Source organism: Colwellia psychrerythraea (assembly GCF_000764185.1).
GTDB classification, from domain to species: Bacteria; Pseudomonadota; Gammaproteobacteria; order Enterobacterales; family Alteromonadaceae; genus Colwellia; species Colwellia psychrerythraea_B.
This window is the reverse complement of record NZ_JQEC01000015.1, coordinates 173,015-218,121: the sequence shown is the minus strand read 5'-3', so window position 1 is coordinate 218,121 and position 45,107 is coordinate 173,015. Positions and strand designations below refer to the sequence as shown.

Annotated in this window: 31 protein-coding genes, 2 rRNA genes and 1 pseudogene (1 of these 34 cut by a window edge); 27 read left to right on the top strand and 7 right to left on the bottom strand. The window is 38.6% G+C overall.

Annotation, left to right across the window (positions count from 1 at the left end; all coding sequences use genetic code 11):
- The 3 genes from GAB14E_RS14850 to GAB14E_RS14860 form a co-directional block, all read left to right on the top strand.
- A 23S ribosomal RNA gene (locus tag GAB14E_RS14850) occupies positions 1-2,615 on the top strand; the annotation flags it as partial.
- A 156-nt stretch (positions 2,616-2,771) separates the two neighbouring features.
- A 5S ribosomal RNA gene (rrf, locus tag GAB14E_RS14855) occupies positions 2,772-2,886 on the top strand.
- A 139-nt stretch (positions 2,887-3,025) separates the two neighbouring features.
- Complete coding sequence (locus GAB14E_RS14860) at positions 3,026-4,213, top strand: hypothetical protein (RefSeq protein WP_033081677.1); 1,188 nt, start codon at positions 3,026-3,028, stop codon at positions 4,211-4,213.
- Between the two features lie 151 nt (positions 4,214-4,364).
- On the opposite strand, the gene GAB14E_RS14865 is transcribed toward GAB14E_RS14860, so the two are convergent.
- Entirely contained in the window at positions 4,365-5,759 is a 1,395-nt protein-coding gene (locus GAB14E_RS14865; protein ID WP_033081676.1) for an MATE family efflux transporter, read from the bottom strand.
- A 171-nt stretch (positions 5,760-5,930) separates the two neighbouring features.
- A complete protein-coding gene (locus GAB14E_RS14870) occupies positions 5,931-6,275 on the bottom strand; it encodes a hypothetical protein (RefSeq protein ID WP_033081675.1) in 345 nt (114 codons plus the stop codon).
- A 102-nt stretch (positions 6,276-6,377) separates the two neighbouring features.
- Here GAB14E_RS14870 and GAB14E_RS14875 point away from each other — a divergent pair, with 102 nt between their 5' ends.
- From GAB14E_RS14875 to GAB14E_RS24035, 9 genes and pseudogenes are all read left to right on the top strand, one after another.
- A complete protein-coding gene (locus GAB14E_RS14875) occupies positions 6,378-7,289 on the top strand; it encodes a LysR substrate-binding domain-containing protein (RefSeq protein WP_033081674.1) in 912 nt (303 codons plus the stop codon).
- A 326-nt stretch (positions 7,290-7,615) separates the two neighbouring features.
- Positions 7,616-8,647, top strand: coding sequence for a YjgN family protein (locus GAB14E_RS14880; protein ID WP_052093577.1), 1,032 nt, complete (start codon positions 7,616-7,618; stop codon positions 8,645-8,647).
- A gap of 12 nt (positions 8,648-8,659) precedes the next feature.
- Positions 8,660-9,697, top strand: a complete 1,038-nt coding sequence (locus GAB14E_RS14885) for a M48 family metallopeptidase (RefSeq protein WP_033081673.1) — start codon at positions 8,660-8,662, stop codon at positions 9,695-9,697.
- A gap of 666 nt (positions 9,698-10,363) precedes the next feature.
- Positions 10,364-10,453 (top strand): annotated as a pseudogene (locus GAB14E_RS24790) (S24 family peptidase); the annotation flags it as partial.
- A gap of 937 nt (positions 10,454-11,390) precedes the next feature.
- A complete protein-coding gene (locus GAB14E_RS24045) occupies positions 11,391-13,244 on the top strand; it encodes a S8 family peptidase (protein WP_081967764.1) in 1,854 nt (617 codons plus the stop codon).
- 182 nt (positions 13,245-13,426) lie between these two features.
- A complete protein-coding gene (locus GAB14E_RS14890) occupies positions 13,427-16,705 on the top strand; it encodes a ligand-binding sensor domain-containing diguanylate cyclase (protein ID WP_033081672.1) in 3,279 nt (1,092 codons plus the stop codon).
- A gap of 84 nt (positions 16,706-16,789) precedes the next feature.
- On the top strand, positions 16,790-17,059 hold the full coding sequence (locus GAB14E_RS14895; protein WP_033081671.1) for a response regulator: 270 nt from the start codon (positions 16,790-16,792) through the stop codon (positions 17,057-17,059).
- 415 nt (positions 17,060-17,474) lie between these two features.
- The gene (locus tag GAB14E_RS25490; protein WP_081967763.1) at positions 17,475-17,684 is read left to right on the top strand and encodes an EAL domain-containing protein; all 210 of its coding nucleotides are present in this window, start codon (positions 17,475-17,477) and stop codon (positions 17,682-17,684) included.
- Positions 17,645-18,226, top strand: coding sequence for an EAL domain-containing protein (locus GAB14E_RS24035; protein ID WP_081967762.1), 582 nt, complete (start codon positions 17,645-17,647; stop codon positions 18,224-18,226). Before GAB14E_RS25490 ends, GAB14E_RS24035 begins: the two co-directional genes overlap by 40 nt.
- A gap of 17 nt (positions 18,227-18,243) precedes the next feature.
- Here GAB14E_RS24035 and GAB14E_RS24030 read toward each other — a convergent pair whose 3' ends face one another.
- Complete coding sequence (locus GAB14E_RS24030) at positions 18,244-21,183, bottom strand: sigma 54-interacting transcriptional regulator (RefSeq protein ID WP_052093573.1); 2,940 nt, start codon at positions 21,181-21,183, stop codon at positions 18,244-18,246.
- Between the two features lie 316 nt (positions 21,184-21,499).
- Here GAB14E_RS24030 and GAB14E_RS14900 point away from each other — a divergent pair, with 316 nt between their 5' ends.
- The 12 genes from GAB14E_RS14900 (at position 21,500) to GAB14E_RS14950 (ending at position 37,465) form a co-directional block, all read left to right on the top strand.
- Positions 21,500-21,913: a LexA family protein gene (locus GAB14E_RS14900; RefSeq protein ID WP_033081670.1), complete on the top strand. Its 414-nt coding sequence runs from the start codon at positions 21,500-21,502 to the stop codon at positions 21,911-21,913.
- On the top strand, positions 21,901-23,154 hold the full coding sequence (locus GAB14E_RS14905; RefSeq protein ID WP_033081669.1) for a Y-family DNA polymerase: 1,254 nt from the start codon (positions 21,901-21,903) through the stop codon (positions 23,152-23,154). The genes GAB14E_RS14900 and GAB14E_RS14905 overlap by 13 nt, the downstream gene beginning before the upstream one ends.
- Before the next feature lie 7 nt (positions 23,155-23,161).
- Positions 23,162-23,728, top strand: coding sequence for an SOS response-associated peptidase (locus tag GAB14E_RS14910; RefSeq protein ID WP_033081668.1), 567 nt, complete (start codon positions 23,162-23,164; stop codon positions 23,726-23,728).
- A gap of 470 nt (positions 23,729-24,198) precedes the next feature.
- On the top strand, positions 24,199-25,884 hold the full coding sequence (locus GAB14E_RS14915; RefSeq protein ID WP_033081667.1) for an amidohydrolase family protein: 1,686 nt from the start codon (positions 24,199-24,201) through the stop codon (positions 25,882-25,884).
- 76 nt (positions 25,885-25,960) lie between these two features.
- Positions 25,961-27,457: a hypothetical protein gene (locus tag GAB14E_RS14920; protein ID WP_033081666.1), complete on the top strand. Its 1,497-nt coding sequence runs from the start codon at positions 25,961-25,963 to the stop codon at positions 27,455-27,457.
- 541 nt (positions 27,458-27,998) lie between these two features.
- A complete protein-coding gene (locus tag GAB14E_RS14925; RefSeq protein WP_033081665.1) occupies positions 27,999-28,766 on the top strand; it encodes a TetR/AcrR family transcriptional regulator in 768 nt (255 codons plus the stop codon).
- Positions 28,767-28,897: 131 nt separating this feature from the next.
- Positions 28,898-31,246, top strand: a complete 2,349-nt coding sequence (locus GAB14E_RS14930) for an efflux RND transporter permease subunit (RefSeq protein WP_033081664.1) — start codon at positions 28,898-28,900, stop codon at positions 31,244-31,246.
- A gap of 144 nt (positions 31,247-31,390) precedes the next feature.
- On the top strand, positions 31,391-32,191 hold the full coding sequence (locus tag GAB14E_RS14935) for an outer membrane lipoprotein-sorting protein (protein WP_052093572.1): 801 nt from the start codon (positions 31,391-31,393) through the stop codon (positions 32,189-32,191).
- A 4-nt stretch (positions 32,192-32,195) separates the two neighbouring features.
- A complete protein-coding gene (locus GAB14E_RS14940; RefSeq protein ID WP_033081663.1) occupies positions 32,196-33,464 on the top strand; it encodes a hypothetical protein in 1,269 nt (422 codons plus the stop codon).
- A gap of 236 nt (positions 33,465-33,700) precedes the next feature.
- Positions 33,701-35,599 carry a serine hydrolase domain-containing protein gene (locus GAB14E_RS14945; protein WP_033081662.1) on the top strand — a complete coding sequence of 633 codons (1,899 nt, stop codon included), beginning with the start codon at positions 33,701-33,703 and terminating at the stop codon, positions 35,597-35,599.
- A 16-nt stretch (positions 35,600-35,615) separates the two neighbouring features.
- Positions 35,616-36,716: a sensor histidine kinase gene (locus GAB14E_RS24025; protein ID WP_052093571.1), complete on the top strand. Its 1,101-nt coding sequence runs from the start codon at positions 35,616-35,618 to the stop codon at positions 36,714-36,716.
- A complete protein-coding gene (locus tag GAB14E_RS14950) occupies positions 36,713-37,465 on the top strand; it encodes a LytR/AlgR family response regulator transcription factor (RefSeq protein ID WP_033081661.1) in 753 nt (250 codons plus the stop codon). The genes GAB14E_RS24025 and GAB14E_RS14950 overlap by 4 nt, the downstream gene beginning before the upstream one ends.
- 89 nt (positions 37,466-37,554) lie before the next feature.
- Here GAB14E_RS14950 and GAB14E_RS14955 read toward each other — a convergent pair whose 3' ends face one another.
- On the bottom strand, positions 37,555-38,520 hold the full coding sequence (locus GAB14E_RS14955) for a histone deacetylase family protein (RefSeq protein WP_033081660.1): 966 nt from the start codon (positions 38,518-38,520) through the stop codon (positions 37,555-37,557).
- Between the two features lie 204 nt (positions 38,521-38,724).
- The gene (locus GAB14E_RS14960) at positions 38,725-40,593 is read right to left on the bottom strand and encodes a GNAT family N-acetyltransferase (protein WP_033081659.1); all 1,869 of its coding nucleotides are present in this window, start codon (positions 40,591-40,593) and stop codon (positions 38,725-38,727) included.
- Positions 40,594-40,814: 221 nt separating this feature from the next.
- Between GAB14E_RS14960 and GAB14E_RS14965 the strand changes: the two genes are divergently transcribed.
- From GAB14E_RS14965 to GAB14E_RS24785, 3 genes are all read left to right on the top strand, one after another.
- Positions 40,815-41,450: a sulfotransferase gene (locus GAB14E_RS14965; protein ID WP_033081658.1), complete on the top strand. Its 636-nt coding sequence runs from the start codon at positions 40,815-40,817 to the stop codon at positions 41,448-41,450.
- Between the two features lie 106 nt (positions 41,451-41,556).
- Positions 41,557-42,129 (top strand): tRNA-(ms[2]io[6]A)-hydroxylase, encoded by a 573-nt coding sequence (locus tag GAB14E_RS14970; protein WP_033081657.1) that lies wholly within the window; start codon positions 41,557-41,559, stop codon positions 42,127-42,129.
- A 730-nt stretch (positions 42,130-42,859) separates the two neighbouring features.
- Entirely contained in the window at positions 42,860-43,027 is a 168-nt protein-coding gene (locus GAB14E_RS24785) for a hypothetical protein (RefSeq protein WP_156115692.1), read from the top strand.
- Positions 43,028-43,154: 127 nt separating this feature from the next.
- On the opposite strand, the gene GAB14E_RS14975 is transcribed toward GAB14E_RS24785, so the two are convergent.
- Together GAB14E_RS14975 and GAB14E_RS14980 are read right to left on the bottom strand one after the other, a co-directional pair.
- Positions 43,155-44,252 carry a hypothetical protein gene (locus GAB14E_RS14975; protein ID WP_033081656.1) on the bottom strand — a complete coding sequence of 366 codons (1,098 nt, stop codon included), beginning with the start codon at positions 44,250-44,252 and terminating at the stop codon, positions 43,155-43,157.
- 353 nt (positions 44,253-44,605) lie between these two features.
- Positions 44,606-45,107, bottom strand: the final stretch of a protein-coding gene (locus GAB14E_RS14980; protein ID WP_033081655.1) for an aldehyde dehydrogenase. Its footprint extends 998 nt past the window's final position; 502 of the gene's 1,500 nt are visible here — the last part of the coding sequence; its start codon lies beyond the right edge, outside the window; its stop codon occupies positions 44,606-44,608.

Sequence of the window (45,107 nt, the reverse complement as noted above, 5' to 3'; positions counted from 1 at the left end):
GGCGCTAGTGGAAGGTTCTGGAAAGGACCACGATACAGGGTGATAGTCCCGTACACAAAAGCAACCTTTAAGTGAAATCGAGTAGGACGGAGCACGTGAAACTTTGTCTGAATATGGGGGGACCATCCTCCAAGGCTAAATACTACTAACTGACCGATAGTGAACCAGTACCGTGAGGGAAAGGCGAAAAGAACCCCTGTGAGGGGAGTGAAATAGAACCTGAAACCGCATACGTACAAGCAGTGGGAGCCCGATTTAGTCGGGTGACTGCGTACCTTTTGTATAATGGGTCAGCGACTTATATTCTGTAGCAAGGTTAACCGATTAGGGGAGCCGTAGCGAAAGCGAGTGTTAACTGCGCGTTTAGTTGCAGGGTATAGACCCGAAACCCGGCGATCTACCCATGGGCAGGTTGAAGGTTGAGTAACATCAACTGGAGGACCGAACACACGTATGTTGAAAAATGCGGTGATGACTTGTGGGTCGGAGTGAAAGGCTAATCAAGCCGGGAGATAGCTGGTTCTCCCCGAAATCTATTTAGGTAGAGCCTCGGACGAACACCATCGGGGGTAGAGCACTGTTAAGGCTAGGGGGTCATCCCGACTTACCAACCCTTTGCAAACTCCGAATACCGATGAGTGATATCCGGGAGACACACTGTGGGTGCTAACGTCCATTGTGAAGAGGGAAACAACCCAGACCGCCAGCTAAGGTCCCAAAGTACTAGTTAAGTGGGAAACGATGTGGAAAGGCATAGACAGCTAGGAGGTTGGCTTAGAAGCAGCCATCCTTTAAAGAAAGCGTAATAGCTCACTAGTCGAGTCGGTCTGCGCGGAAGATGTAACGGGGCTAAACTAGTCACCGAAGCTGCGGATTCATAATTTATTATGAGTGGTAGGGGAGCGTTCTGTAAGCCGTTGAAGGTGAATTGAGAAGTTTGCTGGAGGTATCAGAAGTGCGAATGCTGACATGAGTAACGATAAGGGGAGTGAAAAACTCCCCCGCCGAAAGACCAAGGTTTCCTGTCCCATGTTAATCAGGGCAGGGTAAGTCGGCCCCTAAGGCGAGGCGGAAACGCGTAGTCGATGGGAAACAGATTAATATTTCTGTACTTCTATATATTGCGAAGGAGGGACGGAGTAGGCTAAATGAGCACAGCGTTGGTAGTCTGTGTGAAAGAATGTAGGCAGAGAACTTAGGTAAATCCGGGTTCTTGTTAATGCTGAGACTCGAGACGAGATTCTACGGAATTGAAGTCATTGATGCCATGCTTCCAGGAAAAGCTTCTAAGCTTCAGATATATAGGAACCGTACCCCAAACCGACACAGGTGGTTAGGTAGAGAATACTAAGGCGCTTGAGAGAACTCGGGTGAAGGAACTAGGCAAAATAGTACCGTAACTTCGGGAGAAGGTACGCTGCATATGGGTGATGGAACTTGCTTCCTAAGCCCAGAGCAGTCGAAGTAACCAGGTGGCTGGAACTGTTTATTAAAAACACAGCACTGTGCAAAATCGAAAGATGACGTATACGGTGTGACGCCTGCCCGGTGCCGGAAGGTTAATTGATTCGGTTAGTCCTCGGACGAAGCTGATGATCGAAGCCCCGGTAAACGGCGGCCGTAACTATAACGGTCCTAAGGTAGCGAAATTCCTTGTCGGGTAAGTTCCGACCTGCACGAATGGCGTAATCATGGCCACACTGTCTCCACCCGAGACTCAGTGAAATTGAATTTGCGGTTAAGATGCCGTATACCCGCGGCTAGACGGAAAGACCCCGTGAACCTTTACTATAGCTTGACAGTGAACATTGCTCCTACATGTGTAGGATAGGTGGGAGGCTTTGAAACCATGTCGCTAGATGTGGTGGAGCCAATCTTGAAATACCACCCTTGTATGCGTGATGTTCTAACCTAGGGCCCTTATCGGGCTTGGGGACACTGTCTGGTGGGTAGTTTGACTGGGGCGGTCTCCTCCCAAAGAGTAACGGAGGAGCACGAAGGTTGGCTAAGTACGGTCGGACATCGTACGGTTAGTGCAATGGCATAAGCCAGCTTAACTGCGAGACAGACACGTCGAGCAGGTACGAAAGTAGGTCATAGTGATCCGGTGGTTCTGTATGGAAGGGCCATCGCTCAACGGATAAAAGGTACTCCGGGGATAACAGGCTGATACCGCCCAAGAGTTCATATCGACGGCGGTGTTTGGCACCTCGATGTCGGCTCATCACATCCTGGGGCTGAAGTCGGTCCCAAGGGTATGGCTGTTCGCCATTTAAAGTGGTACGCGAGCTGGGTTTAGAACGTCGTGAGACAGTTCGGTCCCTATCTGCCGTGGGCGTTTGAGAATTGAAGAGGGCTGCTCCTAGTACGAGAGGACCGGAGTGGACGAACCACTGGTGTTCGGGTTGTCATGCCAATGGCATTGCCCGGTAGCTACGTTCGGAACTGATAACCGCTGAAAGCATCTAAGCGGGAAGCAGGCTTTGAGATGAGTTCTCACTGGGACTTTAAGTCCCCTAAAGGGTCGTTGGAGACTACAACGTTGATAGGTCAGGTGTGTAAGGACTGCGAGGTCTTGAGCTAACTGATACTAATTGCCCGTGAGGCTTAACCATACAACACCCAAGTAGTTTTGTACTATAAAGTGTGTATGTAGACTGACATTATAAAATACCGAAAGGTAAGGAAAATCACGTACTTACGTGTTACTTGAACTAAAAACGATATTTATTGCTCTTGAGCATAAGCTTTCTAAGATTGTACCTTTTTTGTTTAGCGACAATAGCGCTGTGGTCCCACCTGATCCCTTTCCGAACTCAGAAGTGAAACGCAGTTGCGCCGATGGTAGTGTGGGAGTTCCCATGTGAGAGTAGGACATTGCTAGACTTCTAATTTGTGCTTAGGCACTGAGAAACCCGTAGTTAACGCTGCGGGTTTTTTGCTTTATATAAACCCGTAGTCAACGCTATGGGTTTTTTTGTAATCGTCTATTTGTACCTATGTAATTCTGGAGTTATATTCTCATATGAGAAAGTTGTTATCTTCCCCTGTAAAAATGGCACTAAGTGAAGCTGAAAGTGCTTCATATCAAAATGCGTTAAAGCATGTTACTGAAATAACTTTAAACCTAATGGCGGTTAAAGTTGAAAACAGACCTGAAGATTATCTTGGTTGGTGTACTGAGTTAATCGATGTTTGTCGTAATCGCATCAATATGAAATTAATAGAGCCAGAGCAACTTCCAACCTTAAAAAAACTTGAGCAAGTACTAGTACTTGGCGCAAGTGTTAGTCAGTTCAAAATGGCACGTATTGCACCATGGCCAATATTTACTGCTTTTGTTGAGCAACAAGCGAGTTTACATGCTTTGGAAGAGCGCTTAGCCCTACTTGATTATATTCAGTTGATAAAGTGTAAAACTTTAGTTGAGATGACTGAATTGGAGCGTCTCGCCTTTGCTGGTAAACACACGAGCCAACATTGTCATACCCAATATAATTTCGATGTTGAATGGTTTGCTTCAACCAAAGGCGCTAAAGTTTTTCATACTTTATTAGCGCAGCAACCTGAAAGCTTTGATGCGGCACTAAGCCACATTCCAGAAGCAGGTGATGTAACGCCTAAACAGTATCAACAATTTGTTAGTGCCTACAAACAAATCTTTACTAGTTATAGGGTAGAGAAGGAAAGTGGTGAGAAAGCACCATTAGCACCAGCGACACGTTTACTAGCGATGAAGCGTCCAGATCAATTTATTGCACTAACAAATGCAAAAATTGAAGTTTTTTGCCAAGGTTTATCGATAGCCAAATTTAATAGTTTTGATTTTGAAAGTTATTGGCAAGATATGATAGGTACTTTACGTACTTTCGCTTGGTGGCACCAAGGCGAGCCTGAAGATGAACGTGAAGCCAAACTTTGGCAAGCACGTGCGGTTTTAGTCGACTTATTTATGTTTGCTGATGAAGATTTCGCCTTTGGTTCTAACTTTCTACGTATCCGAGATAAAAAATTAAATAGTGTTGAAAGTAGCTACAAATCAAGTCGTCGAGGTCGTGTTAAGTTAACGCCTGAAGAGCTTGTTGATCTAGCATTAGCAGAAGAGGGCATGCCTGAGTATATTCAAGCTAAACGCGACACTATTTTAAGGGAAGTGAAATCAGGTAAAACGGCTGAGCATGTTATTGGTATAATGCGAGCTATTTTCGGCTAAATGTTATTTATTTGAGGGATAAGCTAGTTTATCCCTCTACTCTTTTTATTTCTACAGTCTTTATTAAACCTCCATCTTAATGTAGCCCTTTACCTAACTTCAGACAAGACCATATTTTATTCCACCACTGCAATTTGTTATTCATTGTTGTTTAAGTTACTAGCTGATCTTTCATTGAAGAGCTCGCCTTGTTAGTAATCCTTCCTCTTCTATATAGATAGAAAACACAAACACCAGAAAGTAAGTGTGCTAACGTCAGTGCAGGGTAAAGTGAATACTCGCTTTCACTGAGGGCAAACCAGGATAATGGAATGACAAGCCCTATGCGATGTATTATGCCAAGAATACTTGCATTGACGGCTTTATCTTTTGCGTTCAATGTTGATTGATAAACAATGACACAACCAGCACCGATATATCCCCATGGTAACCAAGTTAAGTAATGTTTCAAATGTATGGTTACATTATCGTGTGGGCACAATGAGGTTGCCCAAAAATCTACTGAGTAACTTAGCGCTACTGCGATTACAAATTGGGCGGTCAATACAGTGGCAAACATATATCGGTATGCTTGTTTCACTCTGTCATGATGACCGGTCCAATAATTAAAGCCTATTATTGCCGGCATAGATGTTGTTAACGCCATAGGGATTAATAAAATTATCGCCTCAAGTTTAAATATCAGTGCAAAAGCCGCTACATAAGTATGACTATAACTTGCCGCTATTAAGGTCAATATCGCCAAGCTCAATGGCGTTATTAGTTGTTGGCCAATAACTAAAATGCTAGCTAATTTGGGTTGTTTACATTGGTTTTTAAGTTCTGATAGTGAAGGCAATTTAAGCTTTATCTTACTATGTAAAATATACAAAGATATTAAAGTGAAGCTAATGTCGCTAATGGCATGGACAATGGAAATAGCAGTCAAGCTATCAAAATATAAAGGGCTTTGCGGAAGCAACAATAATAATGCCAAGCTGCCTTTTAATACTATCCAGGCAACCATAATATTACTGGCAAGCTGGGTGAAATTTAAAGCCCGTAATATGCCATTAATTTGCCAAACAGTGCCTAAAAATATCCAGGTTAAATATCGGTTGTTAATGTAACTTGATTGTTCAGTTACTAAATTAGGTGCTTCTAATGCTCCTTGGCTCGAAAGCCAATTATTATTACCTAGCAGTTGTAATAAATGTTCAGAAAAAGTTAACGCCAAAATTGTCATTGTCAGTAGTATTAACCCAGAAGTAAATAATGCCTGGCTTACACTGAGGCTGATGTTGTCCCTATCAAGACAAGCAGATTTTACTGCTTTATTGTTACATCGAATACTTGTACCAACAGCAAGAGCCGTCATAGCAGCAGTGATGGGGACAGTAAAACCAAATGCTGTTAACGTTGCTGTACTACTTAAGGCAATTAATCCAGATTCTAATAGTTCATACATTAATAACAAAAGAATCGCCATAAACATTGGTTGGCTATTTCGCCATATCGTCGACGATATTTTCCCTTCAACTAAGCTAGTGTGATTTTTTACTGTCATCTATAGGTTCTTCATATATGTTGTTATAGATACCATATAAGAAGAGCGGCAAGAAATTAATTAACTTTCAATATTCAATGTAACAATTGTTGTCATAAGTTCTCATAGTTTAGAGATTTTTTCATTTTGCTAGCGAATCAGAAACAAAACATAATGATATGTATAGTTCACTTACAGACCTTGCCCAAACTGGAGGAACGTTTGAAATAGGATTATCTCTGCTTTATCTTTAGTTAAGCAATTAGATAAAATATCATCATTAAAATTTTCTTTTTTCACTTCCATTTCTATAGATGTCCACTTCATGTTTTTTAAGATAATTTCAACGTTGCATGTTTGACTGCCATCTCTAGTGATGTAGAAAATTTTAATATCATCAGTACGGTTAATTAAGTTTTTATAGGGATAATTATTTACTTTATCTACTGTGATATTGTTCGCGCTAGTTAGGTTGCAAAAAACTAATAAACTAACAATAATCACGTTTTTAAAGAACTTTATGGTGCTTACTTTCATTTTTATTCTCGTTTCATATATCAAGTGTTGATAATATTTTAATTATGATATGGTTGTAAAACAAACGATATAAAATTAAGTGCGATTAAGAAAAACTTAAGTATGAAACATTTGCCACCATTAAAATCTTTACAATTCTTCCTGGTAGCCGGGCAATCTAAGAACTTTAAACAAGCAGCTGAACACCTTAATGTGACTCAAGCTGCTGTCAGCCAACAGATTCGGTTGTTAGAGGATCACATTCAATTAAAGTTGTTTGAGCGTACTAATAGGCAAACCATGCTCACCGAAAAAGGGCGAACTCTATTACCCTTTACCCAAAGAGCATTTGAAGAGTTAACTACAGGTATTCAAATTGTTACGGGAGATCCCAATCCACTAATATTACGGATCTCTACGGTTCACTCTTTTTGCTCTCTTTGGCTTATACCTAGGCTTGAGGAGTTTCAAAAATTGCATCCAGAAATAATGGTGCAACTTGCGCCATCGAGTGCGCTTATTGATTTTAAACAATCCAATATTGATTTAGCAATTCGAATGGGAAGAGGGGGGTATGGTGATTTAACCGAGAAGAAAATCTATGATGATAATCTCATCTTTGTTGCCAGCCCTAAGCTACTCGTTGGTATCGATAGGGATAACCCTAAGCAAGTTTTTCGTTTACCTTGGATAGAAGACACAAGTATAGGAATACAAGAAAAATTTCAAGATTACTGTAAAAGTATAAACTTCAAATATGAAACCTTAGTTCCTGTAATGCAAACTAATGATGCGCTCCCTTTAATTGATAGTGCAGTCCATGACCGTGGGTTCTTATTAGTAAATAGTAGTTTAGTTGTTGAACATATACGTGCAGGCCGTTTAGTTAAGCTACTTAACTACTCGATAAAAAGCCCTTACTCACTTTATCTCGTAGCGCCGGAGCAGCAATTTTTATGGAAAAAAGTTAAGCTGTTTGAGGATTGGTTATTGCCTAAATTGCTTAAATCATTCTCAGATCTAGACAGGTATTAGTAGTTCATCATAAAGTATTTTCAATTTTAGCTCTGCAGGTCAACAAGTTGCTAACACTGAAAACACTATATTCGATGCGTTAAGAGCATTTATGTCTGCGTGTATTAAATGTTTATACCAACACACATGAGAACACCCCGAGTGAAGTGTTAATTGGAAATTAGGTCTTAGCTAACTGTTTCTAAATAGCTTGAACAAAAGTCGTTGACAGTATTCATCTATAATAACCTGATACAGCTTGCAAGGAGGTTGCAACTTGTTTAATATTCAAAAAGCTTAATTAATTAAGCGGTTACGGATAAATACTATAAATTAAGGATAATAGAATGACCCCTTCATCAGGCATATCTGCTGTGCAGAATTCGATCAACACTACAAAAGAAAATAGAAGTATAGGCTTTGAATTCCGTGGTGACGGAATGGAGTATTTTAAAATTTGGATTGTGAATATCCTATTAACCATCGTCACGCTAGGTATTTATTCAGCCTGGGCTAAAGTAAGAAATAATCGCTATTTTTATTCAAACTTATATTTAGATAGTGATAATTTTCGATATCTGGCAGATCCTATCACAATATTAAAAGGTCGACTTATCGCGGTAGCCGCTTTAATTGGTTACTACATCATGTCACTCTTTTTACCGATAGTTGCTGGAGGTTTAGCTATAGCACTTCTGTTTGCCATCCCTTATTTTATAAATCAATCTATGGCCTTTAATCATAGAATGTCGTCATATAAAAATATTCAGTTCCGTTTTAAAGGCTCATATGGGCAGGCATTTATGGTTATTTATGTTTGGCCAATACTTGGCATACTTACTTTAGGTATTTTGTACCCATTAGCATTATTAAAAGCCAATGAGTATTTTGTTCGCAATAGCGCTTATGGTACTAGCAAGTTTGATTTTAATGCGACATATAAAGATTACGGCATGATATTTTTAACAGCCATTGGCATTACCATAGCGGTAGGACTTCCTGTTGCCTTAATCGCTTATTTTGTCCCGGCTTTTAGCGTTATCTCATCATTACTTTATGTCGCTGTCTATTTCGCTGTAATTATTTATGTAGTGGTGTCATTCACTAATGTTTTTTATGCAAGCTTAGGTTTAATTGAGCACAAATTTGAAGCAAATTTAACCATGGTCGCAACAGCAAAAGTTATTCTAACTAATCTGTTTCTCACCATAATTACCTTAGGTTTATATCTACCGGCAGCTAAAGTTCGTATGACAAAATATATTTGTTCTTGTTTAACAATGCACACCAGTGGTAGCTTAGATAATTTCAGTGCTGCTGAAAAAGAAAATATCAGCGCTTTAGGTGAAGAGTTTGGTCAAGTATTTGATTTTGCATAAAAGCCATATTGCATGTTAATAGAAGGGATCTATCTCGATGGTAAAACCTCTAAACGCAATGCCGCGCGTTTAGAGGTTAATAGTAACCATAAAATCACTGCTATTCACCTAACAGAACAGCAGAAAATATTATCATTTGAGCATCAATCTTATGTTGTTGAATCTCGTTTAGGCAATACACCTCGAGAAATAACATTTGATGACGAACAACTATTTGTTTGTGATAACCATGAAGAAATTGATAAGTTAATTACTTGGCAAACTAGCAATTCATCAAATCAATATTCTTGGCTGTACCATTTAGAAAATAATTCAAAATTAATTTTTATTTCTACAATAACTACTGTCATTTTACTATATGGCATTGTTGTGTATGGCATACCAAGCACTGCAAAATTAATGGCTCACAATGTACCTTATTTCACCTCGGCACAACTTTTTTCTAGTTTAGATATATTAGATGAGACAGTCTTCGAACCATCAACATTGCCAGCCAAAAGGCAGCAAGAAATAAGAACTTTAGTGGCGCCTTACTTATCAAATCATAAAAGCTTGCAGCCTAAGCTGGAATTTAGATCTGGTATGGAAGCTAATGCATTAGCTCTGCCAAATGGCGTTATTGTTTTTACGGATGACTTTGTCAATTTAACTCAAACGGATGATGAGCTTGTTGCTGTTTTATTCCATGAATTAGGTCATTTAACCCAAAAGCATATGACGCAGCGGATCATTCAAGATGCTATGTTGACCATCATGGTGATATTTATTACAGGAGATGTCGAAACTTTTGACCTAGTAACAGGCCTTCCTACGTTATTGCTTGATTTGACCTATTCTCGTGAATTTGAAACTGAAGCGGACACTTATGCGTTAACGTTATTAAACAAGCATGATATTCCTTTACAAAGCTTTGTTGATGCTATGACAAATTTAGAAAATTATTATCTCAAAGAAAATGAAGGAAAAGTCCTGGGCACGGTGAATGACTTTTTTTCAACACATCCTAAAACATCAGAAAGAATCATATTGGTGGAAACATTCAAAGAGTAATCTAATGTTTTGTCGTTAATTACCTACGGTCCTCATTTTTGACGTAATAACGCCAAGTCTATTTTAAAAGCTCTTAACAGCAACCAAACGTATTTAAATTTTTCAACGCTTCTAAATATGCAATGATCTATATATTGTGATGAAATAATATGTTTCATCAGGTCTATCTAATTTTCAGTCATTTAGGAATACTATTTTTTAGATCTGTTCATTCGATTCTGGATTTTTTATACATTTTCATTCGTCCCCATAATATGATTTCATCATTTAATACAATGAAGGGAGTTCGGTAATAAAAATATTGTAAACTTAAGTCGGTTATATATAGGATATTTTACGACCTAAGTAGGGGCGCAGCACAGTCAATCTGGCTCCTGATTTTTTAGAGTATGTTTTATAGATAATCAAATATCTAGTGCAGTAGGGGCTTATCAACTGAGTTAGGCCTTAATAAATGTATCGCAGTTAAACAAACAGCGGCACATTTTATTGGCAAATTACGCCCAAACTAACTTAATACTATTTAACATCAAAGTATTAAGTTTAATTGCCTACCAAGACTTTAATGCGAGATTGCTGTTAGTAATACCTAATTGATGATCGCACTTCAAAATATAGCTAAAAAGCACCGTACTGTGTTTGTGTACAGTTGTATTTGGTTTTTTTATGAAAATAATATCCGTTTATATTGAAGCAGGCATATCAGGCTTTGAATCACCCGCAGCAGAATATAGAGAGCTAAATCTATCATTAGAATAGTTGCTCCTTCAGCACCCCAATGCGACTTTTTTCGGGCAACACCTGCTAAATAGATACTATGGACAGAATTCATAAAACCCTATGGGATAAATCCTTTAAGGACGAGTTAACTAAATTAGTGTCCATCTTTAATGTCCATATAACACAACACTTTACATTGTGGATTAAACAAGTAGTGTGTTCACATAATTTAAGTACAGTAACCAAGAATAATAAAGCGAGACTTCCTTTCTCCACGACACACTACCAGCGTTAGGAACTCACCACGAATCCGATGTTGATATACTTGTTCGAATTGGCCGTAGGCAGCGGGGCGCGAAGCATCAGAAGAGGACCTTGCAGTAGCTTTCTATAAAAATGGTATTGAAATTTAAACATTCTCAACACTAAACTTGATTAGTAATTCAAAAAATGTTGATAGAACATTGAACAATTACACTTGGAAAGTTAGCAATAGAGGGTGCCTTTATTTAAATTGGGATGGTAAATTTGAATTAAAAATAACAGAGGATGTTGTGTATATTTTTACCACGATAGATGGAAAAATCGTCGAAACGATACAACCTTAACAATCCAATATGTAAATCACAGGGTCACATTTTGTTAGTTGCTAGCGATGGTCAAGAAAATAACACGATCTGACCCCCGTATTTATAAATTGTCTCAGTTGTATTTACGTTCAGTAATAAACGTGACTGGCGCTATTAATCAAAAGAATACTTTGAATGATAAGATTTTGACTTAATAAATGATAACTAAGTCACATTAAGTTACGCCAAAAATGAAGTCATAATTTAAGTCAAAATTATCCCTAATTGATAAACCCTGACTTGTGATATTTAATTCTTATAAATCAATAGGATAAATGCACTAAAGTATTGGCATACATTCTGCTATGAGATATATACCCAATAAATATCTGTAGTAGAGATATATGATATCAACTAAAACAAAACCATCGACAAGAGCAAGAATAATGATTGCCCTATTAATCGTCATTTTAGTCGCGATTGGATGGGCGAACCTCCCAAATGAACAGGTCAATAATTCGTTGAATGAGGCACCAGCGGTCGCTTCCGTTGTTAAATTGCATATCGAAGCTGTGTCTTCACCTGTGGTATTGAAGGAAGAGCTGGCGAACACCAAAGCTGTGTCTTCACCTGAGGTATTGAAGGAAGAGCTGCCAAGAAGTTACATTCTTCAGGGAGAAGATATAGCTACAATGGTGCTAATGGTTGATAAGGTCGGTGGTGAGGTGACGGCAGAACTTGGGATCATTAAAGCGATTGGTGCTACGTTAACCCGTCAACAGTATGAGCTGCTTGCCGCTGAAACAGAGCTTAAAACTTTTACTGATCATTCGCTAAAGACAAGCAGTCGTTATGGTCTTACAACACATATTACTCGTCAAACTACGGCTTACTGGGCTCATCATAATGGTATTATGGGACATGACGTGACAATTGCGTTTGTGGATAGTGGAATATCGGTTGGACAAAACAGCGAAGAATACCTGAAGACAGATGCTTTTAGCTCTAACCGTATTTTAGCTCAGTATGATGCTACCGTTGGCATTGAATACGCACCCTATTATGACGCGGATTCCCATGGTCACGGTACTCATGTCGCTGGAGTTGCAGCCAGTAGTCTGAGAGATAGCAATGGCGACTATAATGGTATGGCGCCAGCAGCAAAAATTGTCTCGGTAAAAGCCTTTGACAGTTCAGGTGTTGGAACCTATCTTCACGCAATTAGAGGGCTTAATTGGATATTGGAAAATAAATCGACTCACAACATCAAAGTGCTTAACTTGTCTTTTGGTGCTGAAGTACGTTCGCATTATTGGGAAGATCCACTTAATCAGGCAGTGATGAAAATTTGGCAATCTGGGATTGTGGTCGTCACTTCGGCTGGTAATTCAGGGCCCGATCCGATGACCATCACCGTACCTGGCAATATCCCCTATGTCATCACTGTTGGTGCGCTTACTGACCACTATACGCCAAATGATTATAGAGATGATCGGATGACGAGTTTTTCTTCTGCCGGCCCAACTCATGAAGGATTTGTAAAACCTGATGTGGTTGCATGGGGTGGACATATGTCGGCTAAAATGATTGATCATCACTATAATACTTTAGAAGCCAATCATCCTGACTCTATTAAAGGTGGCAATTATTTTGAAGTTTCAGGGACTTCGCAGGCTGCGGCGGTAGTGACTGGTACAGTTGCCTTAATGCTACAGAGGGATCCCGGATTGAGTCCCGATGATGTTAAATGTCGATTGATGTCTACCGCGAAAACAGCGGTCGATGCGAACGGAAAAATGGCCTATAGTCCTTTTAGGCAAGGGGCTGGCAAAATTGATGCTTGGGATGCAATAATCAGCGTGAGTCATGGGTGTGCGAATAGGGGACTGGATATTAACGCCGATCTCGACAATACTATTCATTATCAAGGACCGACAAAAGTTGATGCCAACAATAATTTTTATCTAGAAATGCCAAATGGGTCGGTCTGGAAAGAAGGATTTACCTGGAATGAAGGAATGACTTGGAACGAGGGTATGACTTGGAACGAGGGTATGACTTGGAACGAGGGTATGACTTGGAACGAGGGTATGACTTGGAACGAGGGTATGACCTGGAATGAGGGTATGACCTGGAATGAGGGTATGACCTGGAATGAGGGTATGACCTGGAATGAGGGTATGACCTGGAATGAGGGACAGATAAAGAATGAATCGAAAGTCGCTGTTGAAGGCACTCAATGGATTCCGCACGAGTGATACTGATTTCAATAGGGTTTACTCAGTTAGGGTTTTATTGAGATTCGACTGAGTAATCACTTTAATTGTAATATATGACTAGGAAGTCTTCTTTAAATTGAACACTTGGGTTGTACAGATTATCTAGTTTAAAAACGATTCTAGTTTAAATACAATTCAAGTTTAAAAGAGGAGTAAGTATCTTGTTGATTACTAAAGATATTCTGCTAGTTATATTTCTTTTGTTTTTGGCGCCAATTGCTTCGTTTGCTCAAGCACCCAATATTCGTTTTCAACAAATTTCATTTGAACAAGGATTATCTCAGGAAGCTGTATTGACCGTTTTTCAAGACAGTGATGGCTTTATGTGGTTTGGCACTCAAGAAGGGTTGAATCGCTATGATGGTTACTCTTTTAAAGTCTATACAAAAGATGAGTCAAATTCTGATTCGATTGGCTCCGACATAATTTTTGCATTAGCAGAAGACTATTTGGGAGAGCTTTGGGTTGGTACTGAATATGGTGGACTCAATCATTTTGATAAGACTACGCAAAAGTTTGTACGTTTTACTCATAACCCTGATGATGTAACCAGTATTAGTAACAGCACAGTGCGTGCGATTTTTAGCGATATTAACGGGAACCTATGGTTGGGAACTGATGGTGGATTAAACCTCTTTAATCACCAAAGCAAGCAATTCGAACGCTTTGTACATGATCCGTTGGATGACAACAGTGTCAGTAGTAACAAGGTTCGGACACTCGTGGGTGATAGTCAAGGCTATCTTTGGATTGGCACTGACGGTGGAGGCGTTGACCGCTTTGATCCGATAACAAAAACTTTTCGTCACTATCAACATGACGAAAACAATCCGTCTAGCATTGCTAGTAATCGGATCAAATCATCTTATGCTGACAGCCAGGGCAACCTGTGGTTTGGTAGTTACGACAAAGGTGTCAGTCGCTTAACAAATGACCGGAAAAAATTTGATCACTTTAGTCACAGCGAGCAAAACCCCAATAGTATCGGTAATAATTACATTAGAAATATTATTGAAGACAGTGAAGGGAATCTTTGGTTTGCAACGGATAAAGGTTTGTCGCGTTGGCGACCGAATACGGATGACATGATCACTTTGCTAAACGATCCACTCGATAAATACAGTATTGGCTCTAACAAAGTGACTAGTTTGTATTTCGACAAGGGCGGAATTTTTTGGGTAGGAACATACAGTGGTTTAAACAAATGGAATAGTGCAACCGCGGCATTCCGACATTTGAGACACCAACCGAATTTGCCGATAAGCCTAAGTGACAATGGCGTTAATGCAATCACTCAATCAAGAGATGGAAACCTCTGGATTGGTACCTATGGCGGACTCAATATGCTGAGCAGCACGGGCATTACACAGTTTCACGCTCAGCCAGACAACAAAAATTCATTGAGCGAAGAGCGGATTATGTCTTTGCATAGTGATGAAAATAATCATTTATGGATCGGTACGCGAAATAGTGGTTTTGATCGATTCGCTCCGGCAACTAACACTTTTACCAACTACCGCCATGATGCGAAAAATCAAAATAGTGTGAGTAGCAACGCGGTTACTGCGATTACCCCTCGTATCGACGGACGACTATGGATTGCGACTTTTGGTGGGGGTTTAGATTTGTTTGACCCTGTTAAAAATCAATTCACTCACTTTGCTAACGATGCCAATAACACAAAGAGTTTAAGCAGCAATAACATTCTTTGTTTAGCTGATGAAGATGATGGCCGGTTGTGGGTGGGAACCTATGGTGGTGGACTCAATCTATTTGATCCAATATCTAACACATCAACGGTTTACAAAAATGAGGCTGGTCAATACGATTCAATTAGCAGTAATAATATTATGGCTATTTTTCAAGATAAGAAGAAAAACTTGTGGATTGGTACACAAGGCGGCGGGCTCAACAAGATTTCGTTTCAAGATCGATTAAATAGTAAGTTGAAATTCACACGCTACAATCGACATAACGGTTTACCAAGCAATACTATTTATGGCATTTTGGAGGACTCTAACGGAAACTTGTGGTTAAGTACCAATCATGGATTAACCCAGTTTAATCCTGATACCGGCAAAGTACTTAATTTTGATTCTTCTCACGGTTTACAGGGCAATGAATTTAACGCTGGAGCTTTCTATAAAGACCCACAAGATAATTTTTATTTTGGTGGTACCAATGGCTTGACTATTTTTAATCCTGTGAACATCAAACCCAATTCCCATGTTCCACCGGTGGTTTTGACACGATTTTTAAAAATGAATAAAACTCACTTGGAAAACTCTGGATTACGTAATTTGAACGGAATAGAAATTCGTTACGAAGATTATTTTGTTGCTTTTGAGTTTGCAGGTCTTGATTTTGCTGAGCCAAGCAATAATCGATATCGCTATATTTTAGAGGGCTTTGATGAAGATTGGGTTGAAGCCGGTTCACTACGTAGAGCAACTTATACCAACCTACCGGCGGGTCAATATACTTTCAAAGTAAAAGCGGCCAATAATGATGGCGTATGGAATGAACAAGGCGTTCGTTTAGCGGTGGTAGTACAACCACCAATGTGGAAGTCATGGTGGGCATATTTGATTTACACAATGGCTAGTATTGGTTTTATTATTATGTTGATCAAAATATATTTAAATAAACTAAAAAAGGAAGCATTGTATCGATTGAAACTAGAGTCAGAGGTACAAAATAGAACTCGTGAACTACAAACGGTTAATCAAAAGTTACTAAATACGAGTGTCACAGATCAGTTGACGGGTTTGCATAACCGTCGTTACCTGGACGATATTATCGATAAAGAAGTCGCTGACATCGACCGAGAATACTACAGTGATAATGGTGATGTCGATAACGTTCCCCTCGATAATGAGCATCGTGACTGCCCTCGATTGTTCTTCTTAATGTTTGATTTAGACGGCTTTAAACCTGTCAACGATACTTACGGACATTCAGCCGGCGATAAAGTGCTTGTTGATATCAGTCTTTTACTCAAAGCGGCGTGCCGAAAATCTGACACCGTGATTCGTTGGGGAGGTGATGAGTTTCTGATGATGGGAAAAGTAAACAATATTGATGAAGTCAGCTCGATGGCAGAACGTTTGCGAAAAAGTATTCAAGACTGCGCATTTGATATTGGTTTAAATCAAAAGCTACATTTATCTTGTTCAATTGGATTTTCATTTTATCCTTTTTCAGCCGCTTTTCCGAAATCTGTTAACTGGGAGCAAGTGCAAGTGATTGCGGATAAAGCACTATATCGTTCTAAAGAATTAGGACGTAATAAGTGGGTTGGCATAGTAGACACGCAAATTCGCCCACCGGTTTCATTTATGTCAATGTTGACGCAAGACTTGCATAAAGTGATAGAACTTGGTTGTGTTAAGCTGATTGAGCATTCCGATATACCGACTAATTCGGAGGGTTCAGATTGAGCTCAATAAATCCTAAGTAAAAAATGTAAGCCAAAGAAGTCTAAAACAGTACTCGTCTGTCAAAATAATGCGACGGAAAGACGTTTGATTTGTGAGGCTATGCAGCAATGCGGGATTGAAAATATTCCTGTAGTCATATTGACCGCAGCTAAGTCCATTAATGAAGTGCGCCTTGCGTATCAAAATGGTGCTAGCGACTTCGTTTCAAAATCAATCGATTTACCTATATTGTTTGAACGACTGAGTCGCCTTTTAGTGACTCGAGAACTTAGTTGTAAACATGATGAAAAATTGAGTTTTTTAACTCAATTTGATCCCTTACCGGTTGATTACAAAAAACTAGCGAACATTTAATCAAAAATGTTCGCTCCCGTGCCTCGTTAATGCGCGATCCTTCTAATCTAGACTCAGGCACTGAGCTTACTCGATTTGGCGGTGATGAATTCTGATAATATTCAATCTGTGGATACTGCGATTACAATCGCTAAACGAACGATTAAATCGATCACAGTACCAATCTCACTTAAAGGAGAACAAATTGTAATTACCGCTAGTGTTGGAGTCGCAATTTATCCAATGATGAAGAAGATGTTAATATTTTTCTTCGCAATGCTGAAAAGGCTATGTATGTCGCCAAAAATACTGGTGGTAATATATACAAACTCTACAGCGAAGAAATGAACGCTACAGAAAAATGAAGCGTCGTTTAGAGACTGATTTAAGAAATGCTATTGAACAGCAACAATTGCAATTGCACTACCAGCCGTAAATAGATGCAGTATCCGGAAAAGTTATTGGTCTAGAAGCGTTGTTACGCTGGTATCATCCTGAATTTGGTTTGGTTAATTCAGATGTTTTCATTCCTATTGCAGAGTCCAGTAGCTTAATCGTAGATATTGGTGATTGGGTAATTAAAAATGCCTGTGAGCAAGCCCGTAGCTGGTTAGAAAGGGGGCGTCGCTCAATCGAATTGCAGTAAATGTTTCAAGTTATCAATTCCAGCAACTTGATTTCTTTACAAAAATACTAAATATTTTAAAAGAAGTAAATTTGCCCGCGCATTATTTGGAACTCGAATTAACAGAAAATGTTTTTATGAGTGATGTTACGGAAAATATCAGTAAGTTAAATAAATTTAAAGGTGTTGGCGTGAGCTTAGTCATTGACGATTTTGGCACTGATTATTCATCTTTGAGTTATCTCAATAGTCTTCCAATTGATACCTTGAAGATTGACCGTTCTTTTATCGCAAATATCACCAAGGAAAGTATCGAATGTGTGATTGTTCGGGCGATTTTAGCGCTGGCTGAACAGTTGGACTTAAAAGTGATTGCCGAAGGTGTAGAAAACCTAAGTCAGGTTAATTTCCTTAAACATCATCATTGTACCAGCTTACAAGTTTTTTATTATAGTCGAGCCTCACCTGCTAATGAAGGTGATAAATTATTAGGCTTAGATAAAGCGGCGATTGAGCTAGATTATCATGTTCAAAAAATCGTGATGAAGAATGTTTTCGCGTAGAGTGAACGAGTTAGTCACTACAATTCTTTTTTCCACTTATAAAAAGTCGGTTCGCTTATACCCATCAGTGTAGCTGAAAGCGTCGCATTTCCGTTCACTTCATGCAATATTGTGTGTAGCATTTCAAGTTTTATTCGCTTTAGCGTGTCATTTCCAAGAAATAATTGGCCATTGATGATTGGCCTAAGTTCCTCCATAACATGCTGCCAATCTTTCTCTCGATGTTTATCATTTTCGCTGGATATTTTGTTGATTTTTCGGCGTACGGTACTATGTGATAAACCAAGCCGCATTGCGACTTGATGAGTGTTTTTCTGACTTGCAAGATAAGTTAATAGCAGTAAATCATCTTCAAGCCAGCGACCTAGCGGAGATTGTTCCGACTTTGACTGTTGTACGATTCCTCGAACAAATTGTGCCATCATCAGATTAAATTGCTTGAGAAAACTCTCATGCTGTTCCACAACAGACTGCTCTTCTTTGTCTACGATGGTATTAATTTTTTCGCTTAGCGTTGTCTTAATGTTACCTGATGCTAGCTGTGGACTAATTGTGTTACTACTATCGTCTTGAGCAATCCCTAATTCGCTAAATTTAATTTGAGAGGACTCACAGAGTAAAGTTGCTTGAATTAGACAGTTTTCTAGTTCTCTAATATTACCTGGCCAAGAATATTTCATCATCTTATCCAGTGCATCAGGCAGTAACGTCTTTAGTGGTTCATCGTGCAGTAGCGCAGACTTCTTTAAAAAATGTTGTGCGAGCAAAGGGATATCTTCGACTCTTTCTCTTAGCGGCGGGGCCTGCAATACTACGACGTTAAGACGGTAAAACAGGTCTTGACGAAATTGACCTTGATTGACTTCATGTTGCAAATCTCGGTTAGTCACAGCGATTATTTTAACATCCACTTGATTGATTTTAGTAGCACCGACAGGTGTAAATTGTTTTTCTTGAACAAAGCGTAACAATTTCGCCTGTACTCTAAGTGGGAGTTCACCGATTTCGTCCAACATTAATATGCCGCTATCTGCGTCGAAAATACGTCCTTTAGAGCTACGTTCGGCACCAGTGAAAGCACCTTTAACATGACCGAATAACTCGGATTCAATTAAAGTTTCTGTAATGGCACCACAGTCAACTATGACCAGTGGTCGATCACGGCGATTGCCTTTTTGGTGAATAGCATGAACGAGCCTTTCTTTGCCCGTCCCACTTTCACCTATGATCAATGTGGTAGTATCCGAAGTGGCGCTGCGATGAGCTTTTTTCATCAAATCCTCCATTACCTTGGAGTGATAAAGAATTTCGCTACTGTGTAATGTTTGTTTTAACTGATCAAGTTCTGCTTGTAATTGCTCTTTATGGTTAAATAATTGCAAATTCAATCTTTGTTTTAAAATCTCTCTTGCATAGGCTCGTCCTAGCTGTTTAATCAATGCAGTTAAAAGAAGTTGGCTAGCACTTTCAAGATTAAAATTGGAATTGGTTCCTCGCAAATAAAATAATCCTTTACCATGCTCGTTAAAGGGGGTGACAAAAAGAGTTTCTGACTCGTTAATTGTTAGGCATCGAGGTTGAATATTTTGTGATGATTGAAGAATGTTGAGCAACGGTTCATCAAGAGAACTATCAATTTTTTGCAGTCGATGAGCAATACCTTGCTCATCAATTTTTAAGTGAATTTCCGTGCTATGCTCATCATCAGTCTTATGAAAAACTAAACCGCTTACATCAAAATTAAACGATTGTGCAAATCTCTGGGTCACTTTGTCAAACAGTACATCGAATTGGCTATATGTTTCTACCAAGTTTGAAATATCCCAAAGGAGCGACATATTACGATAGTCAGTGGTGGTGTCGGCTGTGAATATTCCACTAATATAATCTTGTAGCTGTTGGTATTGTAGATGCAACTGTGGATGCCAAATCACAATATTTAACTGACTTTCTGTTTTTGCTGCATGCAAAGCCTGATCGGTTTTAGTAATTAACTCTGTCATATAGTCTGTTATGCTCGCATCTTGACTTCCGGTATTAATGACCGAAGCACCTAATTTAAATTGTGGTGAGAATGCACCTTGTAAGTACTCGGGCTGTTGTAATTTAAAATAGAGCCTGTTGGTCATATTGGCAATGTCATCTCTGCTGTTAAAGGGGAGAGCAATAGCAAATAGAGTACCGCCAAAGCGACTGATCAGCTCTTTCTTTCTCAATGTTTGCGACAAAACTTGTGCGATTTTAGTAATCACCTGATCGCCTACATCATGCCCAAACTTCTTATTGATTACCTGAAAATCGGCAAGGTTAATCATTATCATGGCGACTTGTGAAGATTCTGCGAACAGTTTGCGTAGACTGCTTTGAAATTCAATGCGACTAGATAATGAAGTAACCGGATCGCGCAGAAGCATGGCGGTACTTTCTAGGTGATTGACAAGTAAGTACCCTAGCTTTAGCAGACTTTCTAATAAAGGATAAAATTGTTGATCCGAATCTCCGTTTTCAGCGAGAGCATCATTTGATAACCAATTGGGTAAATGATGGGTAAAAGTTAATCCAAGCCAAAGTGACTGGGCACTTTTATCAGCGTTATTCTGAGGTCTTCTTCGAACTTCACTTCTTGAATTTTTATCGTCAGTATCAGAATATGATTCGTCTACTTGCTCAAAACTTAAATGAATTATGAATGAATTTTTTTCTTGACTCTTGAAAATTGAAGTTAGTTTTGTTGTTGACTGAGGAAGAAATGATTTTTCATTATCCTTTAATTTTGGCAAGCAGATATCTGCTCTCGAAAGGTCAAATTCTGGGAGTAAGTGATCACTCAACTCCCCAGTGGTTGAAAATGATTCTACTTGCTTGCTTTGGCAGCAAGCAATATTGACAAACGAAGCTCCTGTTAAACGGGCAATGGCTTCCGCGTAGAAATCAATCATCCTTTTGTTATTATTCATTAAGACTCTCGTGGGTTGTATCTGCAACTTGGCATTGGAAAGACACATAAACCTGTTGAGTTAAAGGTTTTAAAGCTTTACGCTCACCTTTCCATAACAATAGGATAATTGATAAAAGCTGTCAAACATCATAAGTTTCAATGACCGTAATCCCCTACATGAGTAGTCCAAGACCTATTTTCATTTTTTAGTTCTAATGTATTGTTTGTTTTTTAAATAAAAGTGTATTTTAATTTAAGAGCTTTCATAATTCTGAATATTTCCAATAAAATGAAAATTAAGCTATACTGTGTTTTTATACAGTTACGGTGCGTTCATGAAGTTTATTCCAATCCTTATAGAAGCTGGTATATCAGGTTTTGAATCTCCAGCAGCAGAATATAAAGAACTCGGTTTATCTTTAGATAAACTTTTGATTTCAAATCCTGATGCTACATTTTTTGGTCTCGCTAATGGTCGCTCAATGGAGGGCAGAGGGATTTTTAACGGCGATGTGCTTGTTGTTGATAGGGTGGAGCATATTAGTAATGGCTCTGTAATTGTGGCAAATTTTAATGGCTGTTTTGTCTGCAAAATCATTGATACCGACAATGCCTTATTGCTATCTGCTTCTGAGAGTCACAAGCCTATTAAAATAACAGAAAGCGATGACTTCCAAATAGAAGGGGTAGTAAACGTATCCTTTAGATTGCATAAAAAACTCCCTGTACTGCTGTCATGTTTAGCTTAGTTGATGCCGTTTCATTCTATGCGCGTGCGGAAAAGGTCTTTGACCCAACTATTAGACATAAACCCGTTGTCGTCTTAACTAATAACGACGGCTGTATCTGTGCTGTTTGTCCTATTGCGCGTCAATTAGGCGTACCCAAATTTGTTCCTTATTTTAAGATTAAGGCCTTTTTAGAAAAGCATGATGTGGTCGTGCGTTCTTCGAATTATGAGTTATATGCTGACCTAAGCGAACGAATGATGAACGTTATTGCGCGGTACTCTGATAACCATTATGTCTATTCTATTGATGAATCTTTCTTATATTTCAATAACTTTAGCTGTATTGATAACTGGCACGAATATGGCCATGTAATACGCAAGGCTGTATGGCGAGAAACACGTTTACCTGTTGGAGTTGGCTTCGGCGCGACCTTAACATTAGCCAAAGCCGCGAATCATGCATCCAAGAAGTTATCTGGTTTTGATGGTGTTGCGGTAATAGATGATAAAGCCTCTCGTAAAGAAATCCTCTCTCGAATGTCACTCACTGATGTGTGGGGGATTGGCAATAAGCTAGGCAAACGGTTAAGTATATTAGGCCTTAAAAATGGTTGGGATTTAGCGAACCAATCGCCTAAAGCAATGCGAGGTCAGTTCGGTGTCGTCGTTGAGCGTACAGTGAATGAGTTAAACGGCATGCAGTGCTTAAATTGGGATGAAATAGGGCAAGACAAACAAGAGATATTTTCTACACGTAGCTTCGGGCAACGAGTAACTGACGATCATGCACTTAAAGCGGCACTATCAAGTCACGCCAGTGTTGTAGGGGCAAAAGTTCGAAGGCAAAGCTCTTTAATTAAACGATTAGTTATTTTTGCATCAAGCTCGCCACATGATGACAATTACTATAAAAAATCTGTTATCTATGAATTCCCTATTGCGACGGACAATACCTTAAAGCTAGCGGGTGCTATTTCTTACGTATTTGATAGTATTTATAGGCAAGGTGTTAGCTTTTATCGCTGCGGTGTCGGTGGTGTTGAATTGGAGAACAGTCAATTTCAGCAACAGGACATGTTTACGCTGAGTGTGAATAACCCTCCGCTAATGAAATGTTATGACCAAATAAACCATCGTTATGGAAGAGGCGCTGTTGAAGTGGCTATCGCTGAAAAAAATGAAAAGTGGGCAATGAGACGAAACTTCTTATCACCTCGCTCTACGAGTAACTGGTCAGAAATCCCTAAGATAAACTGTTGAGGTTAATATGTGTGGTCGATTTAGTGTAAATAATGCCATTTCACCGATTGTGAGTGAGTTATTTAATACCCACTTCAATGCTGAAACGAATACTAACTTAAGTCCCAGCCAATCAGTTGCAACGTTAGTAAATAGCAACTCAAGCTATCATCAAGTAAGTGCGCTATGGGGAATAAAGCCTTCATGGTCAAAGAAGCTTATTATTAACGCTCAATCTGAAACCGTTGCCACCAAACCTACGTTCAGGCAAGCCTTTCAACATCAACGATGTTTAATTCCATGTAATGGTTGGTTTGAATGGCGAACAGAGGAGGGTAAAAAAGTTAAGTACCTATTTGAGCATACCAACAAAGTACCTTTGTATATGGCAGGTATATTGTTTCAGCATGAATTTACTGAGTTAGTCACGTTAACAACAAAACCTAACCTTAAGTGCGGCCAATACCATAAACGAATGCCCGTACTTATTGCTGATGATGATAAAGACTACTGGTTTCAATCTTCGCCTCAAAAAATCGAGCCATTATTTCAGCATGTGAGTGATGAAATGATTCATATTGAACGTAGCGATTAAGTTAATGGCATTGAATGACACAAAGTAGTCCTTCTGAGACGGCTTTTTAATAGCTAAAAAACATCCGCAATGTGGTACTTACCGCCCTTAATATCTTATTTTAAACTCCAAATGATGTAGCGCTTTTGTTAAGGATCTCTTGGTGCGCATTGCTGGCATTAACCTAAAGAATTTAGCCATATATTTTATAATGAATTATTTTTTCATATTATCGAAAAGTATTCGTAATAAGCTGTAATGTTCACAATATGGTTTTAATGATACGTTTCAAGTTATGAAAAAGGATAAGTAGGTTATAAAACTTACTCCGTCGATGGCTATCCTTGAGGAGTCCACATACGTTTCTAGACATTTTAGCCTGCAATTTTAAGCTGCTTAATGTGGGGTTAGTATTTTTTGATAATTTACTTTTATCAATAAGCTATAGGCAGTAAAGAATACAAATAAAATAAATAAAAGGAATTAATAATATGAAATTTTTACTGGTAATAGCTAGTTACTTAACACTTTTAGTGGGTTGTTCCTCTATTGATACACCAGCTCAGAAGGAACGGATGGAGGTAAAAAGTAATAAGTTACCCAACATTTGTTCTTACTCGCACACATCAGCAAACGATCTAGGAATACTGCTAAAAGGAACCGTCATCACATCTAAGGAAATATTGACCCTCAGCAACGTATTAATCGGTCCTGACGGTAAAATATCAGGAATAGGTATAATAGACTCCGGGCAATATAATACTTTAAATTGCGGGAGTAATATTATTGCGGCAGCGATGCTTAATGCGCATGATCACCTGAAATATAATCAAAACTCACCTGGGGGGCAAAACGCACAACCTGTAACTAACCCTATGTATGAACACTGTAATATTGCAAATAATGCTTTCAATGATTCCATTTGTGCTAATTATCGATATGACAGGCGTAATGAATGGCGCAAAGGTTTGAATGGTAAAATGATGATAACGGCAAAAGGAAATTATGATGATAAAGTCGTTACATGGAATGAATTACGGCATTTAATTTCTGGAGTCATGACCATCGCGGGCTCTGGTGGTAGTAAAGGATTATTGAGAAATGTCGATATCGCTCCATCAGAAAGTGATTCCTATGATTATTCTGAAGGGTTAACTTACGCCAATAATAAACGTGTAGATTATGATACATTTCCCCTCGGTGATACGAATGATGTAACAGGGTATGATAGTGGCTGTAAAAATTACCCAGAAATCCCCTCAACTAAAGTATTAACAGACAATTTGATTTTTTTGCCGCATGTTTCAGAAGGTATAAATAGTTATGCTGAAAACGAATTTAATTGCTTAACTGGTGTTGGCAACGGCAGTGTTGACCTGAAAAGTTCTGCCTCTACATTTATTCACGGCATTGCCGTGAATAAATCTATGGTTGAAATTGCAGCTGCCAATGATATGAGTTTTATCTGGTCGCCAAGATCTAATATTTCTCTTTATGGCAACACTGCTCAGGTATCGTTGTATAAATCCGCGGGGATCAATATTGCACTGTCAACAGATTGGTCTCCTTCAGGCTCAATGAATATGTCTCGAGAGTTAGTCTGTGCAGATGATTTTAATACTACTTACTTAAATAATACCTTCACTCAAAAAGAGCTGTGGTCAATGGTCACAAATAATGCAGCTAAAGCATTGGGAGTAGGTAACCAGTTGGGAGATATACAACTTGGATACTTAGCGGATATTATTATTGTAAAAGTCGATGGCGAAGCTGGTTATGAAGATTTGGTAGCCTCGACACCTGATAGTATTTTAATAAGCTTACGAGGTGGTAAGCCTCTATTTGGATATAGCTCTATCATGGAATCTATGACAAATGGATGTGAAGATTTAAGTGCTCAAGGAATGCCAGGTCGACAGGTGTGCTTGGAGAATGATACCGGCTATTCACTCAAAAACTTATATAACGTTAATAAAGATTTCTTTGCACTCTATCAGTCTTCATTTGATTCCTCGGAGCCAAGCTGTACACCTGTTCGATATGATAATTACAGTGGTCAGATTACTAGTTCTGATAACGATGGTGATGGGGTTTTAAATAGTGAGGATAATTGCCCTTCTATATTTAACCCAATAAGACCAATGGATAATGGCAATCAGGTTAATGTCTGTAATTAGCAAGTAACTATCACATCGGCTCATAATTTATACACATGATAATGAGTCAATTTAATATTTTAGAAGGAATCTAAACGTGACTAACAGAACTGATATTACAAAAAATAACTTTTTCGCTTGGTCCTTGTACACGGCCTACCGTAATCCTATTTCAATTGGTAATTGGGTTGCTGCTGAATGGCCAGGCAAGCCAATTACCAATGCGCAGGAGATGCAGGATGATATTGATTTTCGGATCAATATGTTCATTGAAGCGCTGAATATAGCAATTTCCCAGAGCGCTAATTGCAATGACTGGGTGCGCTATTTTGTTGTCCCAGAGTTTTATTTTCACAGCGCCCACGGTCCTTATCCTGGATTGAAGATCAACGAAAAATCTGCCTTTGAATATCTGATGAGCCAGCTTGTTATGCGTATTGAAAGTACTCTTGCTGATTCTTCCGACTCAGGGAGAGACTGGGTAATCTGTACTGGTAGCGTTTTGACCACTCATGTTTCTGACATCGCGGACTTCTTAGCAGGGCAAGAAGTTAAAAACCGTTTGGATTCACTGAATACAGCTTACACGCGTGCGACGCAGCAAGGCGTAGCGCCCATGGCAACATCTCACATCGGTCTTATGCGCCTCAAGTCACTTGAAGCCATGCCCGATCTAGGTACTCAATATGATGAGTTCAATGCATTAGTGAACGCATATCGTCAGGATCCTCTTTGTACTGTGCGAAACCGTGCTTGCATTTTCGTTTACAATGGAGGTTCCACAAGAAAAACCATTCGCTATTCAATTGAAAAACAGGCTGAATCAACCGTTGATTTGACTTTGGGCGTACTCCAAAATGGCAAAATTGGTACTGGTGGGCAGATTACTGAGTGGCTGGCTAATTACCCTCCTGTGAGTATTTTAAATGGCGACAATCAGGGGTCTGGTATTTGTCGAAAAAGTGGGGCTCGTATGCCTATTGTTTCGTATTATCAGAGCGTCGAATTGGGTGCCGAGATCTGCCTAGATCACAGACTGCAACGGTTACGTCGTACAGTAAATATGGCTGGTAACAGTCCGCTTGATATTCAGCTTGTACCCTCCGGCGGAATGCAGCTGCTAGACTATGCCATTGCTGGCGGGAGCAGCGGAGCGATTTTTAACGCCGACGGGTGTGATTATATTCTGGATCAATACAACAGTGATGGCCAACCAGTCATCACCAAAGATGGCAAAGCAAGTAGCGGAACCACCAAACAAGTCATCACTGGAGTCTATACTTCCTCAGCACAAACACGGTCTGAAGGGGCTAACGGCACAGCTTATTATAGTCATAGCCAACTGTCCTATCGTACCACTGATGTAGGGCCTATTGATTATGTAAACCCCAAGAGTACTGAAAACCCCGGCGGCGACACCTACACGGGTGATATATCCCGTCCAGTTAATCAATATCTTGACCTTTACAATGAGCCGAACGTTCTGGCTGTAACCACTTCTAGTAATAAGGTTGGTGATTATTTCACTGCTGGCTTAGGCGAGATTCACCAATATTCACAACCGTCCTTATCTGCAGCCCCTAAGAATAAATAACGGGAATATCATTTTTTTTGACAAGTTGTTAAAGCGGAAAAGTAACTGCTGGCCATCGTTACACGATTATAGCCAACCATTCTTTTCCGCTTAACGAGACGTTAGCGATACAAAATATAATCCTACTTGTCTAATTCGTTGTAATAGCTAATGTCAGCTTTGTGAAGTTGACAAGGCATCTTAGTGGCGCTATTCCTTCTCATTGCTCTAATGGATCGAAATAAGGAAACGTCGTACCTATTTTTACTCCCGCTTGGTAGTGTTATTTCAAAAAATGAAAGCTACCTATATTCCAGCTACTATCCTCAACTCATATATTTAATTAAGTATCTATATGAACAGTAAAAGCTCTATCCCCGCTATAATCAATCGTTAGCTTCTATTTTTATAACTAGATATTAAACGAAGTGAGAACCACGTTATGACGATGAAAGAAAATTCACACGTACACTTTAGTTACAAAGTTGTTGACAATAATTACATCTGGCGTATGATGACGTTTCGTCAGTGACGATTCGTCACATATTGAATAGTAGGCATTATGACACCACCTAAGTTACTCGATGAAACTGCACTTAAGGAAAGAGAGTTGCAAATAATCAACTCGGCAGTATTACTTATCCAGAAAAATGGTATAGAAAATCTCACCATGGATAAAGTTGTTGCCCAAGTGCCGTTTTCGAAAGGGACGGTCTATAAACACTTTATTGGTAAAGAAGATTTATTGTTAGCTATTAGTAATTACTCAATTGAAGTATTAGGTGATTTATTTTATCGCGCATACCAGTTTAAAGGCTGCGCTCGTTCACGGATGTTACTTTTAAATTTCTCCTATCTTATTTATGCAATGTTATACCCAGCACTTTTTCAATGTGTAATGTGTTCTAAATCACCTAATGTTGTCGGAAAATCAAGTGATAAACATATTAATGAGGGTGAACGATTAGAAGTTAAATTAATGACTTCAATTCACGGCATTGTTGATGATGGTCTAAACGATAACAGCTTAGCACTACCTTTCAATATGGATATACAACAATTGTGTTTTAGTAATTGGTCTATGGCCTATGGTGCCATCACATTACTCTCAGGTGAAGTTGAACAATGTAGCGGTAGAACTAATTTAATTGTTGAACGCGAACTTTTTAACCTAAGCAATATGTTATTTGATGGCATGGGCTGGCAGCCGCTAACAAAAGATCGTAATCATCATACGGAATTACAAACTGCCTTGGCGGAGTTATTCCCTGAAGAGCTAGCGTCTATTAAAGCAAAAGGGCGAGAGCTAAACTTTAATAGTTTTAGTTAACTAGCCTCTAGTAAACCAGATAAAAAAAATGTGCGGTCATTAGCCGCATTTTTTTGAAAGATAAGGTGACGATTCGTCATCAAAAACATATTAATTAATGAATAAAATTTTATAACTTAAGGAGCGTAACAATGAGAGACAAACTCTATAATTTTGTCGGCAAAAATCCATTTTGGGTAATACTAGTCTGTATTACTTTCGCCATGGTAGCTGGTTTAGGCGTACAGAAATTAGAATTTAAAAGTGACTATCGAGTGTTCTTTAGTGAAGAAAACCCACAATTAACCGCTTTTGAGTCGATGCAAAAGGTCTATGCCAAAAGTGATAATGTCTCTTTTGTTGTGGTACCAAAAGATGGCAATGTTTTTACCAGCGAACATTTAGCTGCGTTAAAGGCATTAACTAAAGAAAGTTGGCAAGTACCTTATTCAACACGTGTTGATTCAGTCACTAACTTCCAATATACCTATGCAGAAGAAGATGACATGATCGTTGAAGATCTCGTCATGTCTACTAAGAATTTAACCAGTGATAAACTTGATGAAATCAAACGAATTGCTCTCAGTGAACCTTTGCTGGTTAATAAAATCATCTCTAAAACAGGTCATGTTTCTGTTGTTAACGTTACAGTGCAACTGCCGGGAGTTGATCCAATGGCTGAAACGCCAGAAGTTGCTACCAGCGTTCGTGCTATTAAAGCGAAATTTTTAGCGCAGCATCCAGACCTCGAAGTACACTTGTCTGGCATGATCATGATGAATACCTCATTTGGTGAGGCTTCAATTAATGATGGTTCCACCCTCATTCCGTTAATGTTTCTTGTTGTTATTGTCACCATAGGATTATTGCTTAGAACTATTACTGGTACCATCTCTACCGTGCTTGTTATTATTATGAGTATTGTAACTACCATGGGACTTGCTGGTTGGTTAGGCTTTTATTTGACCGGACCATCTTCATCAGCGCCAACTATGATATTGACGTTAGCTGTGGCCGATTGTATTCATATATTAACCTCGATGTTTTATGAAATGAGACAAGGTGCAGATAAACGTACTGCCATTGCTCGTAGTATCAAAATCAACTTACAACCTATCTTTTTGACAAGTATTACCACAGCGATCGGTTTTTTAAGTATGAACTTTTCTGACTCGCCGCCATTTAGAGATTTAGGTAACTTAGTGGCTATTGGCGTCATGTTAGCCTTTGTTTTTTCGGTTACTATTTTCCCTGCATTGTTAACTGTTTTACCGGTAAAGGTTAAAAAACAAGCTGAAAATAAGAAAGATATTATGGCTAAATTGGCAGACTTTGTTATTGCTAAACGTAAAGCCTTATTACCTTTAACCAGTGTATTGATTGTCGCTTCAGTCATGTTCATTCCTAACAATGAACTCAATGATGATTTTGTTAAATACTTCGATGAAACCGTACCCTATCGCACCGCAACGGATTATATGCAAGAAAATCTATCAGGTATGATGGTTGTTGAAATCTCGGTTAAAACCGGCAAATCAAGTGGTATTAACGACCCTGAATATTTGCATAGTGTCAGTGATTTTAGTGATTGGTTACGTGCTCGCCCTGAAACGGACCATGTAAATACGATTACGGATACTTTGAAGCGTCTTAATAAGAATATGCACGGTGATGATCCTAGTTGGTATAAATTACCCGACAGCCCTGAAATGTCGGCGCAATACCTATTGTTGTATGAAATGTCTCTTCCTTACGGCTTAGATTTAAACAATCAATTAGACGTTGATAAGTCAGCATCTAGAATTGTCGCAACCTTCAAAAATATGACCAGTAATGAATTGATTAATGTAGAAACAGATATGATTGCCTGGTTTGCTGAACATGCACCACAGTACGAAGTTGATTTTGCTAGTCCAAGTTTGATGTTTGCCCATATAGGTCAACGTAACATCGTTAGCATGCTTATTGGTACCACACTGGCACTAGTATTAATTTCTATCTTATTAGGTGTGGCGTTAAAGAGTTGGCGCTTCGGACTTATCAGTTTATTACCAAATCTAGCGCCTGCCGCTATTGCTTTTGGCCTTTGGGGATTACTTAGCGCACAAGTTGGTTTAGGTCTTTCGGTTGTTATTGGCATGACCTTAGGTATTGTTGTTGATGATACCGTGCACTTTTTAAGTAAGTATCTTCATGCTCGACGTGATAAAAATGCTAACCCGAAAGAGGCAGTACATTATGCTTTTGATAATGTCGGACGAGCATTGTGGGTGACTACCTTTGTTTTAGTTGCAGGCTTTATTGTACTGGCACAATCATCATTTAAAATGAATGCTGATATGGGCTTCCTAACAGCGCTTACTATTTTCATAGCGCTTGTCGTTGATTTCTTATTCTTGCCACCATTACTTATGTTGCTTGATAAAGATAAGAAAAAAGTTTCACAAAATGCTAATGCAACAGTTGAAACATCGATTAAAAAAGCGATTGAAGCGGCTTAATTACGCCATTCTCGAATAAATAGGTAATAAGTATCTAACAAGTAGGTACTTATTAGATAACCAGTAAACTTATCAGCTATGTAAGGCTGATGAGTTTACTAAGTAAGTTTATAAATATTGATAAGAGTTTTATAAGGATTTTATATGTTAACTAAGAAAATATTAATAAGTGCTATCTCTGCGCTAAGTTTAACCCTTGCCTCAAATGCTGTTTTTGCCTTAAGCGCAGAAGAACAAAAAGGCTTAGATATCTCAATAGAAGCTAAAAAACGCGACCTTGGCTGGCAAGACAGTACTGCTGATATGTTGATGTTATTACGTAACCAGCAAGGGCAAGAAAGTATTCGTGAAATTAAAATGAAATCGCTGGAAGTTGAGAATGATGGTGATAAAAGTTTAACTATTTTCAACAAACCGCGTGATGTTAAGGGCACTGCCTTTTTAAGCTTTTCTCATCCCGTTGATGCTGACGATCAGTGGTTGTTTTTACCGGCGCTAAAGCGGGTGAAACGTATTTCATCACGTAATAAATCAGGACCATTTATGGGCTCTGAGTTCGCTTTTGAAGATTTGAGTTCATTCGAAGTAGAAAAATACAGTTATAAATACTTAGGCGTAGAAGAAGTTAATGGCTTAACCAACTTTAAAGTTGAGCAATACCCTGTAGATGAAAACTCAGGTTACACCCGCCGTATTGTCTGGCTTGATACGTTAGAGTATCGCGTACATAAAATTGACTTTTATGACCGTAAAGACTCATTACTTAAAACGTTAACCTTTAGTGATTATAAGCAGTATTTAGCTAAACACTGGCGCGCGGATAAACAAGAAATGATCAACCATCAAAATGGTAAAAGCACTGAATTGAAGTGGAGTAACTACAACTTTAAAACAGGTTTAACTGACAGCGACTTTAACCGTAATTCATTAAAACGAGCACGCTAAGCTGATGTCCTTTTCGATAAAAAAATCGTTAACTAAAACTGTAAAGTTGTCAGTAACGGCGCTAGCAGTAAGCGCAAGCTTACTGCTGAGTGTGCCACTATCTGCCAATGAAGTAGCAAGTGATCTTGAATTTGAAGCCTCGGGCAATATTGCCGTGGAGCAGCGTTACTTTTTTAAAGAAGCGCTGGACCCTCAGCAGTTAAGTCATAGCCAAACATCACTATCCGTAGAGCCTGAGCTTTACTGGCAGTGGAATGGTGGCGACGACAGTGTGATTTTTACGCCTTTTTATCGTCTTGATAGCCAAGACTCGCAGCGTACTCATGGCGATATTCGCGAACTGGCTTATGTGCACGCCAGTGATGACTGGGAGCTGCGTGTTGGTATTCGTAAAGAGTTTTGGGGCGTGACTGAGTTTCAACATCTGGTTGATGTCATTAACCAAACCGATGGTGTGGAAGACTTTGACGGTGAAGACAAGCTCGGCCAACAAATGATCAACTTATCAGTGGTCAATGATTGGGGCATTGTTGATGTGTTTTTACTGCCAGGTTTTCGCGAAAGAACCTATGCTGGTGAAGACGGGCGTTTACGCGGGCCTTTTGTTGTTGATGAGGATAATGTCAGTTATGAATCTTCTGCGGGCCAGCAGCATCTTGATTTAGCCTTGCGCTGGGCACATAGCGTTGGCGACTTTGATCTAGGGGCATATTGGTTTCACGGCACTAACCGAGAAGCTTATTTAAGTCCATCGTCACTCAATACCTCACAGCCTTCTTTGCAACAGTACTACAGTCAAATGGACCAGCTAGGTGTGGATGTGCAAGCTACCTTAGGTGACTGGTTATGGAAGTTTGAAGGCATACATCGTAGAACTACACTTGATGATTTTTGGGCAACACAAGCGGGGTTTGAATACAGCTTTATTGGGGTGTTTGAATCGAATGTCGACTTAGGTTTGTTGATGGAGCACAGTTGGGATTCTCGCGGTGAAGTCGCACTTGGCGCGCAAGGTTCATTAATGCAAAATGATTTATTTGTCGGTGCGAGATTGGCCTTTAATGATATGCAAAGTAGCGAGTTTTTAATGGGGTTTGGTAGTGATTTAGACCACAATGCTTTTAGTTTCCTCATTGAAGCCAACCGCCGTTTTGGTGATAACCTTATTGCCAGTTTTGATGTCAGATTGCTACAAAGTAACGATAAAAATGACTTACTTTATACCTTAAGTAATGATGACCATGCACAATTCTCTTTAGCTTGGTATTTCTAAGTAAAATACGTACATTTTACTTACCTATTTATATCAAGAAATGAGTGTAAAATAAAAAGCCAGTAAGTAACTACTTACTGGCTTTTTAATTATTCAGTCATTTATTCAAGAGCCGGCCATAACTACCGCTTATCCACTTATTTTGCCACTTAGCACCTAATTACCTACGACGACGGATTTCGTATTAGAGTGACGTCAATGAATCGCTTAAAAGTATTTAATAAGGGTAGTAACACATGCAAAATAAAAATAAGTCATTATTTATAAATTACATCAGGGCAATGTTTTTACTGATAAATTTATTTTTTTTGTCATTTTCAGTTAATGCTGAAAATACTAAGAAAACGTTGTCACAATTACAACAAGAAATAAAAAACATTCAAAAGTCGGCGAATATACCCGCTTTAGGCGTTGTACTTATTGATAGCGGCGAACCTGTTTGGATCACTAGCTTAGGAAAAGCTAACCTAGCCGAAAATACTGCGGTAGACGAACACTCACTATTTCGCATTGGTTCTATTTCAAAAATGTTTATTGGGTTATCAGTGCTTAAATTAGTAGAAGAAGGCAAGTTAAACCTCAATGATAAAGTGCGCGATTTAGCACCTGAGATCGCATTTGAAAATAAATGGCAAGCAACAAACCCAGTTTTGTTAGTGCACTTATTGGAGCATACCTCAGGTTGGGGCGAAATGACGTTGGCTGAATTTGCACATACACCAACACCACCTATTGCGTTGAAAGAAGCCTTAATGCAATACCCACAAAATAGAAAATCTCGTTGGCCAGCGGGTACAAGGCAGGCTTATAGCAATATCGGTGCGGCTGTTGCAAGTTATATAGTCGAAAAAACTACCGGCATGTTGTATGAAGATTACATCACGACAAATTTCTTTTTGCCACTTGGCATGGCTAACAGTACTTATTTTAAGCCGACTACCAACAAGGTATTAACCACTACCTATATTAATGGTGAAGCACAAGATTATCAGCCTATTATCTATCGCTCTGAGGGAGCTATGAATGCATCACCTGCTGAAATGGCGAACCTCTTACAGTTTTTTATTCAGCAAGGAGAGTTTTTAGGTGAAAACTTAATTAGCTCTGATTCGTTGCAACGTATGCAAATACCAACAACCACCTTAGGCTCAGCTCAAGGAATAACGGCAGGGTATGGCTTAACCAATTATAGTAGCGGTTTTGGCGAGTATAATACCGCTTTTCATGGTCACGATGGTTCTATTGAGGGAGCAATGGCAAGTTTGGCTTATGTGCCTGCATTAAACAGTGGCTATGTTGTAATGAGTTCGGGTGGCGGAGCTGCTATGTATAAAATAGTAAAACTTATCAAGGCGTATATTTTAAGGGGTATTGAACCATATAAAGCGATACCAACAGATCTACCCAGCGCATTCAAAAAAATAAATGGTTATTATAAAAAAATAAATCCTCAAAATAACCTACAAGAGGCTTTCAATGATCTATTGAATCTTATGATTTTTTCTCACGATGAAAAAGGTTTTCACTTTGCACCTCTCCTTGGAAGTCGGTCAAGCTCACCGTACGCTATCAGTGAAAATTTATTAACTAACCCTAGTAACGGTTTACCGTCAATTACGCTCGTTAATGACCCTATTGTCGGTGAAGCAATACAGTTAGGTATGCATTTATATGTACCCGTATCTAAGGGATGGGTTTGGAGTAAAATACTGTTGCTCATCATCGTTACTATATTAACGAGTGGCACGTTATTATTTGCCTTATTTTGGTTGCCACTTAATGCCTATCGAAAAACATTAACGTCACAGCAAATAACCAGCCGATTATGGCCAACCTTAACCAGTGCCTGTTTTGTTATTTATGTATTCTCACTTGTTTTGGTAGATTCGGCTGGTAATTTAGTGGCGATAAGTAAAATATCACCACTTTCATTAACTATTTTAGCGTTGAGCCTGTGTTATCCACTCATCACTATCATGAGCTTATTTCGTCTTTGGCAACTTAAACGTGGCAACGAAAAATCAAAAGGATATTGGCTAAGCTTTTCTATCTGCGGAATACATTTGTTAAATGTTTTTTTATTAGCAAGTTACGGTATGATTGCTTTTCGTATTTGGCTTTTGTATCACATATAAATAAGACCTATTACTTTTGAATAATATTAATCACTTCTTTCCAAAAAATAAACAATTTTGGCTATATCATGGTTCATTATTAGCTGTGATGACGGTAGCACAGCTAATTCTCTTTATTTTAGTTGAGCAGTATTTTCTTTTAAATACTGTGATCCAAGTTGCCTGGCTTCCTCTTTATACAATTTCAGTACTTATTTATCGGTATTATTATAAAACACGATCTTGGCAACGCTTTAGTATGAGCAAGATCATTCCTTTAACCCTAGTGATATCGCTAGTATTAGCTATTATGATGTCGCTATTTACTTTAGCTATAATATGTCCGTTTTTTTGGACAGAATTTTTAGGCGCTGAAGTTTTAGCAAAAGAGAATAGAACCTTAATTGGTCGCTTGGCTGCTTTTATTTTTTATAACAGTGTAATAAGCCTATTATTTATTAGCATTTGGGCCTTTATCTATATTGCCGTAACTACCAGTCGTCAGGTCAAAGAGTCTGAAATAAAAAGTTTACGTTTAGAAAATAGCTTAAAAGAAGCCAAATTAGCGAGTTTAACCAACCAGCTTAATCCGCATTTTCTTTTTAATAGTCTAAACAATATTCGTTTTATGATTTATGAAAATGCCGCACATGCAGATGAGATGATCACCGCTTTTTCCGAAATATTGCGATACTCTTTAACCAGTAGTAAACAAGATAAAGTTGGCATTGAAGAAGAATTATCGATTATCGACCGTTATATTGATATTGTGCGCTTACAACTCGGTGATAAATTGGACTTTCAGCTTCACTTTTCATCATCTTGTCAGCAATGCTTAATTCCACCAATGGCTTTACAAATATTGGTAGAAAATGCCATTAAACATGGCATTGAAAACAGTAAAACTAAAGCGCGGTTAAGCGTAAATATTATCAATAAAGATGAAGTATTATTGATTGAAGTCTGTAACCCTGTAGCCAGTTCAGTGTCGATGCCTATTCAAGGCACTGGCACTGGTTTAAAAAATATCAAGCAACGCTTAAATTTACTTTATGGCGAGCTTGCCCAATTATCAGTAACGCCATTAGAGAATAACTTTACTGCCACCCTTACAATACCCATGGAAAAATCATTATGAATGCCATTGTTGTTGAAGACTCTAGACTTGCCCGAAATGGCTTAGTGAGGATGTTATCTGAATTTAAAGAAATAGAGGTTGCCGGGGCGGCAGAAGATGTTAGCTCGGCATTGGTACTTATTAAACAGCACCAACCTGAGGTTATTTTCCTCGATATACATATGCCGGAACAAAATGGCTTTGAGCTTTTAGCAAAGATGAATTACCAAGCAAAAATTATTTTTACCACCGCGTATGCTGAATATGCGGTACAAGCTTTTGAGCATAATTCCGTCGACTATTTACTTAAACCTATCAGTAAAGAGCGTCTGGCTAAAGCGATTGAAAAACTGAGTAATCAAAACTTAAGGCAAGATAAAGCTGAAGTGAGTGGTGAATATGAGCAAGATAACAAACAAATTAACGAGCCAATATTAGCGTTAAACAGTCGTATTTTTGTCAAAGATAATGATCAATGCCATTTAATCGAAATTGTTAATATTGATTATATTGAGAGTTGTAAAAACTATGTTCAAGTTTATTTTGAACAGAAAAAAGTGTTTGTTAAAAAAACACTTAATCATGTCGAAATTCGATTACCCAAACAATTATTTTTTCGTGTTAATAGGCAGTTTATTATTAACTTACAATCGGTCGTTACGATTGTTGAAACACTAAATGATGGTTATGATCTCACTATGACCGATGGAAAAACGATAGAAATATCTCGCCGTAATACCGTAAAATTGAAAGCACTACTCAGTTTATAAAGCCCTTTGTTCATACTGGTAATGATCTTAACCACGCCAGCCATTGATGACAGGCTTTATTACTGTCAACAACTTAGGTTGCAAGCGAATCAATTCCCAATCAAACCATTAATATGAGCAACTACACTTCTACCCAGTGCACTGGGTGCATAACCGCCCTCAAGTACCGAAACTATTCTTCCGCTGCTATATTTATTGGCGATGACTTTAAGCTCGTTAGTGACCCAACGATAATCAGCCTCAGTTAAACTCACTTGTGACATGTCATCTTCAATGTGGGCATCAAAGCCAGCCGAGATAATAATTAATTCTGGTTTGAATTTATGTAATGCCGGTAACCAGTGTTCAGTTAGTTTTTCACGGAATTGTGGACCTTTATCAGTGGCCGATAATGGTGTGTTGATAATTGGTGGGGTATCACTTTCTTCAATGTCAAAAGGATAAAGAGGATACTGATAACTTGAGCAAAAAAGGTAACCTTTATCATCTTCAGGGCTGGCTTTAAAAATATTTTTTATGATATCTTCAGTGCCGTTACCGTGGTGAACATCAAAGTCGACTATTGCCACACGTTTTAAACCGTATTTTTGTTTAGCGTAAGCTGCAGCAATGGCAACGTTATTGAAAAAACAAAAACCCATGCCTTTATCATGTTCGGCGTGATGCCCAGGAGGCCGAGTTGCGCAAAATGCCGAGCCTAAAGTGCCTTCCATCACTAAATCAACCGCATCAACAGCAGCGCCAGCAGAATATAAAATAGAGGTCAGCGTTTTACTATTCATTACTGCGTCTTCACCAACTGTAAAATTTTCAGCAGCCATGCCATCCACTTTAGTAGGCGCATTATCAAATACAAAATCAATATATTCTTGTGTATGTGCTAGTGATAATAAACTTTTATCGATAGGTTTAGAGTCAAATTGGCGAACTACATAATCTAAACCACTACGAATTAATTGGTCTGAAATAGCACTTAAACGTTTACCATTTTCAGGGTGATGTTCACCCATGTCATGTTCGCCACAGCGATAGTGGCCTATAATTCCAACTGGCATAACTTTCTCATCATTGTTAGTGACTATTCATCTTGTCGCACTATAAAGCAATTTTTACCTTTGGTAAGTGCGTCAAAAGTACTAGTTGATAATTTTTTGTCAATTATCAACTCAGTGCTGTTTCCTTTTACTTGCACCATAGTGCTTAAAGTTGAACAGTCACTGGATATTTAAGTCGTTTAAAATTTAACTATCAAATAGTGATTAACTCTCTACAGTCTCTTCATTCAATGTTAGCTTTAAACTTACTTCATCAAAATCAGCACTGGGCTGGCGCACAAAACCGGAACGTTCAAATACTTTTAACATTGAGCCGTTATCACTACGTACACAGGCCACCAAGCTATCAAGTTTTCGAATCTTAGCGATGGTGATCATTTCACCTAATAAGGTGCTTGCCATGCCGCGACCACGCAGACTTTCTTTAATGACAAAAGCAACTTCACCACTGTTCATACTTTCAATAAAGTAATAACGGGCAACCGCTTGTATCGCTTCGCCTAAAGAGTTTTTTTTAGTAAAACATAAAGCAAGATCTACGTGTTGGTTAACACTCACTAAGTTACACGATTTCTCTCTAGTCATTTGGGTAATGTGATGGTTATAGCGCATCATCAAGGTTTCTTTATTATGCGAATAGAAAAACTCTTGCAACTTGCGCTCATCAGCTGGCGCTAACGGTCTTAAAATATAATTTATATCGGAAAAGTTAAAGCGCTTCATTTCTATGGTGCCTAATTCAGGCACTGAGCTAGGCGAGCTTTCTTGGTACTCAGGCACCCAATAATGTTTTCGAACATCGCTAAGTAATTTATCTCTAAATTTAGGGTGAGCAATTTTTATTAGTTCCAATGCTCGTTCTCGAATACTTTTACCTTGCAATGAGGCAATACCGAACTCGGTCACCACATATGAAACATGACCACGTGAAGTGACTACGCCGCCGCCTTCAGTAATATGGGCAACTATGCGTGATACTTTACCATCGCGAGTGGTTGAGGGCAGGGCGATAATTGGCTTTCCACCCTTGCTTAATGAAGCGCCGCGGATAAAATCAACTTGTCCACCAATACCGCTGTAGAATTGATAACCGATAGAGTCTGAGACTACTTGACCGGTTAAATCGACTTCAATGGCGCTATTAATAGAAACCATATTGTCATTTTTAGCGATTTTTACCGGCGAGTTAATATGCTCTGACGGGTAAAATTCAATGTGAGGATTACCGTCAACAAAGTCATAAACCTTTTGACTACCAATACAAAAAGTCGCTACCGCTTTACCCTTGTGATAGGTTTTACGGCGGTTATTAATCACTCCTTTTAACATCAAGTCAACCACACCATCGGATATCATTTCACTGTGAATGCCTAAGTCTTTGTGATTGCTTAAATAACGTAATACAGCTTCAGGAATTTTTCCTATACCAATTTGTAGGGTAGCGCCATTTTCGATTAACATGGCAACGTACTGACCTATTTGTTCAGTACGGCGATCTACTTCAGGCGCGATAACTTGCGGTAGGTCTTGTTCAACGTTTATCCAAGCATGAATTTGATTTACATGGACAAAGCTATGGCCATTGGTGCGGGGCATTTTCGGGTTTACTTGCGCAATAACATATTTGGCGGCTTTTACCGCGGCAGAAACGATATCAACACTAACGCCTAACGAACAGTAACCATATTCATCAGGCGGACTGACCATAATAAGTGCCACGTCGAGGGGTAAAATATTTTCATGAAATAAGCGTGGCACATCGGAAATAAAACAAGGGGTATAATCACCACGGCCCTCGGCAATGGCTTCGCGAATATTTTTACCGCCAATAAATAAACTATTTACTTTAAATAAATCTTTGTGCTCACGCTTGGCCCAAGCATTTTCAGAGATAGTTAAAATATGTACGGTCTCAATATCATGAAGACCTCGGCTATTGGTAATTAAATCATCAATTAATGCATTAGGTACCGCGGCATTAGAGCCGATAAAGATACGATTACCAGACTTTAAATAATCTGCCCAATTAACACTTTTATTCTTAAGGTTCGAATGCTCATCTTGTGCTGTCATGAAATATCCTTGGCTACAGTCATTATCTAAATTGACTTGGTATTTATTGCACTCAGTATGCTCTCATAAATAAGGTATTTATTGAACACTGTCAATTGTGTGTTTGTTAAATTCATAAATAAGTTATAATTGCTTGTTTTCAGCATCATTTCAGCATATTTTCGCTACAATTTTACTTTGTTTTTGTATTAGCGTTATTTCAACTTAAAGGGTTTAGTTTAGTGTCACAAGAAAAAATATTTATTATAGGTTTACCCAGAACTGCAACTACCAGTGTTTGTTTGGCAATGTTAGAGCAAGGTTTTAAAACAGCGCATAATGCCTATACCCAAAATGCTTTTATTCAAGCACAAGTTTTAGCTGACACGCCAATTTTCTGTGATTATCAACAATTGGATAAACACTTCCCTAACAGTAAGTTTATTTATCTCACCCGATCACCGGAAAGGTGGTTGCCATCAATAAAGCAATTATTGCAACGTATGATAATTAATTTACAGCGTAGTGATGGTGGCTTTAATCCGCATTTAAAGCGTTGTTATAATGAGATATTCTCGCCACTAACCGAGGATAACCTTAATAGTGACGAGTTTTTACTTAATTGTTATAACCGTCACCAGCAGGGTATTGAAGCTTACTTTGAAAATAGGAAACAAGACTTGCTTAGCATAGATGTTAGTGATGAAAGTAGTTACCTCAAGATGTTAGCTTTCCTTGATATTGATAGTAGTAACGCTAGGGATGGCGGTTTCAAGCAAATTAACCTAGGCGGTAAAGTAAAAGCCTGGCAAGGTCTTAATAACAAGTTAAAAGTAGAATCTACTAATAAAGGTAAAATTGATAAGCTGCTTTATTAGCCGTGTTTAGGAAATAGAGCAGGGCTTAGCTATTGTAGAGTGAAAAGTTCGCAGGTAAAATTACGCCCATTGTATTAAGTAAATATTTTCTTAGAGAGTAGTAAATATGTTTGAATTAAAACACCACACTGGCCAAGATTGGGTTGATGCAGTTATGGCTGACTTTAACCTATTTTTGCAAGACCACGCTGCAGCTGAGAAGAAAGCTTCAGGTATGGCAATGGCAATGTTATCTCATTATCCAGACAAAGCTAAATTGGTTCGTGCAATGACAGATTTAGCCATTGAAGAGCTTATTCATTTTAAACAAGTATTAAAGTTACTTGTTGCCCGCGATGTTACTTTAGGTCAAGACAAAAAAGACCCGTACATTACTCAAATTCGTGCCTTGTTTCGTAATGGTACCAGTAAATTTATGATGGACAGATTACTGGTTGCTGCGGTTATTGAAGCGCGCGGTTATGAGAAGTTCTGGTTAGTTTCACAAGCGCTACCTGAAGGTAAAGACAAAGATCTTTATGAAGCTATTGCTAAGTCGGAAGAAAAACATAAAAACTTATTTGTTGAGCTGGCGTACGAGTATTGTGACAAAGAAGAAGTTGATCAACGCTTAGAAGAAATTTTAATTGCTGAAGCTGAAATTTGTGCGGGACTACCTATTCGCGCTGTCCTTCACTAATAGTTATACCAATCGGACCAATTTATTGCTCACTTAGCGAGATTTAAAAGGCTTAGAGGAAAGGCATTGATTGAAGAGAATGGTTATTCCCTTGTCAAAATTAATAACGCCGCTTGTAAGCCTTTTAACTCGCCCTTCGGGAACTCATTAGCAAACTGATAACATCACAAAATGAATGAAATATAGAATAACTATGTTTAACTCATTTTGCTTGTTTTAAGCTTGCTAATGTAGCTCTAAGTTGACCAATAAATTAATCCGTTTGGTATTTTATCTTATTCGTGTATCGCCCAATTAAGGCGTCTAAAGTACTCATTGACTAACGTCAACTCCGTGCGTTTTCCTTTTAATTGAGCAATACACTTTTAAGATTAGTCACTATATATCTCTATTAGATCATCGTTTAATATGACTAATTTCGAGAGACGCATGCTTCGGCGATTGTCTATATTTCCTAGCTTATGCTGACAAAGTAGTCACTAGAAATTTAAAGCTGATAAATTTATGTCTAAAGTTCAGCAATAAACCTTTGCTTACTTTACTGCAGACCTTTCTTATTATACAAGCCTCCTTATTTTTATTGCCCTATAAAGTCTATTCAAAGCAATAAACCACCATTCTAAGACATTACTAATTTCATTTTGTTTTTGGTTAAGTTATTTAAGTGTTAACCCTAATAAAAATAACTAACCGATAAAGGCACTTTTACAGCGCCGCAGGAAATTAGCCCATGTACCAGCCATCTGATAAAACCAAACAAGTAATAGAAAACTTAAATAAGTTAGATACGCCAGCAATTATTGATGAGCAAGAAGACAAGGTAATTGTAGTAAACTATCCACTATCTTTTTTGTTGTTAGAAAGTGAAGAAGATAGTTTTGTTAAAGGTTATAACTAACCTCAACTTATCTTAAATAAAATCATCGATAAAAGCTGAGGGAGTGCAGCTTCTACCGATGAAGTGACTTCAAGTGATGAGCTAAATTTAGCTCAGCACTGTTTAACTTAGCCCAGCACTGTTTAACTTAGCCCTGCTTAGTTATTTTTTTACGTAAGGGTAAGATGAATAAACTGGCCAGAAATAACAAAGCACTGCTAGGCTCAGGTATTTCGTTTACTTGGGTATCCATATAACCAGCTGTACCCGTAGAGGTTTCTTTTATTGCTCCAACAATGGCATTGGCAAAATAAGTATCTCTTTTTGTTCGACTGCCGCGGATATTGTAGGAAGCTTCGATATGAACAAAGTTGACGCCCGCATCTCTTGAAAACTGTCCTTGTGGATTATTAAAAGCTTTTAAACGATAGAATGGGTCATGGCCGTCTTGATCAATGCCATTGACTTGAATATTAAGTGGATCATCTTTATCTAATAAATTGTAAACGTAAGAGCTACCAAACTTACTGTCATCAATGTCCTCTAAAAACCTATCTAATGTGGCCAATTCATTGGTGACATTACCTGCGCCATCGGATAATACCGCATCTGTGCCATCGGGGAATTTTCTACCTGTGCTAGATCCAAAGCCATGTAATTGCCATGCGGTACTGTCACCATAACCGCCATTAAATATTTGATGTACTTCTTGGAATATAGAAAATTCTAAACTGGTTGGGTTAGCTGTTTGATAACCGTTAGCTGAGCGGTGAGCTCCGGCCATAGCAAATGCATTTGCATCTGAACGTTCAAATACTCTCGCCCCTAATCGATGGGTATTGGTATCATTAGATGGGTGAGTTACTTCAATGGTTACGTTGCTCGTTGATGCAGCATTAACAAAGTAAGAACCCCAGCCCTTAGATTGTTTACCGTTAATTAGCTGTTCGGCAACTCCCCAATAGACATCATTGGTGGTGGTATTGTTAAATTGTATTAAGTCATAACCTAAGTTGTTAGCTTGTGTTTCCGCAACTGACCAGTTGTGATCATAAAGGCTTTTGGCTAAGTAGCTAAAATCAGATCTTTGTGTAACTGTTGGTGCTACATAATCCCCTGAGTTTTTGGTGAATGCTTGGTTTTTTAATCCAGCCACATAATCATAAAAACTACCGTCTTTGATTATGGCTGATTGGGCCGGTAGCGTAGCTAGGGCTAATAATGTTGCAAGGCATACTTTTTTCATACACTTTCCTTATTGTTTTTCTATGATAATGGCCTAATAAATAACCACTAACCAATAGATAATGATGGCAACGGTATAACCTTGGTTTATAGGTCGGCGAGTAATATCTTTAAATTTATTATTTTATTTCAATTGGTTATATCCAATATTTATTTAATACTTAGCGGTCAATGCCATTGGATAACCGATAAAGGTGATTGGAGGTGAGTTTTCTACGCTTGGTTACAAATATGTGGGCGAGCAAGTTATTAGAGTAACTTTAGCTATTGGTTGGGGTTTATTATTCAAGATGTTTTGCTAAAAAGTGGAGACAAAAATTTACCACTTCTTAGCATGTTTAAAAACGTCAACGATTAAGAAAGATCAAACCAAGTGGTTTTTACTTCGCTATACTGGTCAAAGGCCATTAATGAGTTATCTCTACCACCAAAGCCCGACAACTTGAAACCACCAAAGGGAGTGCTGATATCTCCTTCACTGAAACAATTAACTGAAATAGTACCTGCCTTTAGTGCTTGCGAATACAAATGTGCTTTCTTCAAGTCGCGGGTATATAACGAAGCTTGTAAGCCATAACAACTATCGTTGGCGATAGCGATAGCTTCATCGTCTGAATTCGCTTCAATAAGAGCAAAGACGGGGCCAAATATTTCTTCAGTGGCAATGGTCATAGTTGGGCTTACGTCATCAAAAAGAGTAGGTTCGATAAAGTAGCCGTTATTAAGCGAGATAACATTACCGCCATAAATTAGCGTAGCACCTTCTTTTTTGCCAATTTCAATATAATTGAGTATTTTTTTGTATTGCTGGTGGTTAATGATTGAGCCCAGCATAAATTGTGGGTCAAGTGGATCA

What these genes read in the sequence shown, in the direction of transcription:
- GAB14E_RS14860 (WP_033081677.1), top strand. Translation starts at nt 3,026, where the DNA reads ATGAGAAAGTTGTTATCTTCCCCTGTAAAAATGGCACTAAGTGAAGCT.
- GAB14E_RS14865 (WP_033081676.1), bottom strand. Translation starts at nt 5,759, where the DNA reads ATGACAGTAAAAAATCACACTAGCTTAGTTGAAGGGAAAATATCGTCG.
- GAB14E_RS14870 (WP_033081675.1), bottom strand. Translation starts at nt 6,275, where the DNA reads ATGAAAGTAAGCACCATAAAGTTCTTTAAAAACGTGATTATTGTTAGT.
- GAB14E_RS14875 (WP_033081674.1), top strand. Translation starts at nt 6,378, where the DNA reads ATGAAACATTTGCCACCATTAAAATCTTTACAATTCTTCCTGGTAGCC.
- GAB14E_RS14880 (WP_052093577.1), top strand. Translation starts at nt 7,616, where the DNA reads ATGACCCCTTCATCAGGCATATCTGCTGTGCAGAATTCGATCAACACT.
- GAB14E_RS14885 (WP_033081673.1), top strand. Translation starts at nt 8,660, where the DNA reads ATGTTAATAGAAGGGATCTATCTCGATGGTAAAACCTCTAAACGCAAT.
- GAB14E_RS24045 (WP_081967764.1), top strand. Translation starts at nt 11,391, where the DNA reads ATGATATCAACTAAAACAAAACCATCGACAAGAGCAAGAATAATGATT.
- GAB14E_RS24030 (WP_052093573.1), bottom strand. Translation starts at nt 21,183, where the DNA reads ATGAATAATAACAAAAGGATGATTGATTTCTACGCGGAAGCCATTGCC.
- GAB14E_RS14900 (WP_033081670.1), top strand. Translation starts at nt 21,500, where the DNA reads ATGAAGTTTATTCCAATCCTTATAGAAGCTGGTATATCAGGTTTTGAA.
- GAB14E_RS14905 (WP_033081669.1), top strand. Translation starts at nt 21,901, where the DNA reads ATGTTTAGCTTAGTTGATGCCGTTTCATTCTATGCGCGTGCGGAAAAG.
- GAB14E_RS14910 (WP_033081668.1), top strand. Translation starts at nt 23,162, where the DNA reads ATGTGTGGTCGATTTAGTGTAAATAATGCCATTTCACCGATTGTGAGT.
- GAB14E_RS14915 (WP_033081667.1), top strand. Translation starts at nt 24,199, where the DNA reads ATGAAATTTTTACTGGTAATAGCTAGTTACTTAACACTTTTAGTGGGT.
- GAB14E_RS14925 (WP_033081665.1), top strand. Translation starts at nt 27,999, where the DNA reads ATGACACCACCTAAGTTACTCGATGAAACTGCACTTAAGGAAAGAGAG.
- GAB14E_RS14930 (WP_033081664.1), top strand. Translation starts at nt 28,898, where the DNA reads ATGAGAGACAAACTCTATAATTTTGTCGGCAAAAATCCATTTTGGGTA.
- GAB14E_RS14935 (WP_052093572.1), top strand. Translation starts at nt 31,391, where the DNA reads ATGTTAACTAAGAAAATATTAATAAGTGCTATCTCTGCGCTAAGTTTA.
- GAB14E_RS14940 (WP_033081663.1), top strand. Translation starts at nt 32,196, where the DNA reads ATGTCCTTTTCGATAAAAAAATCGTTAACTAAAACTGTAAAGTTGTCA.
- GAB14E_RS14945 (WP_033081662.1), top strand. Translation starts at nt 33,701, where the DNA reads ATGCAAAATAAAAATAAGTCATTATTTATAAATTACATCAGGGCAATG.
- GAB14E_RS14950 (WP_033081661.1), top strand. Translation starts at nt 36,713, where the DNA reads ATGAATGCCATTGTTGTTGAAGACTCTAGACTTGCCCGAAATGGCTTA.
- GAB14E_RS14955 (WP_033081660.1), bottom strand. Translation starts at nt 38,520, where the DNA reads ATGCCAGTTGGAATTATAGGCCACTATCGCTGTGGCGAACATGACATG.
- GAB14E_RS14960 (WP_033081659.1), bottom strand. Translation starts at nt 40,593, where the DNA reads ATGACAGCACAAGATGAGCATTCGAACCTTAAGAATAAAAGTGTTAAT.
- GAB14E_RS14970 (WP_033081657.1), top strand. Translation starts at nt 41,557, where the DNA reads ATGTTTGAATTAAAACACCACACTGGCCAAGATTGGGTTGATGCAGTT.
- GAB14E_RS24785 (WP_156115692.1), top strand. Translation starts at nt 42,860, where the DNA reads ATGTACCAGCCATCTGATAAAACCAAACAAGTAATAGAAAACTTAAAT.
- GAB14E_RS14975 (WP_033081656.1), bottom strand. Translation starts at nt 44,252, where the DNA reads ATGAAAAAAGTATGCCTTGCAACATTATTAGCCCTAGCTACGCTACCG.